The sequence below is a fragment of the Cryobacterium levicorallinum genome (genome assembly GCF_004402405.1).
Classification (GTDB): domain Bacteria; phylum Actinomycetota; class Actinomycetes; order Actinomycetales; family Microbacteriaceae; genus Cryobacterium; species Cryobacterium levicorallinum.
In genome coordinates, this window is sequence record NZ_SOFE01000023.1 from 346,030 (window position 1) to 403,700 (window position 57,671).

50 protein-coding genes (2 of these 50 only partly in view) are annotated in these 57,671 nt (G+C 64.0%); 23 read left to right on the forward strand and 27 right to left on the reverse strand.

Features of this window, described 5'->3' with window-relative positions; genetic code table 11:
- Positions 1–961: the 3' portion of a protein kinase domain-containing protein gene (locus E3O11_RS13675; RefSeq protein WP_166787588.1), read on the forward strand. It extends 941 nt beyond the left edge of the window; 961 of the gene's 1,902 nt are visible here — the last part of the coding sequence; its start codon lies off the left edge, out of view; the stop codon is at positions 959–961.
- Between the two features lie 28 nt (positions 962–989).
- Here E3O11_RS13675 and E3O11_RS13680 read toward each other — a convergent pair whose 3' ends face one another.
- The 3 genes from E3O11_RS13680 to E3O11_RS13690 all read right to left on the reverse strand — a co-directional run bounded on the left by E3O11_RS13680 (position 990) and on the right by E3O11_RS13690 (position 5,431).
- Entirely contained in the window at positions 990–2,408 is a 1,419-nt protein-coding gene (locus tag E3O11_RS13680; protein WP_092448729.1) for a 2-oxo acid dehydrogenase subunit E2, read from the reverse strand.
- A 60-nt stretch (positions 2,409–2,468) separates the two neighbouring features.
- On the reverse strand, positions 2,469–3,842 hold the full coding sequence (gene lpdA, locus E3O11_RS13685; protein WP_092448637.1) for a dihydrolipoyl dehydrogenase: 1,374 nt from the start codon (positions 3,840–3,842) through the stop codon (positions 2,469–2,471).
- Between the two features lie 101 nt (positions 3,843–3,943).
- Complete coding sequence (locus tag E3O11_RS13690) at positions 3,944–5,431, reverse strand: leucyl aminopeptidase (protein WP_092448636.1); 1,488 nt, start codon at positions 5,429–5,431, stop codon at positions 3,944–3,946.
- A 123-nt stretch (positions 5,432–5,554) separates the two neighbouring features.
- Here E3O11_RS13690 and E3O11_RS13695 point away from each other — a divergent pair, with 123 nt between their 5' ends.
- From E3O11_RS13695 to E3O11_RS13715, 5 genes are all read left to right on the forward strand, one after another.
- On the forward strand, positions 5,555–6,478 hold the full coding sequence (locus E3O11_RS13695) for a proteasome assembly chaperone family protein (protein WP_092448635.1): 924 nt from the start codon (positions 5,555–5,557) through the stop codon (positions 6,476–6,478).
- 62 nt (positions 6,479–6,540) lie between these two features.
- Positions 6,541–7,875, forward strand: a complete 1,335-nt coding sequence (locus E3O11_RS13700; RefSeq protein ID WP_092448634.1) for an MFS transporter — start codon at positions 6,541–6,543, stop codon at positions 7,873–7,875.
- Between the two features lie 209 nt (positions 7,876–8,084).
- On the forward strand, positions 8,085–9,347 hold the full coding sequence (locus tag E3O11_RS13705; RefSeq protein ID WP_198415604.1) for an RNA polymerase sigma factor: 1,263 nt from the start codon (positions 8,085–8,087) through the stop codon (positions 9,345–9,347).
- Between the two features lie 44 nt (positions 9,348–9,391).
- Complete coding sequence (locus tag E3O11_RS13710; protein ID WP_134477500.1) at positions 9,392–10,672, forward strand: MurT ligase domain-containing protein; 1,281 nt, start codon at positions 9,392–9,394, stop codon at positions 10,670–10,672.
- Complete coding sequence (locus E3O11_RS13715) at positions 10,673–11,434, forward strand: type 1 glutamine amidotransferase (protein ID WP_092448631.1); 762 nt, start codon at positions 10,673–10,675, stop codon at positions 11,432–11,434.
- A gap of 109 nt (positions 11,435–11,543) precedes the next feature.
- On the opposite strand, the gene E3O11_RS13720 is transcribed toward E3O11_RS13715, so the two are convergent.
- The gene (locus E3O11_RS13720) at positions 11,544–11,795 is read right to left on the reverse strand and encodes a DUF7455 domain-containing protein (protein ID WP_166787589.1); all 252 of its coding nucleotides are present in this window, start codon (positions 11,793–11,795) and stop codon (positions 11,544–11,546) included.
- A gap of 193 nt (positions 11,796–11,988) precedes the next feature.
- Here E3O11_RS13720 and E3O11_RS13725 point away from each other — a divergent pair, with 193 nt between their 5' ends.
- Positions 11,989–14,067 (forward strand): DNA gyrase/topoisomerase IV subunit B, encoded by a 2,079-nt coding sequence (locus tag E3O11_RS13725; RefSeq protein WP_092448630.1) that lies wholly within the window; start codon positions 11,989–11,991, stop codon positions 14,065–14,067.
- A gap of 183 nt (positions 14,068–14,250) precedes the next feature.
- Here the strand turns inward: E3O11_RS13725 and E3O11_RS13730 are convergent, their stop codons facing one another.
- Positions 14,251–16,740 carry a DNA gyrase/topoisomerase IV subunit A gene (locus tag E3O11_RS13730; RefSeq protein ID WP_092448629.1) on the reverse strand — a complete coding sequence of 830 codons (2,490 nt, stop codon included), beginning with the start codon at positions 16,738–16,740 and terminating at the stop codon, positions 14,251–14,253.
- Positions 16,741–16,862: 122 nt separating this feature from the next.
- On the opposite strand from E3O11_RS13730, the gene E3O11_RS13735 reads away from it, so the two are divergent.
- Positions 16,863–18,008, forward strand: coding sequence for an alkaline phosphatase family protein (locus E3O11_RS13735; protein ID WP_241991028.1), 1,146 nt, complete (start codon positions 16,863–16,865; stop codon positions 18,006–18,008).
- Positions 18,009–18,047: 39 nt separating this feature from the next.
- On the opposite strand, the gene E3O11_RS13740 is transcribed toward E3O11_RS13735, so the two are convergent.
- Positions 18,048–18,641, reverse strand: a complete 594-nt coding sequence (locus E3O11_RS13740; RefSeq protein WP_092448628.1) for a DUF3043 domain-containing protein — start codon at positions 18,639–18,641, stop codon at positions 18,048–18,050.
- A gap of 38 nt (positions 18,642–18,679) precedes the next feature.
- Here E3O11_RS13740 and E3O11_RS13745 point away from each other — a divergent pair, with 38 nt between their 5' ends.
- The 5 genes from E3O11_RS13745 (at position 18,680) to E3O11_RS13765 (ending at position 23,946) form a co-directional block, all read left to right on the forward strand.
- Positions 18,680–20,128, forward strand: coding sequence for a dipeptidase (locus E3O11_RS13745; RefSeq protein ID WP_092448627.1), 1,449 nt, complete (start codon positions 18,680–18,682; stop codon positions 20,126–20,128).
- Positions 20,129–20,270: 142 nt separating this feature from the next.
- Positions 20,271–20,642, forward strand: coding sequence for an iron-sulfur cluster insertion protein ErpA (gene erpA / locus E3O11_RS13750; RefSeq protein ID WP_370257105.1), 372 nt, complete (start codon positions 20,271–20,273; stop codon positions 20,640–20,642).
- A gap of 256 nt (positions 20,643–20,898) precedes the next feature.
- The gene (gene ctaC / locus E3O11_RS13755; RefSeq protein WP_092448625.1) at positions 20,899–21,789 is read left to right on the forward strand and encodes an aa3-type cytochrome oxidase subunit II; all 891 of its coding nucleotides are present in this window, start codon (positions 20,899–20,901) and stop codon (positions 21,787–21,789) included.
- Positions 21,790–21,792: 3 nt separating this feature from the next.
- Complete coding sequence (gene ctaD / locus E3O11_RS13760) at positions 21,793–23,523, forward strand: aa3-type cytochrome oxidase subunit I (RefSeq protein WP_092448624.1); 1,731 nt, start codon at positions 21,793–21,795, stop codon at positions 23,521–23,523.
- Positions 23,524–23,946, forward strand: coding sequence for a cytochrome c oxidase subunit 4 (locus tag E3O11_RS13765; protein WP_092448623.1), 423 nt, complete (start codon positions 23,524–23,526; stop codon positions 23,944–23,946).
- A 171-nt stretch (positions 23,947–24,117) separates the two neighbouring features.
- On the opposite strand, the gene E3O11_RS13770 is transcribed toward E3O11_RS13765, so the two are convergent.
- From E3O11_RS13770 to ctaE, 5 genes are all read right to left on the reverse strand, one after another.
- Positions 24,118–24,957 carry a methyltransferase domain-containing protein gene (locus tag E3O11_RS13770; RefSeq protein WP_092448622.1) on the reverse strand — a complete coding sequence of 280 codons (840 nt, stop codon included), beginning with the start codon at positions 24,955–24,957 and terminating at the stop codon, positions 24,118–24,120.
- 33 nt (positions 24,958–24,990) lie between these two features.
- A complete protein-coding gene (qcrB, locus tag E3O11_RS13775; RefSeq protein WP_092448621.1) occupies positions 24,991–26,667 on the reverse strand; it encodes a cytochrome bc1 complex cytochrome b subunit in 1,677 nt (558 codons plus the stop codon).
- Entirely contained in the window at positions 26,664–27,737 is a 1,074-nt protein-coding gene (qcrA, locus tag E3O11_RS13780; RefSeq protein ID WP_092448620.1) for a cytochrome bc1 complex Rieske iron-sulfur subunit, read from the reverse strand. The genes qcrB and qcrA overlap by 4 nt, the downstream gene beginning before the upstream one ends.
- Before the next feature lie 95 nt (positions 27,738–27,832).
- On the reverse strand, positions 27,833–28,648 hold the full coding sequence (qcrC, locus tag E3O11_RS13785; protein WP_092448619.1) for a cytochrome bc1 complex diheme cytochrome c subunit: 816 nt from the start codon (positions 28,646–28,648) through the stop codon (positions 27,833–27,835).
- Positions 28,649–28,685: 37 nt separating this feature from the next.
- On the reverse strand, positions 28,686–29,315 hold the full coding sequence (ctaE, locus tag E3O11_RS13790; protein WP_241978832.1) for an aa3-type cytochrome oxidase subunit III: 630 nt from the start codon (positions 29,313–29,315) through the stop codon (positions 28,686–28,688).
- A 143-nt stretch (positions 29,316–29,458) separates the two neighbouring features.
- Between ctaE and trpD the strand changes: the two genes are divergently transcribed.
- Complete coding sequence (gene trpD, locus E3O11_RS13795; RefSeq protein ID WP_092448618.1) at positions 29,459–30,511, forward strand: anthranilate phosphoribosyltransferase; 1,053 nt, start codon at positions 29,459–29,461, stop codon at positions 30,509–30,511.
- Between the two features lie 28 nt (positions 30,512–30,539).
- Here the strand turns inward: trpD and glpK are convergent, their stop codons facing one another.
- Positions 30,540–32,054 carry a glycerol kinase GlpK gene (glpK, locus tag E3O11_RS13800; protein ID WP_092448617.1) on the reverse strand — a complete coding sequence of 505 codons (1,515 nt, stop codon included), beginning with the start codon at positions 32,052–32,054 and terminating at the stop codon, positions 30,540–30,542.
- Between the two features lie 93 nt (positions 32,055–32,147).
- Entirely contained in the window at positions 32,148–32,894 is a 747-nt protein-coding gene (locus E3O11_RS13805) for an MIP/aquaporin family protein (protein WP_092448616.1), read from the reverse strand.
- A 238-nt stretch (positions 32,895–33,132) separates the two neighbouring features.
- Between E3O11_RS13805 and dhaK the strand changes: the two genes are divergently transcribed.
- The 4 genes from dhaK to E3O11_RS13825 all read left to right on the forward strand — a co-directional run bounded on the left by dhaK (position 33,133) and on the right by E3O11_RS13825 (position 35,809).
- Positions 33,133–34,134: a dihydroxyacetone kinase subunit DhaK gene (gene dhaK / locus E3O11_RS13810; protein ID WP_092448615.1), complete on the forward strand. Its 1,002-nt coding sequence runs from the start codon at positions 33,133–33,135 to the stop codon at positions 34,132–34,134.
- 12 nt (positions 34,135–34,146) lie between these two features.
- The gene (dhaL, locus tag E3O11_RS13815; protein ID WP_092448614.1) at positions 34,147–34,812 is read left to right on the forward strand and encodes a dihydroxyacetone kinase subunit DhaL; all 666 of its coding nucleotides are present in this window, start codon (positions 34,147–34,149) and stop codon (positions 34,810–34,812) included.
- A gap of 2 nt (positions 34,813–34,814) precedes the next feature.
- Positions 34,815–35,522 carry a dihydroxyacetone kinase phosphoryl donor subunit DhaM gene (gene dhaM, locus E3O11_RS13820; RefSeq protein WP_241994731.1) on the forward strand — a complete coding sequence of 236 codons (708 nt, stop codon included), beginning with the start codon at positions 34,815–34,817 and terminating at the stop codon, positions 35,520–35,522.
- Positions 35,523–35,587: 65 nt separating this feature from the next.
- Positions 35,588–35,809 (forward strand): hypothetical protein, encoded by a 222-nt coding sequence (locus E3O11_RS13825; RefSeq protein WP_134495584.1) that lies wholly within the window; start codon positions 35,588–35,590, stop codon positions 35,807–35,809.
- Positions 35,810–35,948: 139 nt separating this feature from the next.
- On the opposite strand, the gene E3O11_RS13830 is transcribed toward E3O11_RS13825, so the two are convergent.
- The 4 genes from E3O11_RS13830 to E3O11_RS13845 all read right to left on the reverse strand — a co-directional run bounded on the left by E3O11_RS13830 (position 35,949) and on the right by E3O11_RS13845 (position 42,775).
- Positions 35,949–36,509, reverse strand: coding sequence for a PNPOx family protein (locus E3O11_RS13830; protein WP_134495586.1), 561 nt, complete (start codon positions 36,507–36,509; stop codon positions 35,949–35,951).
- A 143-nt stretch (positions 36,510–36,652) separates the two neighbouring features.
- Positions 36,653–39,283, reverse strand: a complete 2,631-nt coding sequence (locus E3O11_RS13835) for an AMP-binding protein (protein ID WP_134495588.1) — start codon at positions 39,281–39,283, stop codon at positions 36,653–36,655.
- A 341-nt stretch (positions 39,284–39,624) separates the two neighbouring features.
- Positions 39,625–42,009 carry an ATP-binding cassette domain-containing protein gene (locus E3O11_RS13840; RefSeq protein WP_092448610.1) on the reverse strand — a complete coding sequence of 795 codons (2,385 nt, stop codon included), beginning with the start codon at positions 42,007–42,009 and terminating at the stop codon, positions 39,625–39,627.
- Position 42,010: 1 nt separating this feature from the next.
- Positions 42,011–42,775: an SDR family oxidoreductase gene (locus E3O11_RS13845; RefSeq protein ID WP_092448609.1), complete on the reverse strand. Its 765-nt coding sequence runs from the start codon at positions 42,773–42,775 to the stop codon at positions 42,011–42,013.
- Between the two features lie 192 nt (positions 42,776–42,967).
- Here E3O11_RS13845 and E3O11_RS13850 point away from each other — a divergent pair, with 192 nt between their 5' ends.
- From E3O11_RS13850 to E3O11_RS13865, 4 genes are all read left to right on the forward strand, one after another.
- On the forward strand, positions 42,968–43,453 hold the full coding sequence (locus E3O11_RS13850; RefSeq protein WP_092448608.1) for an NfeD family protein: 486 nt from the start codon (positions 42,968–42,970) through the stop codon (positions 43,451–43,453).
- Entirely contained in the window at positions 43,446–44,495 is a 1,050-nt protein-coding gene (locus tag E3O11_RS13855; RefSeq protein WP_092448607.1) for an SPFH domain-containing protein, read from the forward strand. Before E3O11_RS13850 ends, E3O11_RS13855 begins: the two co-directional genes overlap by 8 nt.
- 3 nt (positions 44,496–44,498) lie before the next feature.
- A complete protein-coding gene (locus E3O11_RS13860) occupies positions 44,499–45,263 on the forward strand; it encodes a glycerophosphodiester phosphodiesterase family protein (protein WP_241994732.1) in 765 nt (254 codons plus the stop codon).
- A 111-nt stretch (positions 45,264–45,374) separates the two neighbouring features.
- Positions 45,375–45,743, forward strand: a complete 369-nt coding sequence (locus E3O11_RS13865) for an RNA polymerase-binding protein RbpA (RefSeq protein WP_092448605.1) — start codon at positions 45,375–45,377, stop codon at positions 45,741–45,743.
- A gap of 93 nt (positions 45,744–45,836) precedes the next feature.
- Here E3O11_RS13865 and lnt read toward each other — a convergent pair whose 3' ends face one another.
- The 9 genes from lnt to E3O11_RS13915 all read right to left on the reverse strand — a co-directional run bounded on the left by lnt (position 45,837) and on the right by E3O11_RS13915 (position 56,251).
- On the reverse strand, positions 45,837–47,360 hold the full coding sequence (lnt, locus tag E3O11_RS13870; RefSeq protein WP_092448604.1) for an apolipoprotein N-acyltransferase: 1,524 nt from the start codon (positions 47,358–47,360) through the stop codon (positions 45,837–45,839).
- A 7-nt stretch (positions 47,361–47,367) separates the two neighbouring features.
- Positions 47,368–49,845, reverse strand: a complete 2,478-nt coding sequence (locus tag E3O11_RS13875; RefSeq protein ID WP_092448603.1) for a DEAD/DEAH box helicase — start codon at positions 49,843–49,845, stop codon at positions 47,368–47,370.
- 30 nt (positions 49,846–49,875) lie between these two features.
- Positions 49,876–50,637, reverse strand: coding sequence for a twin-arginine translocase subunit TatC (gene tatC / locus E3O11_RS13880; RefSeq protein WP_092448602.1), 762 nt, complete (start codon positions 50,635–50,637; stop codon positions 49,876–49,878).
- A gap of 47 nt (positions 50,638–50,684) precedes the next feature.
- On the reverse strand, positions 50,685–50,915 hold the full coding sequence (gene tatA, locus E3O11_RS18495) for a twin-arginine translocase TatA/TatE family subunit (protein WP_092448601.1): 231 nt from the start codon (positions 50,913–50,915) through the stop codon (positions 50,685–50,687).
- Positions 50,916–50,934: 19 nt separating this feature from the next.
- On the reverse strand, positions 50,935–51,261 hold the full coding sequence (locus E3O11_RS13890; protein ID WP_092448600.1) for a hypothetical protein: 327 nt from the start codon (positions 51,259–51,261) through the stop codon (positions 50,935–50,937).
- 3 nt (positions 51,262–51,264) lie between these two features.
- Positions 51,265–53,394, reverse strand: coding sequence for a helix-turn-helix transcriptional regulator (locus tag E3O11_RS18305; protein WP_241994733.1), 2,130 nt, complete (start codon positions 53,392–53,394; stop codon positions 51,265–51,267).
- A 17-nt stretch (positions 53,395–53,411) separates the two neighbouring features.
- Positions 53,412–54,359 (reverse strand): FKBP-type peptidyl-prolyl cis-trans isomerase, encoded by a 948-nt coding sequence (locus tag E3O11_RS13905; protein WP_092448599.1) that lies wholly within the window; start codon positions 54,357–54,359, stop codon positions 53,412–53,414.
- Between the two features lie 129 nt (positions 54,360–54,488).
- Positions 54,489–55,490: a tRNA (adenine-N1)-methyltransferase gene (locus tag E3O11_RS13910; RefSeq protein ID WP_092448598.1), complete on the reverse strand. Its 1,002-nt coding sequence runs from the start codon at positions 55,488–55,490 to the stop codon at positions 54,489–54,491.
- The gene (locus E3O11_RS13915) at positions 55,487–56,251 is read right to left on the reverse strand and encodes an HAD family hydrolase (protein ID WP_255411845.1); all 765 of its coding nucleotides are present in this window, start codon (positions 56,249–56,251) and stop codon (positions 55,487–55,489) included. The genes E3O11_RS13910 and E3O11_RS13915 overlap by 4 nt, the downstream gene beginning before the upstream one ends.
- A gap of 79 nt (positions 56,252–56,330) precedes the next feature.
- On the opposite strand from E3O11_RS13915, the gene E3O11_RS13920 reads away from it, so the two are divergent.
- Entirely contained in the window at positions 56,331–57,287 is a 957-nt protein-coding gene (locus E3O11_RS13920) for a proteasome assembly chaperone family protein (protein WP_092448597.1), read from the forward strand.
- 3 nt (positions 57,288–57,290) lie between these two features.
- Here the strand turns inward: E3O11_RS13920 and mshC are convergent, their stop codons facing one another.
- Positions 57,291–57,671 carry the 3' portion of a cysteine--1-D-myo-inosityl 2-amino-2-deoxy-alpha-D-glucopyranoside ligase gene (gene mshC / locus E3O11_RS13925; RefSeq protein WP_092448596.1) on the reverse strand. It continues 894 nt past the right edge of the window, so only the last 381 of its 1,275 coding nucleotides appear in the window; the start codon falls outside the window, past its right edge — the gene reads right to left on this strand; the stop codon is at positions 57,291–57,293.

A 57,671-nucleotide genomic window follows, 5' to 3' on the forward strand; every position in this document is an offset into this window, starting at 1 on the left:
GCGGGGCTTTCGACTCGTCACCGAACCGGATCCCGACAGCGCCGGGTCGGCTGACCCGTCGATCGGTGGCCAGGAGGTTGCGGAGCCCGCTCGGCGAATCGGAAACCTGCAGATCCGAGGCACGTTCAGCGAACGCGGCCACGCCACCGAACGGACTGCGCCGGGCCCGTACGCCCCGGAACACGACGACCCCGTTCTGCACGACCCCGACCCGTATCCTTCTGCTGTCAATGCGGGCCTGAGACCGCCCTCCCGGGCCCTCGGTAACCTGGTGGCGAGGGTCGCCGGGTTACGGCATCTCCTCAGCTGGCTGCTCAGCCGGCTGCTCAACAGCCTGGTTGATGCACGTCCGGTCGCGGCACTCGGGCATGGCCTGCGTAAACGACTTCACGGTCGTCGAAGGCCTATCCTGGTGGCGGGATTGGTCGGTGTCAGCGTGCTCGTGTTGGCTCTGACGTTGTTTCCGCTCTCCGGTCATTCCGGGCGCCCCGGTCCCGCGGCCGACCCGGTGGCGGCCGGACCGCCCGCAACGTCCGCGACACCGGATAATAGCGACCATTCTTCAGACCACAGCCAGGCTGGTGGTGCCGTCTCCGACCTTGAAACGCCGGACGCGGCTGCGATTGCGGGGGACGATCCGATTGCGGCCGTGGTGGCGCTGCTCGCCGGCCGGGCCGCTTGCCTCGCTGCGGCGTCCCTCGTCTGCCTGGTGGGCGTCGACCAGACCGGGTCGGCCGTGCTCGCTCTGGACAGCTACGACGCGCGTCAGCGGCAACAGGGCGGGTCAGGACCGCAACTGCCGGACTACGTAGGCCACCTGCCGACCCTCGCGGAACGAACCGGCAACCTGGCCGTTGTCGCACTCGCCCCGGGCGCCGGGAACGAAAAAGGCCAGCCAGCCTCGGTCCTTGTGGTCAAGGGCGAGGGCGGCTGGCGTCTTCGTGAGATTTTCGACTACTGATTTGCTCAGCGTCGGCAGAACCTGGAGCTTAGATGCCGAGGTTGCCCTCGAACGCTCCAGCTTCCAGACGTGCCTTCATCGTGGTGAGGAAGCGGGCAGCATCCGCTCCGTCGATGATGCGGTGATCATAAGACAGGGCGAGGTACACACTCGAACGAATCGCGATCGCGTCGAGGCCGTCGGTCGTGACGACGAGTGGCTTCTTGTACACGATGCCGGTGCCCAGGATGGCGCTCTGCGGCAGGAACACCACGGGAGTGTCGAACAGGGCCCCGCGCGAACCGGTGTTGGTCAGCGTGAACGTTCCGCCGCTGAGCTCGTCGGGCTTGAGCTTGTTGTCCCGGGTGCGGGCAGCGAGGTCCGCGATCTGGGCGGCAAAGCCGGCCAGATCGAGTTCGCCGGCGTTGCGCACGACTGGAGTCAGCAAGCCACGTTCTGTATCGACCGCGATGCTGATGTTTTCCTGGGCCGGGTAGACAATCGTGTCGCCCTCGATCGTGGCGTTCACGATCGGGATGGCACGAAGCGCCTCGGCTGCGGCCAGGGCGAAGAACGGCAGGAACGAGAGCTTGTTGCCGGTTTTCTCGGCGAACGCACCCTTGACCCGGTCGCGCAGCATGGCCACCCGGGTGACATCCACCTCGACCACGGTCGTGAGCTGAGCGGATGACTGCATCGAGATGACAGCACGCTCGGCGACGACCTTGCGCAGGCGTGACATCGGCTGGGTAGTTCCGCGCAGCGGTGAGACCTCCACGACCGGGGCGGCCGCGGCCGGCCGCGCTGACGAAGCCTGCACGATGTCTTCCTTGCGGATTCGTCCGCCCACCCCGGTGCCGCTGATGGTCGACAGGTCGACACCGGCCTCGTTGGCGAGCTTGCGCACGATCGGGGTGACGTACCCGCTGGTCCCTGCGTGCGAACCGCGAGCGACCGGGGCGTCCACAACCGCAGCGGGTGCTGCGGCAACGGGGGCGGGTGCTGCAACCGGAGCCGGAGCGACAACCGGAGCGGGAGCGGCAACCGGTGCGGGCGATGCGACCGGTGCGGGTGCGGCAACCGGTGCGGCTGCGGCAACCGGTGCGGGCGCTGCGACCGGCTCGGGGGCGGCAACAGGAGCTGCAACCGGCTCCGGTGCTGCAACCGGCTCTGCCACGGGGGCTGCGGTTGCCTCGACCGGTGCCTCGGCTGCCGGAGCGGCAGCGCCGGACCCGTCGCCGATCGTCACGAGGGGTGTTCCGACCTCGACGGTCTCGTCTTCCTGCACCAGGATGGCCTCAATAATGCCGGCGACCGGGGACGGAATTTCCGTGTCCACCTTGTCGGTCGATACCTCGAGCAACGGCTCGTCGACCTCCACGCGGTCGCCCACGTTCTTGAGCCAGCGGGTGACCGTGCCCTCTGTAACACTCTCTCCGAGTGCCGGGAGGCTGACGGATTCGCTCATGCGCATGTCTCCTTCAAAACCGTTTGATTGTCTAAAAATGGGATAAGAATGGGATTCCGACTACATCGCGTGAAGCGGTTTGCCGGCGAGAGCCAGGAAGGCCTCACCCATCGCTTCATTCTGCGTCGGGTGGGCGTGCAGGAACGGAGCAATGTCCTCCGGGTACGCTTCCCAGTTCACAACGAGCTGGCCTTCGCCGATGAGTTCGCCGACGCGGGCACCGATCATGTGGATGCCCACGATGGGGCCGTCCTTGACTCGAACGAGCTTGACCGACCCGGCGGTACCGAGAATCGAGCTCTTGCCGTTTCCGCCGAGGTTGTACTCGTAGGTCGAAATCTGGTCGGCACCGAACTTGTCGGCAGCCTTCGCTTCGCTGTAGCCGACGGATGCAACCTCGGGGTCGCAGTAGGTGACCTTGGGAATGTTGATGTCTTCGACGATGATCGGATTCAGTCCGGCGATTTCTTCGGCGACGAAGATGCCCTGCTGGAAACCGCGGTGGGCCAGCTGCAGGCCAGGAACGATGTCGCCGACGGCGTAGACGCCGGGAATATTCGTGGCGAGACGCTCATCGGTGATAACGAAGCCACGATCCATGGTGACGCCGACCTCGTCGAAGCCGAGTCCGGCCGTGACCGGGCCGCGGCCGACAGCGACGAGCAGAAGGTCGGCCTCAACCGTTGCCCCGTTTTCCAGGGTGACGACGACGCCGGAGTCGCTCTGCGTGACACTCTGAAAGCGGATGCCGAGGGAGTACTCGATGCCGCGCTTGCGGAATGCACGTTCCAGCTGCTTGGAGATGGACTCTTCCTCGTTCGGAACGAGGTGCGGGAGCGCTTCGATGATCGTGACGTCGGCGCCGAAGGACCTCCAGACGCTCGCGAACTCGGCACCGATGACGCCGCCGCCGAGCACGGCGACCTTTTTGGGCACGTAGTCCAGGGCGAGCGCGGTCTCGCTCGTGATGACGCGGCCGCCGATCTCGAGGCCGGGCAGCGAACGGGCGTAGGAGCCGGTCGCGAGGATGACGTTCTTGCCGACGATCGTGTCCTCACCGACCTGAACGGTCGTGGGGGAGACCAGGTGGCCTTCACCTTCGATCACGGTGATGCCGCGAGCCTTGACCAGGCCTTGGAGGCCCTTGTACTTGCTCGCGACGATGCCCTCGCGGAACGCGGTGACCGCTGCCATGTCAATGCCCTCAAACGTGGTCTTGACACCGTATTTGGCCGACTCGCGGCTGACATCGGCGACCTCAGCCGAGTGCAGGAGAGCCTTGGTCGGAATGCAGCCGACGTGCAAGCAGGTGCCGCCGAGTTTGCCCTTCTCGATCAGACCAACGGTGAATCCCAGCTGCACGGCGCGCAGCGCTGCTGCGTATCCACCGCTTCCGCCACCGAGAACGACAATGTCAAAATTCTGATCCGACACTCAGCTACTCCCTCGCGCTTAACGCTTTGTCACGACGGCCGATGAAATTGTGCTGATCGGCCACGTGGTTTGACAAGCTTTTTCTTGCCCCTACGACTGTACTACGGGCGTGAAAAGTCCTCGGCCAGTCGGAGCAGGGCCCGGACGGATACCCCGGTCGGTCCGGCCGCGGTGAACCCCCACCCCGCACCCGAGTTCTGCGCAGGCCCGGCGATGTCGAGATGAGCCCAGGGGATCGTCGTTCCGCTAACATCCGTTCCGATGAATTCCCGCAGAAACACGCCGGCCAGCAGCATGCCGCCGGCGGTGCTGCCGATCTTGGCGTTGGCGATGTCAGCCACATCGGAGTTGAGGGTGGCGCGCAGCTCATCGGGGAACGGCATCGGCCAGGCTGCCTCACCGACGGCAGCGCTGGCAGCGAGAACCCGCTGCACCAGGGCATCATCGCCCATGGTTCCGAAATACCGGGTGCCGAGAGCGACGACGGCTGCTCCGGTGAGGGTGGCGACGTCGATGATCGCGTCTGGCTGTTCTTCGGCAGCGGCGACCAGACCGTCGGCGAGTACGAGGCGACCCTCGGCATCGGTGTTGAGAACCTCGACGGTGCGTCCGCCGCGCATGCGCAGCACATCGTTGGGTCGGATGGCCGAACCGGAGGGCATGTTCTCGGCGATGCACATCCAAGCCGTGATGCGCACCGGCAGTTCCCGCCGCGCCGCGGCCAGCACAACGGCGAGCACGGTGGCCGCACCGGTCATGTCGTATTTCATGCCGACCATGGATGCCGGCGGCTTGAGCGAGAGTCCGCCGGTGTCAAAGGTGATGCCCTTGCCCACAAGGGCGAGATGCTTGTCGGCTCCGGCCGGTGTGTAACTGAGCTTGACCAGGCGCGGCGGGCGAGTGGACCCAGCACCGACGCCGGCGATACCGCCGAAGCCGTCGGCCGCGAGCTGCTGCTCGTCCCAGACCGTCACATCGATCGGCAGACCGGTGGCGGCCTCAACCGCTGCGTCGGCGAGCGAGGCGGGGTAGAGGTCGAGGGGGGGCATGTTCACGAGGTCCTTCACCAGGCGGATCGCCTCGGCGCTCGCGCTGGCCCGCGCAATGGCGTTGGGTGCCGCGACCCCGGTGTGCACGACCACACTCGACGCCGGCAGCTTGGCCGCGGCGAGCGAGCTATGTCGGTACGCGGTGTAGGAGTAGCCGCCGAGAGCTGCGCCCTCGAGAACGGCCTCGACCTGATCGGCATCGGTCAACGAGATGGCGAAGGCGACGGCACCGACGCCGGTCAGCTGACGAACCGCGGAACCGGCAGCGTGCCGTAGCGCATCGGTATCGACGGTACGTCCGAGTCCAACGATCGCGATCGCGCGCGGCGAACCGTCATCAGTGACCAGCCGCACGACCTCATCGCGGGCGCCGGTCACGCCGAGCAACGGAAGCTGGGCCGTGATCGCGGCCATCAGCGTGTCGCTTCCGGTTTCGATGAGGCGCACACCGTCATCCGTTTGTTGGGCAGCGACGATGAGAATCGCGGCGGGAGAGTCGACGGCGGACTTGGTGGACAGGGACAGGGTGGGAACGGTCATACTTCGATGGTAGCCACCGGGTGCAGGATCGCCGGTGGCCGGCAGCCCCAGCGCGCGAGGTGTTCGCTCTCGGCACTCCGTCAGAAGCCACCCAAAAACGGCAGTGCGGATTAGAGTTAAGGAATGTTAGACCCTGCTGAGCTGTACGAACTGACCTCTGACGCCGATGGCGTTCCAGAGGGATTACACCTGGTCGCGGGGCTGACCGGCTTCGCGGATGCCGGTGGTGCGGTCGCGCAATTCACTGACTATCTCCTCACCACCCTCGAGCACACCGTTGTCGCGTCGTTCGACACCGACGCTCTGCTGGATTACCGAGCGCGACGCCCGATCATCTACTTCGATCAAGACCACCTGACCAATTATCAGCCGCCGTCACTGCGCCTGTATCTGGCTCGTGACGAAATCGGGCAGCCGTTCCTGTTCCTGGCCGGGTTCGAGCCCGACTTTCGCTGGGAACAATTCACGGCCGCCGTGATGCAGCTGGTGGAACGGTTCACCGTTACCTCGACCACCTGGGTACACGCCATCCCGATGCCGGTTCCGCACACCCGTCCGATCGGCGTCACGGTGAGCGGCAATCGCTCCGACCTGATCGAGAATCGGTCGGTGTGGCGGCCGCACACGCAGGTCGCGGCCAACGTGCTGCACCTGCTTGAATTTCGGCTGCAGGAGCGCGGTGCCGGGGCGGTCGGCTACGTTCTGCTGGTGCCTCACTACCTGGGCGACGCCGAGTTTCCCGCCGCAGCACTGAGCGCGTTGGAGAGCACGAGCGCGTCGACCGGGTTGATCTTCCCCACCGATCGTCTGCGCGAAGCCAACCGTGAATTCGTCGCCCGCATCGACGACCAGGTTCGGGATAACCCCGAACTGGCCAAGCTCGTTGGCACCCTGGAGCAGCGCTATGACGCCTACATGGAGGGCAGCACATTACGGTCGCCGCTGACCGATGAAGACGGCGAACTGCCCTCGGCCGACGAAATCGCCGCCGAGCTGGAAAATTTCCTGGCCCTGCGTCGCAGCCGCGACGACGGCCCGTCTGCTTAACAACAAGTGCCGGCGGGGCGTTCCGAAACCGGGGCAGGCGCAAGCGCGGTAAGTTGGGACAAGTGAACTCCCGGCGATCTACCCTGATCTTTGTCATCGGATCGTTCGCGTATTTGTCCGCCGTGTTGCAGCGCACCTCGATGGGCATTGCGGGAGTGGCGGCCACCGAGCGTTTCGGCGGCTCGGCTGCCGTGCTCTCGAGCCTCGCCGTTGTGCAACTCCTGGTCTATGCCGCGGCACAGATCCCGGTGGGCGTTCTGATTGATCGTTTTGGGCCTCGGGTGCTCATGATCACCGGCACGGCACTCATGGTGATCGGGCAGATCACCCTCGCGCTCGCACCGGACATCACCCTTGCCGTCGTAGGGCGTATTCTCGTGGGCGCGGGCGATGCGACCATCTTCATCTCCATGATTCGCCTGATCAGCTCGTGGTTCAGCGGACGCATCGTTCCGCTGCTGTCCCAATGGATGGGCAATATCGGCCAGCTCGGCCAGGTTCTATCCGCGGTCCCCCTGGCCTGGCTGCTGCACACGAGCGGATGGGTGCCGGCTTTTCTCTCGGCCGCCTCCGTCGCCGTCATCGCCCTGATCGTGGTCGTCATCTTTGTGCGGGACCGCCCCAGCGACCTGACCGAGCAGGTCAGGACGAACAGCCTGGCCATCGCGCTGACCCAGCTGCGGCACAGTTTCAAACGTCCAGGCACCCAGCTCGGGTTCTGGTCGCACTATGTGACGCAGTCCGCCGGCACCGTGTTCAGCCTGCTTTGGGGCTATCCGTTCATGGTTTTCGGCCTCGGCTACGAACCGGCCTTCGCTGCCGCCATGCTGACAGTGCTGGTCGGGGCCGGGCTCGTGTTCGGGCCGATTCTCGGCCTGCTGACGGCACGTCATCCCCTGCGCCGCAGCAATATCGTGCTGGGAATAGTCGCGGGCATAGCCGCCGCCTGGGCGCTCGTTCTACTCTGGCCGGGTATTCCACCACTCTGGACTATTGTGCTTTTGCTCGTGGTACTCGGCATCGGCGGACCGGGTTCGCTCATCGGCTTTGATTTTGCCCGCACCTTCAACCCGCAACGCAGTCTCGGTTCGGCAAACGGTGTGGTCAACGTCGGCGGGTTTACCGCGAGTTTCGTCACGATGTATCTGGTGGGGCTGCTGCTCGACCTGCAAAACGGATGGAAGGTCGCCGGGGGAGCGGCCAGCGACCTGTACGCCCTCGATGCATTCCGGGTGGCGTTCTCGGTGCAATATCTCGTGGTCGGCATCGGAGTCGTATTTCTGCTGCACGCCCGCCGCCGCACCCGTCGCCAGCTCTCCCGCGATGAGGGAATAGAGGTGGCGCCCATCTGGGTTGCACTATCACGCACCTGGAAACGACGTAACGGAGAATCCTAGTGCGTGGCGTGGCTTGTCGTCCAGACAAACCGTGCAATAATTGTTCAAGGACCCGTTCTGGTCCGGGGCATCTCCACACCGTGTGGTACTTACAGTGTTGGTTTGGGCATCCCTGGGCTTGACATGGGTCCAAGTTCTGCCCAAAAACGCATCTGGCGCCGTCACCGGTCGCACAGAAGCAGGTAAGACTCCGCATGAGAGGTGCTCCAATGGCAACCACCGTAAAGACCGAGGCGACCGACGAGGCGCCCACGACGACGGTCAAGAAGACCGTCACCAAGGCTCCAGCAGCCAAGGCCGCCGCGACGAAGAAGTCCGCGGCCACCGCAGCTGGCGTCGACAAGCCTGCTCCCAAGAAGCGCGTCACCAAGGCCAAGGTCGTCAAGAAAGACGAAGAAGCCGACGTCGACAGCGCGCCGGACGGCGAGGAATACGACTCAGACGACGAAGGCACCAAGCGCCCGGCCTCGGCCGAGCCATTGCCGAGCGGCGCCCTCGTGCTGTCGCTGGTTGACGACGACGATGAGGTTCCGGTCTACTCGAGTGCCATCACCGGCGCGACGGCCGACCCGGTCAAGGACTATCTCAAGCAAATCGGTAAGGTCGCCCTGCTGAACGCTGCCGAGGAGGTCGAACTGGCCATGCGCATCGAGGCCGGCCTGTTCGCTGAGGACAAGCTGTCGGTCATGACCGATGTCGAGAAGAAAAACGCGCTCGGCCGCGAGTTGCAGTGGGTCGCCAAGGACGGCGCCCGCGCCAAGAGCCACCTGCTCGGTGCCAACCTCCGCCTCGTTGTCTCGCTGGCTAAGCGCTACACCGGTCGCGGAATGCAGTTTCTCGATCTGATCCAGGAGGGCAACCTCGGGCTCATCCGCGCCGTCGAGAAGTTCGACTACACCAAGGGCTTCAAGTTCAGCACCTACGCCACTTGGTGGATTCGTCAGGCGATCACCCGCGCCATGGCCGACCAGGCCCGCACCATCCGCATTCCGGTGCACATGGTCGAGGTCATCAACAAGCTCGCCCGGGTGCAGCGGCAGATGCTGCAAGACCTCGGCCGTGAACCCACGCCCGAAGAACTCAGCCGCGAACTCGACATGACGCCGGAAAAGGTCGTCGAGGTACAGAAATACGGTCGCGAGCCGATCTCCTTGCACACCCCGCTCGGTGAAGATGGCGACAGCGAGTTCGGCGACCTCATCGAAGACACCGAGGCCGTTGTACCAGCGGATGCGGTCGGTTTCACGATGCTGCAGAAGCAGCTCGAGAGCCTGCTCGATTCGCTCTCCGAGCGCGAAGCCGGCGTCATTCGAATGCGCTTCGGCCTCGGCGACGGCATGCCCAAGACACTGGACCAGATCGGCGACACCTTCGGTGTCACGCGTGAACGCATCCGTCAGATCGAGTCCAAGACGATGGCCAAGCTGCGCCACCCGTCCCGGTCGCAGTCCCTACGCGACTACCTCGAGTAAAGAGTGGCGTTGACACGGCGGTCCCGGATCGTGACTCTTCTCTCGTGAAGTCGGTGAAGTACGCTCCGGCGATTCTGATTGGTCGAGCGGTTCGGGTTCTAGCCCGCTGGCGCAAACCGGGTGGTGGCTCGGCCATCCCCGGCGTCGTCGTCAACCGCATCGCGCCTCGTTTTTTGGCCGACACCCTCAACGGCTTTCCGCTCGGTTTGGTCATCGTGACCGGTTCGAGCGGCAAGTCGACGACGACCAAGATGCTCGTGGCCATTCTGCGGGCGCACGGCCTGACCGTGTTCACCAACCAGTCGACGGCCAATATCAGCCAGGGTTTGACCAGCGCACTGCTTGAACGGGTCACTCTGACCGGGCGCATCGCGGGTGACGTTGCCGTTCTTGAAATGGACGAAGGGCACGGTGCCTTGATCGCCGGGTCGCTGAGCCCGCGCGTTGTCGCCCTTACCAACGTCATGGTCGACCAAATCGACCGGTTCCACGACTCAGAGATGGTCGCGGCCCTGCTCGGCAAGATCGCTGCCCGCGCCACTGAAACCGTGGTTCTCAATGCCGACGACCGCTACCTCGCCGACGTCGGCTCCAGGCTCGAACCGAGCATACGGGTGTCCAGCTACGGCGTCACCGCCCACGTTCTCACGCTGCACCCCCGTGGCCTGGGCTACGCCGACACCGCCGAATCGCGTCTGCCCGCTGGAAGGGGACTCCAACTGACCGGAATGGCGGGGCGAACTGCCGAAGTGGAATTCCCTTCCAACGGCGGCAGCCACAGCATTGCACTGCCGGCCCGCGGCATCCATTACGCCGTTGATGCTCTGACCGCGCTCGGCGCCGCCGAGGCCACGCTGGGGGAGACTTTCAACCCTGCCACCGCCTGTGCCGCACTCTCGGCTATGCCGGCCGTCTTCGGTCGCGGCGAAGTCGTCACCGTCGGCGGTAAAACGATCGAATTCGTGCTCGTGCAAAACCCGTCGAGCTTTCAGCTCAACGTGGACAGCCTCGAGGCCGGCACGGAGCAGATCATCGTGATCATCGGCTCCGATGTGCGGGATCCCTCCTATTTCTGGCCGGTCGATACCTCGGGGCTTGGCCACGTGCTGATCGCCTCCGGACTGAAGGCGCACGACATCGCCCTGCAGCTGGCCTACGACGGCGTGGCGGTCGATCGCATCGAACCCGACGTCCCGACCGCGCTCGATGCCTTCCTGGCACTGCCGGATCCCGTGTCCGGGGTGAAAACGATCATCTTCTCGGCTGACGGCATGCGGCGCACCCGCGCCCACCTCGGCCTCGTCTCCAACGTTGAGGAATCGTAAATGACCGCCACGTCGATTGAGCGCCCCTTCACGGTGGTCTCGCTGCTGCCTCGTCTCCTCGACACCAACGGCGATGCCGGCAACGCTCGCGTGTTCGCCCAGCGCGCCCGGTGGAGCGGCCGCGAAGCGCGAGTCGTCGACGTGCATACCCGGGCCGATCTGCCCGAACACGTCGACGCGGTGTCGATCGGATCGGGAACGGATGCTGCGCTGCTGCCTGCGAGGGATGCCCTGCGCACCGTGCTGGAAGACCTGCGAGTCTGGTCGAATTCCGGCGTGCCCATTCTGGCCGTCGGCACCGGCTGGGAGCTGATCAGCTGGGGGATAGACCTCGCTGGCGGAAGCGTAATCGAGGGACTCGGACTGGTCGCGGGCCACGCCGTTCCCCGCACGAAACGCGCCACCGACGACATCATCGTGTCGTCAAAGTTTGGGCGGCTGATCGGGTTCGAGAACCACGCCCGCGACTATGTCGGCGCTGAGGCGAGCCCGCTGGGCCGGGTGCTCCATGGTACAGGCAATGCGGATGCTCCGGCGAGCGGACCGCAGATCGAGGGCCTGACCATGGGTGAGGTGTTCTGCACCCACCTGCACGGTCCCGTTCTGGCCAGAAACCCCGGGCTGGCCGATCACCTGCTCAAGGCGGCATTCCGTCGCCGCGGTCTCGTCTATTCCCGCGGCGCTGTGGCCGAGTCCGTCGATGAGACGGCGCGCACCGCGCGCAACCAGGTTGCGTTGCGGCTCGGGCAGCCGACCGAATAGCAGCCGGCCGGGCGTTAATGAGGAAACCGCACCCGAGACTGGCCTGAGCCAGCCGCGCGTGCGGTATCCGTTCTTTCGTCAGCTCGAGCCGAACGAGATTATTGACCAGCTAGGAACGCTGGTCTTCGAGCAGACGACTTGACTCGTCGTGCCAGCTCTCGGCAATGCTCGCGAGCTTCTCCTGGTGCTTGCGGCCGTGGTGAGCACAGAACAGCAACTCACTGTTCTTCACGACGACGCGAATGTAGGCCTGGGCACCACAGGCATCGCAGCGGTCGGCTGCGGTGAGCTGGTGGGGGGCGCCCTGCTTGTTCTCAGCACCGTTGTCTACAGCACCATTTTCGGTGGCGATCTGGGACATATTCTCCTCCTCCAGACTTTATTACTTGAACCCTTTGACTAATGTAAACACGGCCTGGCTGGGTTTACGCGGTGATTGGGTGCTATTTCGCTCACCGCGTAGCCATGTTGCTCAGTTGTGACCCACGCGAGACACGAGGCGCGGCAGGCGATGCGCGAAGGCACCCCGGTTGGCCCCGGTATTCTTGGTTGTTGTGAGTTCTGACTATTCTGCGCGCCACCTATCCGTCCTCGAAGGACTGGAGGCAGTGCGCAAACGCCCCGGCATGTACATCGGCTCGACCGACTCTCGCGGTCTGATGCACTGCCTGTGGGAGATCATCGACAACTCGGTTGACGAGGCCCTCGGTGGCCACGGCGCGAGCATCAATATCGAGCTGCACCCCGATAAGAGCGTCGAGGTGCGCGACACGGCCCGCGGTATCCCGGTCGATATCGAACCCAAGACCGGCCTGACCGGCGTCGAGGTCGTCTTCACCAAACTGCATGCCGGCGGCAAGTTCGGCAGCGGATCCTATGCCGCGTCCGGCGGATTGCACGGGGTCGGAGCATCCGTCGTCAACGCCCTGTCCGAACGTCTCGATGTCGAGGTCGACCGGGACGGCAAGACCTGGGCCATGTCCTTCCACCGCGGAGAGCCCGGCCTGTTCGCCGACACGGGGGAGAAAAGTCCGGACGCCCCGTTCACTCCGTTTGAGAACCAGAGCGAGCTGCGGGTGATCGGCAAGGTCAAGCGCGGCGTCACGGGCACCCGCATCCGCTATTGGGCCGACCGGCAGATTTTCACCAAAGGTGCAGCCTTTCAGACCGACGAGGTGCTGAACCGGGCCCGGCAGACGGCGTTCCTGGTTCCGGGCCTGGCGATCGAGGTCGCCGACCGGCGCACCGAAGAGCAGGTGGTCAGCCTGTTCCAGTTCGATGGCGGGATCAGCGAATTCGTCGAGCATCTTGCGACGGATGCCCCGATCACCGACACCTGGCGGCTGACCGGCAGCGGCACCTTCAGCGAAACCGTACCGGTGCTCACCGACAAGGGCGCCATGGTGCCCACCGAACTCGTGCGCGACTGCGAGGTGGATATCGCCCTGCGCTGGGGGACCGGCTACGACACAATCGTGCAGAGTTTCGTGAACATCATCGCCACGCCGAAGGGAGGCACGCACCAGGCCGGCTTCGACGCCGGGCTGCTTAAATTTCTGCGCGGTCAGCTGGAGCTGAATGCCCGTCGGCTCAAGGTCGGCAGCGACAAGCTCGACAAGGACGACGTGATGGCCGGCCTCACCGCCGTGCTCACCGTGCGCCTGCCCGAACCGCAGTTCGAGGGCCAGACGAAAGAGGTGCTCGGCACGCCGGCCGTGCGGGCGATCGTTGCCAGCGTTGTCGCCAAGGCCATGGCGGAGCGCTATGCCTCGGCAAAACGTGACGACAAAACGCAGTCGGCGCTGTTGCTCGACAAGATCGTCGCCGAAATGAAGTCGCGCATCTCCGCCAGGGCGCACAAGGAAACCCAGCGGCGTAAGAACGCCCTGGAGAGTTCCTCCCTGCCGGCCAAGCTGGTCGATTGCCGCAGCAACGACGTGTCCACGAGTGAGCTGTTCATCGTCGAGGGCGACTCAGCGCTCGGCACCGCCAAGCTCGCGCGCGACAGTGAGCATCAGGCGCTGCTGCCGATCCGCGGCAAGATTCTGAACGTGCAGAAGGCATCCGTTTCGGACATGCTCTCCAACACCGAGTGTGCCTCGATCATCCAGGTGATCGGTGCCGGCTCCGGGCGTAGCTTCGACCTGGCGGCGGCGCGCTACGGCAAGGTCATCATCATGAGCGACGCCGATGTCGACGGCGCCCATATTCGTACCCTGCTGCTCACCCTGTTCTTTCGCTACATGCGCCCGATGATCACCGAGGGCCGCGTGTTCGCTGCGGTGCCGCCGCTGCACCGGGTGGTCGTGATAAACCCGGGCAGCAAGCCCAACGAGACCATCTATACCTATTCCGAAACCGAGTTGCACGCGGTGTTGACGGCGCTCGAGAAGAAGAATCGCCGCTACCAAGACCCGATCCAGCGCTACAAGGGCCTCGGCGAAATGGATGCCGACCAGCTCGCGACAACGACCATGGAACGCGCCCACCGCACCCTGCGCCGGGTGCGCGTCGACGATGCCGAGGCGGCCGGCAAGGTGTTCGAACTGCTCATGGGGAACGATGTGGCCCCGCGCAAGGAGTTCATCATCGACAGCTCCGACAAGCTCTCCCGCGATCGCATCGACGTCTAGGCGGACACCCGCTTTGGCTCGGAGCCCAGTCCATGGACGCGCACCGGGGGCTAATTCAGGAGGTCTCTTCCGGTCGCCGAAAAACTACCGCGTGTTTTTGGGCCCGGAGAGTGGCGGCGATTCGTTCTTCCTTAACTCGCAATGAATCGGGCCGGATCCGCTCCACAGCTACGCCCGTCGAGCCTATATTTCGGAGCCAATGGCTCCGATGATGGCGTCAAGCATGACCCCGGATGCGTCTCGGCGGGATCCGGACTCGGGGAGGGCACGGGGAGTACCGTCCGGACCGACGGCCCGCGCCGGCGCTGGCCCGACCCAGGCGACGGCGAGCGTATCTTCGCCCTTCAGGAAACGCTGGGCACGCACACCTCCGGTGGCTCGCCCCTTGGCCGGGTACTCAGAGAAGTCGCTCAGCTTGGCGCTGCCGGGATCGGTCCCCGGCAGGGTCTGACTGCTCGCCGCGACCGTCGCGACGATCGCCGTGGCGACGTCATCGGTCGACAGGCTCGTGAAGAAGACGACCGTCTCACCCGGCGCCAGCTTGATACCGGCCATGCCGCCAGCTGCCCGGCCCTGTGGACGCACACCGGAGGCGGTGAAGCGCAAGAGTTGGGCGTCGGAGGTGATGAAGACGAGGTCGTCGTCCTCGCCGCCCTGGACCGCGCCGACCACTTCGTCCTTCGGTTTAAGCGCGACGATCTCGAAGTCGGGCTTGTTGGCCCAGTCCCCGGGAGTGACGCGCTTCACGACTCCCTGGCGGGTGGCGAGTGCAATCGCCCGATCGGAGTCGAGGGAGATGATGCCGAGTACGTGTTCCTTCTTATCGGACAGCACGAGGTACTCGCTGATTCGCACCCCGGCGGCGAGTTGAATCGACGTCGGCGGCATCACGGGCAAATCAACTGGGGAGAAGCGGATGAGGCGACCCCGGTTGGTCACCGCGCCTACCTCGGTGCGGCTCGTCGTGTCCAGCGTGGAGAGTACGGCGTCGTGCTTGCTGCGTCGCTGGGGCGGCTGGATTCGCTGCGGAAGTGAATCGTCGACCGCGACCAGGTCGACCCGGGCGATGCGACCGGTCGCGCTCAGGAAAATGCGGGTAGCGATGTCCTGCACCTCGAGCACGGCCGCCTGGCGTTTGGCGGCGGCGACCGAGAGGCCGGCGATGCTCGGCTTGGCCTCGGTCAATACCGTGCGGCGCGGGGTGCCGAATTTTTCGGCGACGGCACCGAGCTCTTCGGAGACCAGGGAGCGGATGGCGGCCTTGGAGGACAGCAGCTTTTCCAGCTTGGCGATCTCGGCGACCAACTGGTCGCGTTCGGCTTCGAGTTCGATGCGGGAGAATTTGGTGAGGCGACGCAGCCGAAGTTCGAGAATGTACTCGGCCTGGATCTGGCTCAGGTCGAACACGTCGATGAGTTTGGCGCGCGCCTGCTCGGTGTCGTCGCTCGCGCGAATCACCTGGATGACCTCGTCAATGTCGAGAATGGCCACGAGCAGGCCGAGCACGAGGTGCAGGCGTTCCTTGCGGCGGGCCAGCCGGTAGGCGGAGCGGCGGGTGACGACCTCGATGCGGTGATTGACGTAGACGTGCAGCAATTCGAGCAGGCCGAGGGTCTGCGGGGCTCCGTTGACGAGGGCGACTGCGTTGATATTGAACGAGTCTTCGAGCGGGGTGTAGCGGTAGAGCTGCTCGAGCACGGCGTCGGGGCTGAACCCGGTCTTGATACCGATGACGAGACGAAGCCCCTTGGTGCGGTCGGTCAGGTCGGTGACGTCGGAGATGCCGCTGAGCTTCTTCGAGTTGACGCCGTCCTTGATCTTCTCGATCACCTTTTCCGGGCCGACCAGATAGGGGAGTTCGGTCACGACGAGCCCGGTCTTACGAGCGCTGATCGACTCGACCGAGACGCGCGCTCGGGTCTTGAAGCTTCCACGGCCGGTGCTGTAGGCATCCTTGATGCCAGCCAGACCGACTATCGTGCCGCCGGTGGGCAGGTCGGGCCCCGGCACGAACTCCATGACGTCGTCCAGGGTCGCGTTCGGGTGCGCGAGCAAATGCCGGGCCGCTCCGACGACCTCGATCAGATTGTGCGGTGCCATGTTGGTCGCCATGCCGACGGCGATGCCGCTCGTGCCGTTGACCAGCAGGTTGGGGTAAGCAGCCGGCAACACATCGGGCTGGGTCAGCTGGTTGTCGTAGTTGGGCACGAAGTCGACGACGTCTTCGTCGAGGTTCTCGGTCATGGCGAGGGCCGGGGCCGCCAGACGGGCTTCGGTGTAGCGGGGAGCAGCCGGCCCGTCGTCGAGAGAACCGAAGTTGCCGTGTCCGTCGATCAGCGGCACCCGAAGCGAGAATGACTGTGCCATGCGCACGAGGGCGTCATAGATGGCGGTGTCGCCGTGCGGGTGCAGCTTGCCCATCACCTCACCGACAACACGGGCACTCTTCACGTGCCCCTTGTCGGGGCGCAATCCCATTTCGTTCATCTGGTACAGGATGCGTCGCTGCACCGGCTTGAGACCGTCCCTGGCGTCGGGTAGGGCGCGCGAGTAGATCACCGAATAGGCGTATTCGAGGAAAGACCCCTGCATCTCGACCGAGACATCGACGTCCTCGATGCGTTCGGTGCTGGCTGTGCTGGTGTCGGGTGTGGTGCTATCTGAGCGGCTCATTCGCGAATTCTGCTTCAAGCGTGCGGCGGCGACCGAGCGATCCGGTCGTGCTGCACTACGTCTGGGGCGCTCTCGGGAGCGCTGGAGGGCGCGGGTTCGTCCCTGTGAAAGAATAGAACCCGATGCCCACCATGCTACCGGCCCGCCAATTCAGTGCCCTGCGCCTGGCCGATGTTCTCACCAGTTCTCTCGATGCCGTCTGTGCCAGACCGAATTCGCTCGGGTTGCCCGCGGTGCGCAAAGCGGTCGTGATTCTGGCGGACGGCCTCGGCGTCAGCTCGATCCGGGCTCGGGCCGGGCACGCCCGTTTTCTGGCTTCCCGCCTCAATAAATCCAGCATTATCGACGGGGTCTTCCCGGCAACGACCGTGGCGGGGATAGCGACTTTGACCACCGGGGTGGAACCGGGCCAGCACGGTCTGGTCGGCTACCAGGTGCTCGATGCGGCTCGCGACCGGGTCGTCAACCAGTTGACCGGCTGGGACGCGGGTATGCAGCCCGCGACCTGGCAGCGGGCCCGGACCGTTTTCGACCGGGCCGCCGACGACAACGTTCCCAGCTTCGCCGTCGGCCCGAAAAAGTTTTTGGACTCGGGCTTCACCCAGGCGGTATTGCGCGGGGCTCAGTACGTGTCCGCCGAGAAGGTGGCCGATCGTTTTACCGCTGCGCGCAGGATCCTGAATGAGAACCCCACCGCCCTGATCTACCTGTACGTCGCTGAACTTGACGTTGTCGCCCACGCGCACGGCTGGGAATCGGACCGCTGGCTGGCCGTGCTCGAGTACCTCGACTCGGAGGTGACCCGGTTCGCGGCGACTCTGCGCTCCGATGAGGGGCTGCTTCTCACCGCGGACCACGGCGTGATCGACGTGCCGAGCACCAAACACGTTCTGTTGGACACCGAGCCGGCACTCGTCGCCGGGGTTCGCCACGTGGCGGGGGACCCGCGCTGCGTGCAGCTCTACCTCGAACCGAAGCAATCCGCGGTCGACGCTGACTCACTCGCGGATGCCTGGCGGCAGTCGCAGGGGGATCGCGCCTGGGTCTACACTCGCGCTGAGGCGGTGGCGGCCGGCCTCTACGGGCGCGTCGCCGACGAGGTGCTGCCGCGCATTGGCGATGTGCTCATTGCCGCCCGCAAGGGCATCGCCTACTACGATTCCCGGCCGGCGAACCAGAAGGCGCGCAACATGATCGGGCAGCACGGTTCCCTCACCGATGAGGAAGTGCGCGTGCCGCTGATTCGTGCTGGTGCCTTCGAACGATAGCGAAGACACTCCGGCGCCCCGCGTGGGGCGCCGGAGCGGTCAGACCGGGTACTGACGGCGCTTGACCTGCGGCTTGGGCAAACGCATCGGCCGCAGCTGCAGCGCGCGCATGGCTGCATACCAGCGGATGCGCTCGGCCTTGTCCTCGCCGAATTTGGCCTCGATCTTCTTGGTGAGAATGAAGCCGAGTGCGACGCAGTCGATAACGGCGAGGATGAAGAATGCCCAGAGCGCGAAGATCGCGTAGACGTCAATGCTCGGAATCGTCGTGAGCAGAATCACCAGGAACATGATCGGGATCATCAGTTCGCCGACGTTGAACCGCGCGTCGACGTAGTCGCGGGCGTAGCGCTTCTGCGGACCGCGTTCGCGCAGCGGCAGATATTTGTCGACTCCGGCAGCCATGCCGGCCCGAGCGACATCCCGAGCTGCTGTGGATTTGGCGCGCGCCTGCTTGGCGGCGAGCTTGCGGTCGTCCGGCACCAGCGGGCGCTTGTTGGCCGCTTCCTGCTTCTTGCGGGTGGGGGTCGCCTGACCCTTGCCGGCAGTGGGCGCGAGACCGAGGCGCGCTGCGGTCTCGTCTGCGCTTTCAATCGACGGCTGGGCGTCGGGGTTTACGGGAGTCTTAGCCACATCAAATCCTTGCAATTGGGTGCTTTAAGATTACCCGTATGACTGGTAACCCACAGACAAATTCCCCAACCACGGGCTCCGCCGCACACTCGGAAGCGGATTCGGGGGCGCAAAACGCCCTCCGCACCGCCGTCGAGCAGGGGCTCCCCACCACGATCGCCGACCTGTGCGCGTTGGTGCGCATCCCGTCGGTATCCTGGGCCGCTTTCGACCGTGCCCACGTCGCCGCCAGCGCCGACGCCGTAGTCGCTCTCGTGCGCCACCTCGACGTGTTCGAGTCCGTCGACATCGTGCAGGCAGGTATACCGGGCGGGACCGAAGTCGGCCAGCCCGCCATTCTCGCCTCTCGTCCGGCGCGCAACGGCCGGCCGACCGTGCTCCTCTACGCTCACCACGACGTTCAGCCTCCCGGCAAGGACGAAGACTGGGAGTCCGACCCGTTCACCCCAACCGTCCGCGGCGACCGGCTTTACGGGCGCGGTGCCGCCGACGACAAGGCCGGGGTGATGGCGCACATCGCCTCCATTCGAGCTCTCGTCGCCGCTGTCGGCCGCGACTTCGATCTGGGGCTCGCGCTGTTCATCGAGGGCGAAGAAGAGTTCGGCAGCCGCTCGTTCGCCACGTTCCTGAACGAAAACCGCGAAGCCCTGCGCGGCGATGTTATCGTCGTGGCCGATTCCAACAACTGGGACGTGAACACGCCCGCCATCACGACTGCACTACGCGGAAACGTCACCCTGCGGTTGACCGTGCGCACGCTCGAGCATGCTTCGCACTCCGGCATGTTCGGCGGAGCAATCCCGGACGCCATGCTGGCCATGATCAAACTGCTCGCGACGCTGTACGGCGATGACGGTTCGGTTGCCGTCGCCGGACTGACCAGCATCGACGTGCCCACCCCCGACTACTCCGAGGAGCAGCTGCGCGCCGAGACCGGGCTGTTGCCCGGCGTCAGCCCGATCGGACACGGTTCCATTCTCAGTCGAATCTGGTCGCAGCCGGCTCTCACCGTCACCGGCATCGACGCCCCGAGCGTCGACAACGCGTCGAACACGCTCACACCGAGCGTCAGCGTTCGAATCAGCACGCGCATCGCCCCCGGGCAGTCCTCAGTCGAGGCCGCGGTCGCCATCGAAACGCACCTGCGTGAGCACGCCCCCTTCGGCGCGTCAGTCGAGATCGACGATATCGACACCGGCGAACCCTTCCTGGTCGACACCAGCGGCTGGGCCGTGACCGAAGCGCGAACGGCCATGACGGATGCCTGGGGCACGCCGCCGGTGGACATTGGCGTCGGCGGTTCGATACCGTTCATCGCCGACTTGGTGCGCGTTTTTCCGGCCGCCCAGATTCTCGTGACTGGCGTGGAAGACCCCGACTCCCGCGCACACAGCCCGAATGAATCCCTGCACCTGGGAGTTTTTAAACGGGCCGTACTGAGTGAAGCCTTCCTGCTCGGTCGCCTGAATGAGCGCACCGGGCATTGACCTCGAGAACCTCGCTCAGGGAAATATGAGAGCGTGGGAATGCCCAGGTCGACTTTCTGGTTGTCCCGGATAGCATTGTCAAGACCAAAACCTGCGTGCGAAGCAGTCACTGCGCGAACCAAGGAGAAGCATGACCGACACCATGACCCCGACTATCAGCTCCGCTGACATAGCGACGCATAGCGCCGCGCACGGCATCGCCCTCACCGAGGTCGCGGCACTCAAGGTGCGCAGCCTGCTGACCCAGGAAGGCCGCGAAGACCTCCGTCTGCGCGTCGCCGTGCAGCCCGGCGGATGCTCCGGCCTGATCTACCAGCTGTACTTCGACGAGCGGGTTCTCGATGGCGATGCCGTCGTCGACTTCGACGGTGTCGAGGTCGTCGTGGATAAGATGAGCGTCCCGTACCTCGATGGCGCCTCGATCAACTTTGAAGACACGATCGAGAAGCAGGGGTTCACCATTGACAACCCGAACGCCGGCGGCAGCTGCGCCTGCGGCGATTCCTTCAGCTAAGCATCCGCTTTAGAAAACCTGCAGGGCAGGAACATTATCACCCGATAATGTTCCTGCCTTTTTTGCTTTCAGCCCGTCATTCCCCCGCCGTTTTCCCGTGGTCTCGCCTAATTTAGCCAGCCATCAGCGGTGGCGCTGCAGAAAACCTCGCCGCCACGACCCGAGGGTGCACGTCGGGCACGTTCTCGCGGAGTAGGCTGGGATGGATCAAAACACTTCCTGAGAAGTGTCCTCGAATCTCCCGAAAGGTCCCCCGGTGCGCAATAATCACCGCCTTCGTTGGGCTGCTATTCCGCTCGCAGCGACGTTAGCCGTTGTACTGGCCGGATGCACGCAGGCCCAGCTCCACGGCTTCCTGCCCGGCTTTATTGAAGAGGGTGAAGCGCCGGTCAGCAATCAGACCGATCGCATCGCCGGACTGTGGACCACGGGGTGGATCGTTCTCCTCGTCGTCGGCCTCATCACCTGGGGGCTGATCATCTGGACAATCGTGGTCTACCGCCGCAGGAAGGGCCAGACCGGACTCCCGGTTCAGCTTCGCTACAACATGCCGATCGAGATTTTCTACACGGTCGTGCCGCTCATCCTGGTCGTCGGATTCTTCGCATTCACGGTTCGCGACCAGATCGCCATTGAGACCCGATTCGAGACCCCCGACGTCAAGATCGAGGTGCAGGCCAAGCAGTGGGCCTGGGACTTCAACTATGTCGACGAAGACGTCTATTCACCGGGCATTCAGGGCCAGCCGGATCCCGACGGTGAACGCGGTTCACTCATCGAGTCCGAACTTCCCGTCCTGGTTCTGCCCGTCGACCAGAAGGTTGAAATCGCTCTCGAATCTCGCGATGTCATCCACTCCTTCTGGGTCATCGATTTCCTGTACAAGAAGGACGTCGTTCCCGGCAAGACCAACTACATGTCGGTCATCCCCGAACGCATCGGTACCTTCAAGGGCAAGTGTGCCGAGCTGTGCGGCGAGTACCACTCGCTCATGCTCTTCAACGTCGAGGTCGTCTCTCAGGAGGACTACGACACCTACATCCAGACTCTGCGTTCCGCGGGCAACGTCGGCCAGCTCGACAACAATTACGACCGCAATCAGAATCAGCCGGGCACGAGTGCCCCGACGGCTCCGGAGGGCAACTAAACCATGAGCACGACCATCGCACCAGTCGAGTCACGTCCGGCACTGCCGGTCTCTCCGTCTGCGGAGCCCAAGGGAAATATCCTCGTTCGGTGGATCACCTCCACCGACCACAAAGTCATCGGGTACATGTACCTGATCACGTCGTTCATCTACTTCTGCCTCGGCGGCGTCATGGCACTCATCATTCGCGCCCAGCTGTTCGCCCCCGGACTCGACGTCGTGCAGACGAAGGAGCAGTACAACCAGCTGTTCACGATGCACGGCACAATCATGTTGCTGATGTTCGCGACACCGCTGTTCTTCGGATTCGCCAACTTCCTCGTTCCGCTGCAGATCGGCGCTCCCGACGTTGCGTTCCCGCGCCTCAACGCGCTCGCGTACTGGTTCTTCAACTTCGGCAGCCTCATCGCCGTTGCCGGGTTCCTGACCCCGCAGGGTGCTGCGTCCTTCGGATGGTTCGCCTACCAGCCGCTCGCCAGCACGACATTCTCACCGGGAATCGGCGGCAACCTGTGGATGGTCGGGCTGGGCCTGTCGGGCTTCGGTACCATTCTCGGCTCGGTCAACTTCATCACCACAATTATCACCATGCGCGCCCCTGGAATGACGATGTGGCGGATGCCCGTCTTCACTTGGAACACGCTCATCACGGCCCTGCTTGCCTTGATGGTGTTCCCGGTGCTTGCCGCAGCCATGCTCGCTGCCGCATCCGACCGGATCTTCGGCTCGCACATCTACGACTCGGCAAACGGTGGTGCCATACTCTGGCAACACTTGTTCTGGTTCTTTGGACACCCCGAGGTGTACATTATCGCCCTGCCGTTCTTCGGCATCGTGTCCGAAGTCTTTCCGGTGTTCAGCCGCAAGCCGATGTTCGGGTACAAGACGCTGATCTACGCGACCATCTCCATCGCCGCGCTGTCTATCTCGGTCTGGGCGCACCACATGTACGTCACCGGCTCGGTGCTGCTACCGTTCTTCTCGCTCATGACCATGCTCATCGCGGTCCCCACCGGGGTGAAAATCTTCAACTGGATCGGCACCATGTGGCGAGGGTCGCTGACCTTCGAGACGCCCATGATCTGGGCCATCGGCTTTCTCGTCACGTTCACCTTCGGTGGTCTCACCGGCGTGATTCTGGCCTCGCCGCCGCTCGACTTCCACGTATCCGACACCTACTTCGTCGTCGCCCACTTCCACTACGTGGTCTTCGGTACCGTCGTATTCGCCATGTTCAGCGGGTTCTACTTCTGGTGGCCCAAGTGGACCGGCAAGATGCTCAACGAGAGTCTCGGCAAGTGGCACTTCTGGTTGCTGTTCATCGGCTTCCACACCACATTCCTGATCCAGCACTGGCTCGGAGTTATGGGAATGCCGCGTCGGTACGCCACCTACTCGCCAGAGGATGGTTTCACCTGGATGAACCAGGTATCAACCATTGGCGCCATGATCCTCGCCGTGTCCATGATCCCGTTCTTCCTGAACGTGTACATCACGGCCCGCAAGGCGCCCCTGGTCACGGTCAACGACCCGTGGGGCTACGGCTCCTCGCTCGAGTGGGCTACGTCCTGCCCGCCGCCGCGACACAACTTCACCTCCATTCCCCGCATTCGGTCCGAACGCCCGGCCTTCGACCTCAACCACCCCGAAGCTGGCATCCCCGTCGGAATCGGACCCGGCAAGGATGCGCCCGATGCGCCCGTCTACGACATCGACTCGAATCAGGTGAAATAAGTGAAGACCAACGTCAACCTGCTCTGGGTGCTCACCGTCTTCTTCGGAATCGTCACGGTTGTGTACGTCGTCTGGGGCCTGCTCGATCCCTTCCACGGCCAGATTGAGTGGGCCGGAACGTTCATGCTTGGCCTGTCCACGCTGCTCACGGCCTTCGTCGCCTTCTACCTGGACAAGGTGCACGCCGCTCAGGGTGCGGAGCTTCCCGAGGACCGTCTCGATGGGAACGTCGACGACGGGGATCCCGAGATGGGCTTCTTCAGCCCGTGGAGCTGGTGGCCGATCTTCTTGGCCGCCGCCACGGCGCTCGTCTTCCTCGGTCTCGCGGTGGGTTTCTGGGTCTCCTTCATTGGACTCGGCCTGGGTCTGGTCTCCCTGACCGGATGGGTGTACGAGTACTACCGCGGCCTGTTCGCCCGCTAAGCACACAACACCAACCGATACCGATCTGCTGCTGCTGGCAGGTCGGTATCGTCGTTTAACGTTCGGCCACGCCGTGTCAGGGCAGGTGCATGTTTTGGTCAGGCTGTGACAGCGCCGGGCAGTCTCCGGGCCGGAGCGTACCAGCGCAGGAAATGTCCCGGTCGGGCTGTGTCAGCGCGGGTCCGTGGCGCGGCGCCGAAACCCGAAGATGTCGAATGCGATCGTCACGTCCTGCGCCGAAGCGGGGGCCGGCTCATGACCCGTCGGTGCAGCGTGGTGCGACGACGGTCCCATGCCGATGAGCGAGGCCACCTCGGCCACGCAGAGCGCTACGGTTTGTTCGAGGTGCTGGGCACTCTCCAGGGCGAACCAAGCCGCGAGGCTGGCTTCGAGGTGCGCGGCCTTGTCAGCCTGCATCTCCACGGCCAGGCCGGCCCGCCGGAGCTCTCGCAAATGCGTCGGTCGAGGGACCACCACGAGCAGCAGCCCGCCAGGTCGGAGAACGCGATGGAATTCCGCAGCATTGCGGGGCGCGAAAACGTTGAGGATGACATCGACCGACGCGCCCTGCACGGGCAGCGGGGACCAGACATCTGCTACCAGCCCGTCGATGCGGTCATGCGAGCGGATGGTTCGGCTCACCGCAGTGGGGGAGAGGTCCATGCCGAGCGCCCGGACGTCCTCGCCTAGGGGCAATGCCTCGCGCAGATAGTAGCCGGTACCGCAGCCTACGTCCAGAATACGTCGGGGATGCTCGGGGGAAATGACGGTGCGAATGGCGGCCTGGAGCGGCTTGTACCAGCCGGCTGCGAGGAAACTGTCGCGGGCATCGAGCATGGCTGCGCTGTCGCCGATGAACTTGGGCGGGCCGGTGAGGAGGTTGATGAAACCGCGCTTGTTGACGTCAAAGGAATGCCCCGTGCTGCATCCCAATCGGAGTGCGCCCGTCGGAGCGAGGGGCAGAAAGCAGTTCGGGCACCGAAGCCACTCCGATAACGTCTGGAGTGACATCGATGCCCGATCTGTGGTGGTGCCTGAAGAGCGCTACTTATCGGTGATCGCCGACTGGTGTTCCTGGTCGGTGATCGCTGAGGGGTGGTCGCCATGAGCGCGATTCAGCTCGGTCTGCGTGACCGGAGTGATCCGGTCTTCGAAGAACCAGCGGGACAGTCCGGCGCGAACTTTCTCGGCGGGGCCGATCTTGCCCTGGGCGTTGGGCCGAAGCATGAGTGGCTTGAAGTCGCTGTAACTCACCAGCTTCCAGCGCTCGTACTCATCGACCGGCTGGTGCACTTCGACGAACTCGCCGCCGGGCAGTCGAACGATGCGGCCTGACTCGTAGCCGTGCAGTACAATCTCGCGGTCCTTCTTCTGCAACGCGAGGCAGACGCGCTTGGCGATGAAGAAAGCCAGAATCGGTCCCAGCAACGTTGTGGCCTGGAGGGTGTGGATAACACCTTCCATGGTGAGGTGGAAATGCGTGGCCATGATGTCCGACGAGGCCGCCGCCCAGAGTGAGGCGTAGAACGTGACGCCGGCAGCACCGATAGCGGTGCGGGTCGGGGCGTTGCGCGGACGATCCAGTACGTGGTGCTCGCGCTTGTCCCCGGTGATCCAGGCTTCGATGAAGGGGTAGACCATGACGGTGACGATGAATAGTCCGACCACGGCCAGTACGACCACGATGTTGAGCGAGTAGGTGTGGTTCAGCCACACGACCTCCCACCCCGGGGGAATCAGGCGCATGGCGCCGTCAGCGAAACCGATATACCAGTCGGGTTGAGTACCGGCAGACACCGGTGACGGGTCATACGGACCATAATTCCAGATCGGGTTGATCGTGAATAGGGACGCGATCAACATGACGACGCCGAAGACGATGAAGAAGAACCCACCGGCCTTGGCAGCGTACACGGGGAGCACCGGATATCCGACCACATTCTGGTTGGTGTGTCCGGCCGCCGGGTACTGGGTGTGCTTGTGCACGACGACGAAGAGGAGGTGCATCGCGATCAACGCGACGATGATCGCCGGCAGCAACAGGATGTGCAGCGAGTACAGCCGTCCGACTATATCGGTGCCGGGGAATTCGCCGCCGAAGAGCAAGAAGGAGGTCCAGGTTCCGATAACCGGGATGCCCTTGACCAGACCGTCGATGATGCGCAGGCCGTTACCGGAGAGCAGGTCGTCAGGGAGGGAGTAGCCGGTGAATCCTTCAGCCATTGCGAGGATGAATAGGATGAACCCGATGACCCAGTTGAGCTCGCGCGGCTTGCGGAACGCACCGGTGAAGTAGATCCGCAGCATGTGCAGCCCGATGGCGGCGACAAACAGAAGAGCTGCCCAGTGGTGTACCTGGCGCATGAGCAGGCCGCCGCGAATGTCAAACGAAATGTCCATGGTCGACGACATCGCTACCGACATCGGGATGCCCTTGAGCGGCGCGTAGGAACCGTCATAGACGACCTCCGCCATGGAAGCCTGGAAGAAGAAGGTCAGGAAAGACCCGGACAGCAGGATGATAACGAAGCTGTAGAGCGCAACTTCGCCGAGGAGGAAGGACCAGTGGTCAGGGAAGATCTTGCGACCAAGTTCTTTGACCGCGCCAGAGATGCTTGTGCGCTCGTCGATGTAGTTGGCGGCCGTGGCGGTGAAGCCACCGGTCTTCTTCGCCCCGACGGTTTGATCCCCAGCAGATTCGCGGGTGTTTACGGTTGTCATGCTCGCTCCCAGAAACTCGGGCCGACTGGTTCAGTGAAATCGCTCTGCGCGATCAGGTAGCCCTCAGCGTCCACGGCAATCGGGAGCTGGGGTAGTGCCCGCTTCGCCGGTCCGAAGATGACCTTGCAGTGGTTCTCAACGTCGAACTGCGACTGGTGACACGGGCAAAGCAGGTGATGGGTGTGCTGTTCATACAGTGCCACCGGGCATCCTACGTGGGTGCAAATCTTTGAGTACGCCACGATGCCCTGGTAGGACCAGGTCTTGCGTTCCTCTGATTCTACCAGGTCCGCTGGGTCCATACGAATTAGGAGGACGGCTGCCTTGGCCTTTTCTTCCAGGCGACCATGCTCCATCTCGGACAGCCCTTCCGGTATGACGTGGAAGGACGATCCCAACGTGACATCCGAGGCCTTGATCGGTGTGCCGCTCGGGTCCATGGTCAGGCGGACACCCTTTTTCCACATGGTTTCGTTTAGAAGGTCGACGGGGTTCTGGTCCATCGGACCGAGCCCGCGGAACAAGACAACGGCAGGCAGCGGGAAGACGACGAGCGCGCCGATCAGGCTGTTACGAATGAGCGTGCGACGACCGAAGCCGGATTCTTCATTTGCCTGCTGAAATATCTCCACGGCGCGGGCCCGAACGGGTTCGGTTCCGCGAACCGGGTGGCGTTCGTCAACGCCTTCATGATCACTCATGAGGGCCTTGCCCCAGTGCACAGCACCGATACCGATGGCGAGTAACGCGAGGCTGAGCCCAAGACCGATGAACAGGTTGTTCAGGCGTACGGATCCCGGATCTTCCGGGACGATGGGAAAGGCCATGTAGGCGGCGATCGCGAAAACACTACCCACGATGGAAACGTAGAACAACGTGTAGACAGCGCGCTCCGCTTTGCGCTCTTCCTTGTGGTCAAGGTCGGTGATGCGCGGACGATGCGGTGGGAACCCCGGGTTGACCAGGGAATCCCGTGTGACGACGGCGGTGCTTGCGGCGATTGGAGCAAGCGAGTCGCCAGGCGAGTCGGCGGCGGTTACGTCCTCCGCGCCGTTATCGTCCTTGACCATTGTTCTCCTTTGTGGGCTGTGAAAATACTCTGCGCGCTCGTGCTGCGCGGCGTTCGGGTGAAACGGGGGAACTGGTCAAGACCGATTCCCGGTCATCAGTTGGATTTTGCGGTGATCCACACGGTCAGGGCCACGATTGCGCCCAGCCCGAAGATCCAGATGAAGAGGCCCTCAGCCACCGGCCCCAGGGAACCGAGTGCTAAGCCGCCCGGAGACGGGTTGTCCTCGACGTACTTGAGGTAGGTGATGATGTCGCGCTTATCTTCCGGCGTGATGTTCATGTCGTTGAAGACGGGCATGTTCTGCGGGCCGGTGATCATGGCCTCGTAGATGTGCTGCGCCGACACGTTCTCGATCGCGGGGGCGAACTTACCCTCGGTCAGGGCGCCGCCGGCGCCGGCCACGTTGTGGCACATCGCGCAGTTGATGCGGAACAGCTCTGCGCCGTTTGCCGCATCGCCAGCAGCAGCGTCGAGCAATTCAGCCGCCGGAATTGCGGGGCCGGGAGCCAGCGAAGCAACGTAGGCCGCGAGAGCTGCGATTTGCTCAGACGTGAACTGCACCGGCTTCTTCTGTGCCTGCGGGCCCTGCATCTGCATGGGCATCCGTCCGGTGCCGACCTGGAAGTCGACCGACGCTGCGCCGACTCCGATCAGGCTGGGGCCTTCTGTGGAACCCTGGGCGCTCAGTCCATGGCAGGTTGCACAGTTTGCGGCGAAGAGCTTTTCGCCCTCAGCGATGGTCTGCTGGGAGGAAGCATCTGTTGTCGCAACGGCGGTGCTGGTGCTGAAGGCCGCATAGGCACCTCCGGTGAACAGCAGTCCGATGGCGATGAGGGCAACGCTGGCGAGCGGGTGGCGACGTCCGGTTTTACTTGGTCGGTGTGCTCGAGTCTTTTTGATCGTGGTCATGCTGAAGTAGTCCGCTCCCGTTTCTCAGTAAGAACTTCTATTTAAGAACGTAGATGACCAGGAAGAGCCCGATCCAGACGACGTCGACGAAGTGCCAGTAGTACGAAACCACGATGGCGCTGGTGGCTTCCTTGTGTCCGAAGTTCTTGACCGCGAAACCGCGCCCAATAATCAGAAGGAAGGCGATCAGGCCCGCCGTCACGTGAATTCCGTGGAAGCCGGTCGTGATGTAGAAGGCTGAACCGTAGGCGTTGGAGGAGAGTGAGATTCCCTCGGACACCAGCGTGGCGTATTCGAACACCTGGCCGGTGACGAAGATCGCGCCGAGGGCGTAGGTGAGGAAGAACCACTCGACCATGCCCCACTCGCTCGGCTTCCAGCCGGTGGACCGGGCCTGCAGCCGCTCGGCGGCAAACACCCCGAACTGGCAGGTCACCGACGAAGACACCAACACGAGTGTGTTGATCAACGCAAAGGTGAAATTGTGTTTGTCCGCCTCGAAGAGCCAGAGCTCGGATGAGGTCGAACGAAGTGTGAAGTAGATGGCGAAGAGCCCCGCGAAGAACATCACTTCGCTGCCCAACCACACAATGGTGCCCACAGCCACGCTGTTAGGCCGGTTCACAACGGGCGCACTCGCCGTCTGAGTAATTGAGGTGCTGGTCACCCCTCTATTATGGCTGATATTCCCCCAAGTTTTTCTCAATCTGCCATGCAAGTGACCTTTTATGCCCGATGGAGTGGTTCTTTTCCCGGGTGGTTTCGTTGTGAATTCGGGCGAGTCGGGCCCGTTCTCCTAAGATCGAAAACATGCTCGAATCCCAGACTTGGCCAAAGATTTTAGATTCCCTCCTGTCCGGTCGGGACCTGAGCGTGGCAGACGCCGCATGGAGCATGGAACGGATCATGCTCGGCGAGGCCAGCCCCTCCCAACTCGGAGCCTTCCTGGTCGCTTTGCGGGCCAAGGGAGAGACCGTCGATGAGATCGTCGGTTTTCGGGATGCCGTGCTGGAGCATGCCATTGAACTCCCCGTCAATCCGATGGCGCTCGACATTGTCGGAACCGGCGGCGACCAGTTCGGCACGGTCAACATTTCGACCATGGCATCGATCGTCTGTGCGGCGGCCGGCGTGCCGGTTGTCAAACACGGAAACCGGGCAGCCAGCTCAGCTTCCGGGTCGTCAGACGTACTCGGTGAACTCGGCATTGACCTGTCGCGAGACGCCGCTCGGGTAGCGCAGGTCTTTGAGGAGACCGGAATTACCTTCGCTTTTGCGGCGGCCTTTCACCCGGGCTTTAGGCACGCAGCCCTCACCCGGAGCGAATTGGGCATCCCCACCGTGTTCAACTACCTCGGCCCCCTGTGCAATCCGGCCAGGCCGGAGGCATCCGCTGTCGGAGTGGCGAACCTGGATCGCGTTCCCCTCTTCGTCGGCGTGTTTCAGACCCGCGGTGCCACGGCCCTTGTCTTTCGCGGTGACGACGGGCTCGACGAGCTGACCACGACCGGGCACAGCCACATTTGGGAGGTCTCCCGCGGCCTCGTAACCGAACATGACATTGACCCGCGTGACCTCGGCATTAAGCGGGCGCAGATCGGCGACCTGGTTGGTGGCTCCCCACGGCACAACGCCGATGTCGTGCATTCCGTGCTGGCCGGCAATCAGGGACCGATTCGGGACATCGTGCTGCTCAACGCCGCAGCCGGACTCGTCGCCTTCGATCTCGCCAACGATCCCGCTCAGGTGCAGGTTGCGATTTTGGATCGTTTTCGCAGCAAGCTGGTCGTGGCCGCCGAAGCGATTGACTCCGGTGCGGCCACGGCCAAATTGTCCGCCTGGGTAGCGGCGACCCGGATCTGACCCCGGCCGCCGTATACTCGGTCGCCCGCTACAACACGTCCTCGTCGACCCAACCGAACGTCTTGGTGACGGCCTTCTTCCAGTTGCGCAGCTGACGGTTGCGTTCCTCGTCGTTCATCTGGGGCGTCCAGCGGCTGTCCTCCTGCCAGTTGGTGCGCAGCTCGTCGAGCCCACTCCAGAACCCGACGGCGAGGCCGGCCGCGTACGCAGCGCCCAGGGCGGTCGTCTCGGCGACGACGGGGCGCACCACGGGAACACCGAGAATATCGGCCTGGAACTGCATGAGGGTGTTGTTGGCGATCATGCCGCCGTCGACCTTGATCTCGGTCAGGGGGACACCGGAGTCGGCATTGACCGCGTCAATCACCTCCCGAGTCTGAAATGCTGTTGCCTCGAGCGCTGCCCGGGCGATGTGCCCTTTATTGACGAACCGGGTCAGGCCGACGAGCGCGCCGCGGGCATCGGCTCGCCAGTAAGGCGCGAACAGGCCGGAGAACGCCGGCACGAAATACGCACCGCCGTTGTCGTCGACCGTTTTGGCGAGATCCTCGATCTCGGCGGCGGAACTGATCATGCCGAGGTTGTCCCGCATCCACTGCACCAGGGAACCCGTGACCGCGATTGAGCCTTCCAGGGCATAGTGCGGTGCTGCATCGCCGAGCTTGTAGCCGAGCGTCGTGAGCAGCCCGTTCTTCGAGTGCACGATCTCGGTGCCGGTATTGAAGATCAGAAAGTTGCCGGTGCCGTAGGTGTTCTTCGCCTCGCCCTGGTCGAAGGCCGCCTGACCAAAGGTTGCGGCTTGCTGGTCGCCGAGGATGCCGGCAACGGGAACTTCCCGCAGCAGGCTCGAGGTGTGGGCTGTTCCGTAGACCTCCGATGAGGAACGAATCGACGGGAGCATCGACCGGGGCACGTCGAAGATGGCGAGGATCTCGTCGTCCCACTGCAGCGTTTCGAGGTCCATGAACAGGGTGCGACTCGCGTTGGTGACGTCGGTCGCGTGCACTCCGCCGTCGACACCGCCGGTGAGATTCCACAGTACCCAGGAGTCGGTGGTGCCGAACAGGAGGTCGCCGGCATCCGCTTTCGCGCGCGCGCCCTCGACGTTTTCGAGGATCCAGACGATCTTGGTGCCGGAAAAATAGGTGGCCAGCGGCAGGCCGACCTTCTGCTTGAAGCGCTCGACACCGCCGTCCGCGGCGAGGCGGTCGACAATGGGCTGGGTGCGGGTGTCCTGCCAGACGATGGCGTTGTACACCGGAATACCGGTGGTCTTGTCCCAGACGACGGCTGTCTCGCGCTGGTTGGTTATGCCGATGGCCTTGATATCGTGGCGGGTCAGATTGGCCTTGGACAGCGCCTGGCCAATAACCTCGCGGGTGTTGTCCCAGATTTCCTTCGGATCGTGCTCGACCCACCCGGCCTGCGGAAGAATCTGCTCGTGCTCCAGCTGCCCGGTCGAGACAATCGATCCGGCCTTGTCGAAGATGATGGCGCGCGAACTGGTGGTTCCCTGGTCGATCGCAAGAATGTAGTCAGTCATGGGTCAGTGTCCTCCTTGAAATTGGTGCGAGACGTGCGGGTGGCGGCACAAACGGGCCGATTCTCACGAAGGGAACCGGCCCGTGTGGGCCGGTTAAGAGACGAGAAGGGGAAGAAGTGCCGTTGCGGTCCAGCCGGCGAGCAGGCCGCCGATGACCGGTCCAACTACCGGAACCCAGGAGTAGGACCAATCAGAGCTGCCCTTGCCCTTGATAGGCAGGATGAAGTGGGCGATACGCGGTCCGAGGTCACGAGCCGGGTTGATGGCGTAGCCGGTGGGCCCGCCGAGTGAGGTGCCGATCACGATGACGAGAATGGCCACGGGAAGGGCTCCGAGCGCTGCGAGACCGCCGGACTCACCCTGACGACCGCCGCCGAAGGCGATGACGACGAAGACCAGCACGAAGGTGCCGATGATTTCGGTGACGAGGTTCCAACCGTACGAGCGGATGGCCGGCCCGGTGGAGAAGACACCGAGCTTGTTGGCCGGTTCGGGCTCGGCGTCGAAGTGCTGTTTGTAGGCCAGCCAGCACGCGACAGCGCCCAGGATGGCGCCGAGCATTTGGGCTCCGATGTAGGCGAGCACGGAGACGACGTTAACGGGAACACCCATGCCGAATTCCGTGGCGCCGTTGGCGACCAGTCCGAGGGTGACGGCGGGGTTCAGGTGCGCCCCCGAACGGTAGGCGACGGTGACACCGGCGAAGACCGCGAAGCCCCAACCGATGGTGACCATGAGAAACCCCCCGCCGAGGCCCTTGTTTTTGGCCAAGGCGACGTTGGCGACGACGCCCGTTCCGAGCAGAACCAGCATTGCGGTGCCCACGACCTCCGAGATCATTACAGCTCCGATATTGTCCACGAGAACCTTTCTGGTCAGGCCGGGGATGCCGAAGCTGCCCCTCTAAAGTGAGCGGATGGCATCAACATAGCGCGCGGTGTCATCGAGGGGAATAGGCTGTTCGAGTTGGCCTCGACCCTTTCCGTGCGTGATCGATGCGTGTAGGTTGATCGTGGGAAAATGCGCTTGGGGCGAAGCGTCCGATCAATCCGTGGCACCACCGAGTGAATGGCTGGTCATGAAGAAGCTCATCAACGATCCGAAGAACGTCGTCAACGAAGCCGTCGCCGGGTTCGAGACGGCGCACGCCGACATCGTGCGGGTCTCGCACGATCCTATTTTCATTGTGCGAGCGGATGCACCTGTGAAGGGCAAGGTCGGAATCGTCAGCGGTGGCGGCAGCGGACACGAACCGTTGCACGGCGGATTCGTCGGTTTCGGAATGCTCGACGCAGCCGTTCCTGGGCCGGTTTTCACGTCCCCAACACCTGACCCGATCCTGGCCGCAACGCAGGCGGTCGACGGCGGAGTGGGGGTGCTGCACATCGTGAAGAACTACACCGGGGACGTGCTGAATTTCGAGACCGCAGCCGATCTCGCATCCGCTGAAGGAATTGAGGTTCGCACGGTCATCATCAATGATGACGTCGCGGTGAAGGACTCGCTCTATACCGCGGGACGCCGCGGTGTGGCCGGAACGGTGCTGGTCGAGAAGATCACCGGGGCCGCTGCTGAACGCGGCGATGACCTGGCTGCTGTCGTTGCCGTGGCCGAAAAGGTCAATTCTCGGGTACGCACGATGGGGGTGGCGTTGACGCCGTGCGTGGTGCCGCACGCCGGCGAGCCGAGCTTCGTGCTCGCTGACGACGAGATCGAGATCGGCATCGGAATCCACGGTGAGCCCGGCCGGGAACGCATCAAGCTCGAGCCGGCCGATGCCATCGTCGACCGCCTGCTCATGCCCATTTTGGAGGACCTGCCGTTGGCCAGCGGCGACCAGGTGCTGCTGTTGGTCAACGGCATGGGCGGCACGCCGCTGGTGGAGCTATACATCGTGTTCCGGCGCGCGGTCGCAGTACTGCACGAGCGGGGCATCACTGTGTCGCGTTGCCTCGTGGGCAACTACACGACGAGCCTCGAAATGGCGGGGGCGTCGATTTCCGTGCTGCAGCTGGATGCAGAGTTGACCGCCCTCTGGGATGCACCGGTGCAGACGGCCGCGCTACGGTGGGGACGATAGAAGGAGGCGCCGATGAGCCCGGACGCAAGAACAAACTCGGACCTGGATACCGCCTGGACGGTGCGGTGGATTCGGCGCAGCGCAGAGGTGTTGGCCGCCGAGCGCGCCGCGTTGAACACGCTCGATCGTGACATCGGCGACGGCGATCACGGCGAAAACATGGATCGTGGTTTTCAGGCGGTCCTGCCCAAACTCGATGGTCTGGCTGACGATGCGACCCCGAGTACCGTACTCAAGTTACTCGCCACCACGCTCATCTCCACCGTCGGCGGAGCCGCCGGGCCACTGTACGGCACCGCGTTTCTGAAGGCCGCCGGCGCAACTGCTGCCGTGGGCACTCTCGACGGTATGGCGCTCGTCGCCCTCCTGACGGCGGCCAGGGACGGCATCGTCCTGCGCGGCAAAGCCGGGGCGGGGGACAAAACCATGATCGACGCCTGGAGCCCGGCCGTCGATGCGGCCCAGGCCGCGCAGTCGGCGGGCGGGAGCGCACCGGCCGTGCTGACAGCGGCAGCGGATGCCGCAGCGCGGGGCGCCCAGGACACCGAACCGCTCGTGGCGCGGAAGGGCCGAGCGAGCTACCTCGGTGAGCGCGCGATTGGTCACCGGGATCCGGGCGCACAGTCGACGGCGCTCCTGCTACGCGCCGCCGTCGACGCGACCCGGGTGACGGAGTGAGCGTGCCGGCATCCGCTGACCGGGTTGGCCTGGTTTTCGTCTCGCACAGCGCGAAGATCGCGGCGGGACTGGTTGAACTGGCCCGTCAGATGGCACCGACCGTGCGACTCGTCGCTGCCGGTGGCACCGACGAGGGCACAATCGGAACGAGCTTCGATATGATCACGACGGCACTGGCCGAGGCGGAGGGTGGCGCCGGTGTGGTGATTTTGTGCGATCTTGGCTCGGCCATTCTGACCGCGGAAATGGCCCGCGATTTTCTCGACCAGGCGAAGCAGGATCAGGTACAGATTGTGGATGCTCCGCTCGTCGAAGGTGGGGTTGCGGCGGCGGTCGCCGCGGAAATCGGGGGAGATCTCAAGGCCGTCGTGGCAGCCGCGCGCTATGCACTTCAGCCGGCCCACGCGGGCGAGCCTAGTGCCGATGCCGGGACCGCAGATCCAGGCGAGGCTGGGGAGATCTCCCGCACTGTGATCTTGGTGAACAGGGACGGTCTGCACGCTCGTCCGGCGGCGGAATTCGTGAGCCTCGCGAGCACCTTCGCGGTGCCCCTCACGGTGAACGGCACGGACGCGACGAGCCTGCTCAGCATTATGTCGCTCGGGCTGGCCCGGGGGAGTCGCGTGCATCTGGCCTCGACCGACCCCGCGGCCGGGCCCGCAATCAGCGCCCTCGCGGCCCTGCTGGAATCCGGATTCGGCGAGGCCTAGCTCGGCCTGCACGTTTCTCCTACCAGCTGCGCGCCTTTTTGTCCAATCGGGCGTATCGTAATGGCATGATTCAGGACAGGAAAACCCCACGCGGTCCGGAACAGTGGGGTGCAACCGATTTCCGGTCGTGCCCGATCTGCGGTCATGCGATGCGTGAACACACCATCGACCACTCGTCGCGAAACACGGTGGTCAATTGTCCGGTGCCCCACCCCGGGGCCTGGGATCGTGACGCGTTCGAACCGGTTAATGAATTCGGCATGGTCATGCACCATGCGCACGCCTGATCCGCAATTCTGATTGCGCGGCCAGCTCGCTGTCACTGGCTCAGTGCCGGCGAACGGATGCGGGAACTTCCGTTCCATCCGCCGTCAACGGTGAGCCAGCTGGTGCGCCCCATCCGGTCACCACCGGGACCACTCCGGCTTAGACCGCGTGGTTTTCGCCATCGTCGACGGTCTCGCTCGGTGCACCACTGCGCATCTTCATGCTCATCTCGGTGAGGGGTATGCGCAGCACGACGGTCGCTGCCAGTTCGCGGCGCGTCATCGGGCGCACTTCTTCATTTCGGCCGGGCATGAACCGTTCGGAGAGAACGAGCAGCTCAACGGCGAGGAATATTTGGTCAGCACCTAGGGAGCGTCGACGCGCGTGGCCGTTCTGCTGCACGGGGGAACCCTCGCGGCGCCAGCGCGACCGATGGTGGAAGCGGGTCAGCAGCATCCGCTTGATGTGCTGGATCTGATACCGGGATACCCGTCGACCGGAAGCTTGTCGGGGCGGCCTTGGACGGCCGCGTGGCGCCTGGCCGCCGCGAGACCCATTCCATAGACCGAACCACCCCTGCAGGGCACCCTGGCCCTGCGCGCGGAAATCGCCGACCACCTGGGGCATGCCAGGGGAGTGCGGTGTGAGGCCGAGGACATCGCCGTCACGGCTGGCACGAGTGAAGCACTCGCTCTTGTGGTCCTGGCGCTGCGGGAACATCTGGAGTCCGGTGCAGGAAAGGATTCCGCTCGAGCACCGCCTCTGGCTCGCGGCAATTCATGTCTTGGGAGCGAAATTTCCCGCTCCCCTCCGCTGCCCGTCGATTCATGCTCGGTTGGCTCGATCCGTTGATATCAAGCGGTTCAACTTCGGATTGCAAAGTGGTTTCGGCTCCTCAAGCCTGTGGTGGCAGCGTAATTGAATGCTCGGCCGACCAGGCGATACAGGTACCACGCGGCGACGCCGATGGCTAGTGACGAGATCGTTCCGAACCAGGGGGCACTGGCCTCCCAAGTCGGGTAGACGACCCAGTGGGTGAGGTAGATGAACAGGGATGCGCTGGCCAGTAGTCGAACGGCCGGAACGAGGGTGCGCGGCATTCGCAGCCGTTCCACCCAGATCAGCAACAGTATTCCGGCCACCACAACTGCTTCGCGTGCTGGATCCCCGAAAAATCCGATCGTGGCGACGATCGCCGCTGACGATGCCGCCACACGCTTCCAGTTATTGTCGGCCCGGGCGATGACCCAGCCGAGCACGAGAGACCACAGCACGGTGAACGGGGTGTATCTTTCAATTCCTTCTGCCTCGATGCCGACGAGTGCGAATCGGGTCGTGACGGCTGCCGCGAACAGGGTGATCGGGAACGTCCACGGGTGCCGTCGTTCGAGGCGGTCGATCGGGCGAATTAGGAACATTGCCGCAAAGCCGAGCATGGTCCAGACGGCGGCCTCGAGAAACCAGAATTGCCATTGCTCGTTCCACTTGCCGTCGCCGGGGACGAGGTGGTTGACCAGCAGCGCTGTGGTCCAGGTGTACTTGCCGGTGAGCACGGCGACGGCCCCTATCCACAGCGTGGCCGGAATCGCGATCTGGGCTGCGCTTCTGAGCAGGCGGCGAACGCGCGTGGCCCCCGCAACGTCGGCGAGCTGAAACCTGGCCAGGTTGTATCCGGCGACGGCGAGCAGCAGGTGTGCGCCGCCCTGCACGGTGATCAGGTCGGCATGGGTGCCGACGATCAGCACGATTGCGAGTGCGCGGAGAACGGCGGGAGTCTCGACCCGGGGAAAGCGGACCTTCCACGCTCCGACTGTCGCCGCTCCACGCTTCGCCGTTTCGCCCACGGCCGTGCTGTCAGCCTGTGGGGGAGGGCCGTCGGCCGAGGACGCGAGGTTCCGGGCCGATTGTGCTGGCCAATCCCGCGGCAACGCGCCGAGGAGGTCCTCCAGCCGCAGGGCCACCTCGACGTAGCTCAACGAATCCCCGCCGAGCCCGGCGAAAGTGTCGTCGATGGTCGCGTCTGGGCGCCCAAGGAGAACGATGAAAAGGTTACGGATCATGTCGGAGGTTGCGACCTGCCCGGGGTTCGCTGCTGTCGACGCCTTCTGGGCGTCGATCATCTGGGCATAACGGACGAGCGAGGCAAGGTCGGGCTTGCCGCTGGCTGTGCGAGGAAACTCGCTCACCGTGTAGACGTGTATAGCGTGCGTGGGGATTCCGAGTAGCACAGCGGTGCGGGTTCGTGCCCTGACGACGTACCGGGCCGCACGGATGAATACGAGCAAGCGTTCTCCGGTGCTTGCCGTACGGGCTTCGATTCCTTCCTCGGCGAGGAGGCGTTGGACGGAATCGAGGTCGACCCGGAGCCCATACACCTTCACGAATCGGTTTAGCCGTCCGACGACCTCGAACATGCCGTCCTCGCGGTGCCGGGCGAGATCGCCGGTGCGAAGCTCGTGGACCGTGCGCCCCAATGCGAAGTCGGCCGGTGTCTCGGCGTAGCCGAGCATGACGTTGGGGCCTTCGTAGACGAGTTCGCCGACGTCCGCTCCCGCCTCGGCATCGATGCGCAGGTGACCTCCAGGGATGGGGCGGCCGATGCTGCCGGCGGCGTGGTCGGCGAGTTCCGCGGGGACGTACGCCATCCGCGCAGTGGCCTCTGTCTGCCCGTACATCACGAAGAATTCGAACCCGCGACGCTCACCGAGGCGTGCGAAGCGGCGCACCGCTTCTGGGGCGAGGCGGCCGCCGGCTTGGGTGAGGTAGCGGATGCTCGCTGGCAACCGATCCGTGAAATTGCCCGCCTCGAGAAGCTCGAAGGTGTAGGGCACGCCCGCGAAAGAAGTGATCCGATGCATCCCGGCCTCGTCCCAGAACGCCGCGTCGGCCACCGATCGCTCGGTGAGGACGACGCTCGCTCCCGACACGAGGTGGCTGTTCAGGACCGAGAGGCCGTAGCAGTAATGCATCGGCAGCGTGGTTGCTGCCCGGTCTGCAGGCGTGAGACGCAGGTACGCCGCAATGGCTTGTGCGTTGCTCAGCAGGTTTTGCCGGGACAACCGAACGAGCTTCGGCGACCCGGTGGACCCGGAGGTGCTCACCAGCATGGCTAGGTCGTCGGAGAAGCTGTGCGTGGATCCAGGCCGCATCTCCCGCAGGGCCGGGCCGTCCCCGTCGCGGACGGCAATGACGTCAGGGTCGAACCGTTCAGCCAGTGACGCGCGATGAGTCCGTGATGCTTCATCGTTACCCGGTGCGACCAGAAGCACCGGGTGGCCACCTTCCAGAGCTGCAAGGTAGGTAACGATCGGCTCGACGGCATTTGCTGCCTCCAGCATCACGAGTCGGCGGACACGACCAAGCTCGAGACGGCGTATGGCGACCATCCTGGCTAGCTGGGCGTAGCTGAGGTCTCCACTACCGGTGACGAATGCGACGTCGTCGTCTGAGCCATTAAGGAGGGTCAGTCGTGGTGCGGGCATAGTGTGGAGCACGAGAATACTTTCGAACGGTGCGCAGGGGCTGGTTAGGTAAGGATACCCTACATAGTAGGAAACCGCACAGACCGCGGAAGTTCAGCCCACCACTGAACCCGTGTCTACAAACGGGGGCCAGGCTAAAATCGTTGACCTCCAGCTGATGCGAACTTGCATCATACTGCGCATTCCTCTCCGTAATCGCGGACGGTATGCGTCGATGGTGGTTGCTTGGAATAATGACTCCTATCGAGTCTGACTTGACATAATGTGCATTATCAGTCACATGCCCGAGAGTGGTCGAGAGTGGTGTCCGGCCCGCCGAACTGCGGGCCGGACATCACTCCGGTAACGCCGGATCAGGCGCCGACGTAGGCTGCCAGGTGCTCGCCGGTCAGCGTTGAATGCCCGGCCACGAGATCGGCGGGCGTTCCCTCAAAGACGATTCGGCCGCCGTCGCGCCCGGCGCCGGGGCCCAGGTCGATGATCCAGTCGGCGTGCGCCATGACCGCCTGGTGGTGCTCAATCACGATGACGGACTTACCGGAGTCAACCAGCCGATCCAGCAGTCCGAGCAGATTCTCAACGTCGGCAAAGTGCAGGCCGGCGGTCGGCTCGTCCAGAACGTAGACATCGCCCTTGTCGGCCATTTGCGTGGCGAGCTTGAGCCGCTGCCGCTCACCGCCGGAGAGTGTCGGCAGCGGCTGGCCGAGGCTGAGGTAGCCGAGGCCGACGTCGGCGAGCCGGCAGAGAATTGCGTGCGCCGCCGGAATGCGTGACTCCCCCGCACCGAAAAACTGCTCGGCCTCGGTCACCGACATCGCCAGCACCTCACTGATGTCGCGCCCATTGAGGTGGTAGTCCAGGACGGATGCCTGAAACCGCTCGCCCTCGCATACCTCACAGGGGATGGCGACACCCGCCATGATTCCCAGGTCGGTGTAGATGACGCCGGCGCCGTTGCAGTTGGGGCAGGCGCCCTCGGAATTGGAGCTGAACAACGACGGCTTCACGCCGTTGGCCTTCGCGAATGCCTTGCGGATCGGCTCGAGCATGCCGGTGTACGTCGCCGGGTTGCTGCGCCGCGACCCCTTGATCGTGCCCTGGTCGACGGTCACCACACCGTCCCGGCCCGAGACCGATCCGGAGATCAGCGAACTCTTACCGGACCCGGCCACACCGGTGAGCACGGTGAGCACACCGAGCGGAATGTCGACATCGACGCTCTGCAGGTTATGGGCGCTGGCGCCACGAACCGGCAGGACACCCGACGGTGCACGCACGGTCGATTTGACGGCGGCGCGGTCATCCAGATGCCGACCGGTCAACGTGCCGCTGGTTCGAAGTCCGGCGAGAGAGCCCTCGAAGACCACCTCGCCGCCGTCCGAACCAGCACCCGGCCCGAGGTCGATGACGTGGTCGGCGATCGCGATCATCTCCGGCTTGTGCTCCACCACCAACACCGTGTTGCCCTTGTCGCGCAGCTGGACGAGCAGGGTGTTCATGCGCTGGATGTCGTGCGGGTGCAGTCCGATGGTCGGTTCGTCGAAGACATAGGTCACGTCGGTGAGTGAAGATCCGAGATGACGGATCATCTTGGTACGCTGCGACTCACCGCCGGAGAGCGTGCCAGAGGCCCGGTCAAGTGACAGGTAACCCAGCCCGATCTGCACGAAGGAGTTCAGCAGGAGCTCCAACGCGGTAAGCAGCGGCGCGACGGACGAGTCGTTCAGGCCACGAACCCACTCGGCGAGGTCGCTGATCTGCATCCCACAGGCATCCGCGATGCTGATTTCGTTGATCGTCGACGATCGCGCGCCCTCGTTCAATCGGGTGCCGTTGCAGTCGGGGCAAACGGTGAAGGTCACGGCACGCTCTACGAACGCTCGAATGTGGGGCTGCAGCGAGTCAACATCCTTGGTGAGCATCGACTTTTGGATCTTGGGAATCAGGCCTTCGTAGGTGAGGTTGATGCCCTCGATCTTGATCTTGGTCGGCTCTTTGTGGAGGAGGTCTGCGAGTTCCTTCCTGGTGAAGTCCTTGATCGCTTTGTTGGGGTCGAAGAAGCCGCAGCCATTGAAGATGCGGCCAAACCAGCCGTCCATGCTGTAGCCGGGGATGGTCAGTGCGCCCTTGTTCAGGGATTTGGTGTCGTCGTAGAGCGCGCGGAGGTCGATATCGGTGACCGATCCCCGACCCTCGCAGCGGGAACACATGCCCCCGGTGATACTGAAGCTGCGGCGTTCCTTGACGGTCTGTCCCCCGCGTTCGATCGAAACGGCGCCCGCTCCACTGATCGAGGCGACGTTGAACGAATACGCCTGGGGTGAGCCGAGGTACGGGTTGCCGAGTCGGCTGAACAGGATGCGCAGCAGGGCGTTGGCGTCGGTGGCGGTACCGACGGTGGAGCGCGCGTTGGCCCCCATCCGCTCCTGGTCGACGATAATGGCCGTCGTCAGCCCATCGAGCACATCGACGTCTGGCCTGGCCAGGGTCGGCATGAAGCCCTGCACGAAGGTGCTGTACGTTTCGTTGATCATGCGTTGCGACTCGGCAGCAATGGTGCCGAACACTAGTGAGCTCTTGCCCGAGCCGGACACGCCCGTGAACACGGTCAACCGGCGCTTGGGAATCTCCACGCTGACGTTCTTGAGATTGTTTTCCCGAGCGCCCTGCACACGGATCAGGTCGTGGCTGTCTGCAACCTGCATCTCTGATTCCGGATTCGCCGTGTTCGTGGTCATGCTATTCGCCCGTAAACCCGATCGTTTCGCCCACGTAGCGGGTGTTGCCGACCGGAACCGGCTCAACCGCAGCGGCTACGACCTCCGCCGCGAACTCGCTGACGTTGTACAAGCGACCGGCCGCTTCCTTGCGGGCGCTGAGGGCACCGGGGTTGGACCGCTCGAGCAGTGTCGCCGTGATGGTGCCCTCGATCATGTCGCCGGAGACCACGACAAAGCCGATGCCGGATTCCTCAAGCTGGGGGATCACCGCGCGCAGGGCATCCTCACCGGCACGCTTGCTGCGAGCCACCTGCTCATACTCCGGCATGGTCGGCGTGGTTTTGATGAAGTGCGCCTGGTGGCTGGTGACGTACACGACGCGGGAGTCATCGCCGAGCAGCGGGACCGCTTCGTTGAGCAGGTTCACCTGGGCATCGTGGTTCAACGTCATGGCGTAGTCGGCGGGCATGCCACTCTCCATGCCGCCCGAGGCGTTCATCACCAGAATATCGAGGCCGCCGAATTCGGTGCGAATGGTCTCGAACATCGCGGCGACCGAGGCCGGGTCGGTCAGGTCGGCACCGACCGTGATGGCCGTACCGCCGGCAGCGCGAATGGCGTCGGCGAGTTTATTCGCGCGTGCCTCCTTATTGCGGTAGTTAATGACGACCCTGGCGCCGGCTTCGGCGAAGTACCCGACAGTATCGGCACCGATACCGCGGGAGGAGCCGGTGACGAGTACACGCTTGCCCTCGAGTGATCCTGCTGCAAGTGGATTGGTCACGGGGGCTCCTTTTAGTTTCATGCACGCCGGTAGTCATGCACGTTAGTCATTCACGTCGAATTTAGATGAGGCGGGCATCGACTGCCACACACTCGCCTGTCGACCATATCAAGAAGCACCGGTCGCTCCCCCGGCGTGTTGTCGGTGGCACCTGCTAGTTTCAGAGGAAATGGATTGGGGAAAGTGGCACCCATGGTCGACCTGACTGATTATCTCTGGATTCTGTGGCTCGTCTTCATTCTCGTCGCCGTAACGATCGAGCTCCTGAGCCTGGAATTCACCTTCCTGATGATTTCCATCGGCAGCCTGGGCGGCCTGGCCGCCAATCTGCTCGGTCTGGAGTGGTGGCTGCAAATCGTCGTCGCCGCCGGCCTTTCGGTGCTGCTCCTGCTCACCATCCGGCCGTTCCTGCTGCGTGCCCTGCGCAGGGGCGGCGATCCGGCCTTGAGTAATATCGACGCCCTGATCGGCATGACCGGTCGCGTCGTCGCGACGGTAACCCAGACCAGCGGGCTCGTCAAACTGGCCAATGGTGAAACCTGGACCGCGCGCCTGGTCGGACCGGCCGGTACCACCGACAACGGATCCGTTGATCCCGGACAGGCGATCACCGTGCACCTCATCGAAGGCTCCACCGCCGTCGTCATCTCCGCCGAAAGGACCCAGAATCATGCTTGACCCCGCAGCCTTCATCGGACAGATCTTCGTGTTCGCCCTGCTCGCCGTTTTGGCGGTGTTCGTCATCGTCATTTTGTTGCGCGCCATTCGCATCATTCCGCAGGGCAACGCCGGCGTGGTCGAGCGCCTCGGGAAGTACCACAAGACCCTGCTGCCCGGTCTGAACCTGCTCGTGCCGTTCGTCGACCGGGTGCGTCCCCTCCTCGACATTCGCGAGCAAGTCGTGTCCTTTCCTCCGCAACCGGTCATCACCGAGGACAACCTCGTCGTCTCGATCGATACCGTCGTCTATTTTCAGGTGACGGATGCCCGGGCGGCCACCTATGAGATCAACAACTACCTCGGCGCGGTCGAGCAGCTCACCACGACCACCCTGCGTAACGTCGTCGGTGGCCTGAACCTCGAAGAGGCCCTCACCAGCCGGGACAATATCAACAGCCAGCTCCGCATCGTGCTCGACGAAGCCACCGGTAAGTGGGGCATTCGTGTCGGCCGAGTTGAACTCAAGGCCATTGAACCGCCGCACTCCATTCAGGACTCGATGGAAAAGCAGATGCGCGCCGAACGTGACCGCCGTGCGCTCATCCTCACCGCTGAGGGAACCAAACAGTCCGCGATCCTCACCGCCGAGGGCGCCCGCCAGGCGGCCATTCTCGAGGCCGAGGGCGACGCCAAGGCTGCCGTCCTGCGCGCCCAGGGTGAGGCCGAAGCGATCACGACCGTATTCAAGGCCATCCACGATGGCGACCCCGACCCCAAGCTGCTGGCGTACCAATACCTGTTGACCCTGCCTAAGCTCGCCGAGGGAAGCGCCAACAAGCTCTGGATCGTTCCGAGTGAACTCACCGAGGCGATGAAGGGAATCGGCAGCGCGTTCGGTGCTCAACAAGGCGGTGCTCAACAAGGCGGTGCTCAACACAGCGGTCCCCCACAAAACGGCGCACAACAAAACGGTGCCCAGACTGCTGGTGCGAACCCGGCGGATGCTTCCGGCGCGGCGGCACCGGCAGCATCCGCTCCCCCGGTTTCGCCGCAGGGCTAGCCGGTGGCCGGAAATGCCCAGTCGGTGTTTCTCAGCGGGACGCCGCCCCGGGTGTTCGCCCATCGGGGCCTGACCCAGGCCGCCCCGGAAAACACGCTGCTAGCCTTCGTGAAGGCGCTCGCGACCGGGGCCACGCACCTCGAGACCGACGTGCAGGTGTCACTCGACGGTGTCGCGGTGCTCAGCCACGACCCCGACCTCACGCGGCTGGGTCGGGATGTGCGCATTGATCAGCTGACCATGGTCGAGCTCAAACGCATCAGTCTGGGCGAGGGCCAGGGGTTCACGTCGCTCAGCGATGCTCTGGAAGCTTTTCCGGACGCCCTGTTCAACATTGATATGAAAAGTGATGCTGCGGCGGAGCCGACCGCGCGGGCGATTCTCGATCAGCGGGCCTCTGAGCGAGTGCTCGTGACCTCGTTCACCGAACCACGGCGGCGGCACGCTCTCAGCCTTCTCCCCGGCGTGGTGTCGTCGGCGTCATCGTCACTCGTGGCCCAGGCCGTCGCCGCGACGAATCTGGGGCTGACCGCCCTGGTTCGACGCACCCTGCAGGGGTGCGTCGCTGTGCAGGTGCCCGAACGGCTCGGACCGGTGCGCATTGTCACTCCCCGATTTATCGAGATGATGCATCGGGTCGATGTCGAGGTGCATGTGTGGACCGTGAACGATCCGATCGACATGATTCGACTCCTCGACAGCGGAGTTGACGGCCTCGTCACGGACCGTGCAGATCTGGCCGTTGCCGCCATTACTCGCCGAACCTGAGAGTTACCTTCCAGAACGGGGGGAGCGGGAAGGTTAACGTCCAGCTTGATGGTTTAGAACTGTGAAGGCATCGTGATCGATCTGTGATTACGAGCGAGAGGAGACCACACTATGGCTGACCGCAGTTTGCGTGGCATGAGATTGGGCGCACAAAGCCTGCAGAGCGAAGAAGGCGTCACCTTCTCCCCCCGAGTGGGCCACACCTACCGGTGTGAAACATGCGGGCGCGAGACGGTAATGATTTTCTCGGCCGAAGCCGAGGCTCCGGACGAATGGGAATGCAAGTACTGCGCACGGACGGCGACTCGGCTCGTCGACTCCATGCCCGTAATCGTTGACCACTCCGACGAGAAAATTCCTCGGACCCACTGGGATATGTTGCTGGAGCGTCGCACTAGGGACGAACTCGAGGAGCTGCTCGAAGAGCGCCTCTCGGTGTTGCGTCTGCGCCGTGGTGGCCAGCAGAAGATCGGTGCCTAACCGCTCAAAATCCCCGCTCGACCCCGCACCAGTGTGTTTGTACCCCCGTACTCGCACCCGTGGTGGCGGGGTCGTCGTTGGTTAACGCGGATTTTACCGGCGGTGTCGCCGGGCCGCGCCCAGGCAGAGCGCCAGACCGGCCAGGCCCAGACCCGACAGCAACCACTCAGTTGCCCGACCGGCCACCATCGCCGGCGTGATGGTGTCGCTGAGCGGCACCGTCTGCACCATGGCGCCCGCAGTGAACGTGGGCAGGCTGTCGAGGGTGTCACCGTTGGGTGTGATGATGGCGCTCGACCCGACCGTGGAGATGTTCACAACGGTGCGACCGGTTTGGATCGCACGCAGCCGGGCGATGGCGAGCTGCTGCACGCTTTCATCGGTGTGTCCGAAGTCGGCATTGTTGGTCTGGGCCAGAATCAGCTGCGCCCCGCTGTCGATCATCTCCTGCACGAGCTGGTCATCGGCGATGTCGAAGCAGATTGCGATGCCGGCCAGCACACCGTCGATGTTGAAGACATTGTCGCGGGTACCGATACCGTAGTCGCGTGCGATCAGATCAATCAGCTCCGGCGCGAACGGGCGCCAGAATGCTCGATCCGGCATATATTCGGCAAACGGCACCGGATGCACCTTGTCATATACGTCGACGGCCCCGCGTCCGGCCTCCCAGAGCAGAGAACTGTTGAAATAGGTGTCTTCGGGCTGGGTGATCGTGCCCGTGATGAGCGGAGCATCCATTTCGGTGCTGATGTAGTCGAGTACCTGCGCCGCCGCCGCCGAGCGGGTCGGGTCGATGTCGCTGGCGTTCTCCGGCCAAACCACAAAATCCACGCTCTCGCCGATCAACGGCAGGGTGGCCGAAGTGTGGTCCTGCAGAATCTGACCGGGTGAATACTCCGCAAACAGCCCGGCGTCGGCGTTGCCCTGCACCGCGGCCAGCCGGGTCGTGCCGCTGGGCAGCGTCGGCCACGCGGGGATGGCGAGCACGAGGGCGACCGCACCGACCGCCACGGCTGCCCGCAGGGTGTGGGCCAGGTCAGGCTCCCGCAATAGTTGCACGGCGAGGGCACTTAGCCAGACCAGGATGAAACTCAGGCCGGACAGTCCCACCCAGGCGACGAGCGAGCCGAACGGACTCTCCGATTGGGAGAGCGCGACTCGGCCCCAGGCGAATCCGCCGTAGGGCCAGACCGCGCTGATCGCTTCCCTGGCCGTCCAGAGCCCGGCCACGATGACCGGAACCAGTCCGACGCGACCCCAGACGCTCGGCCAGAGGCGCGGCCCGTGCCGCAGAACGAGCGCGGTGAGGCCGAGGCCGAGGCCGAAGAACAGGCTTTGCAAGCCACCGAGCGCGAACCACGGCACGAGTCCGAGATACAGAGTGATCCAGTAGATGTGGATCAGCCAGAAGGACAGCCCGGCGACCAGCCCGACCAGCAACCCGGTACCGAGGCTTCGACCGAGCAGCGCCACGAGCATGAGCGCCACGCCGAGCGGGGCGAGAAACCACCAGTCCCGGTCCGGAAATCCGGCGTCGAGGATGGCGCCGGCACCGGCCGCCACCAGAACGGATGCCCACAGTGGCAGGCTGAACGCACTCTCGTTCCCCCCCATGGCTGGTTCAGGCCACCGAGGAGTACGCGACGATGCCGCGACGGATCGAGTCCATGGCCTCGCGCGCGGTCGGCCCAACGCGACCGTTACCGGCGATACTGCGCTGGTCAACCTGCACGAGCTGGTCGAGGAGGTCGATGGTCTGTTTGGTCCAGCGCACGAAATCTCCCGCGGCCATTTCGGCTTCGTAGAGCACATCGGCGAGCGACGCGCCGCGGGCCCATTTCCACATGGCCAGGCTAAGGCCAACCGCCAGCGGATTGCTGCCGGGCAGTTTGTTGTTGCGTTCGAGGTCGTCGATGCTGCTCCACAGGTCTTGCGTCTCGTCCAGTGCCGGTCGGAACGGCCCCTTGGGCAGGTAGCGGGCATCGATCAGCCCCTCCTCGCGGCGAGGCTCGAACACCAGAGCGCAGGCCATGGCGGCCAAACTGGCGGCATCCAGGTCCTTCCACAGGCCGCGGCGCAGGGATTCGGCGACGAGCAGGTCCCGATCGGCGTAAATGCGGCGCAGGATGCGTCCGCTTTCGCTCAACGCGATCGTTCCGCGCGCGTCGGATTCGAGGTAGCCGTAACCGAGCAGAACGTCAGTCACCCGGTCGAAAACCCGCGCGATGGCGCCGGTGCGCTGGGAGATCTGCTGGTTGAGGGCATCCGTTTGCCGCTTGAGCTTGAACCAGCGCTCAGCCCAGCGGGAGTGCGCCTCGCGGTCGGGGCAGTGGTGACAGCCGTGGGCGCGCATCTGCTTGCGCAGGCTGGCCACCTCACGCTGCCGCTTGTCGCGCTCCCCACGGAGTGAGTTGTCGGCCTTGGTACCTTCACGCTCGACCTCGGTCAGCCGTCGTCGAATGGATGAGTACTCCTCGAAATTGCCGAGGTGGCAGGTCATGCTGGTCTTGAACCCGGCCAGGGACTCGTCCTGCTGACGCACGGAGCGCGCGAGGTCGACGACAGCCCGATCGGCCTGGAACTGGGCGAAGGAGGATTCGAGGATACCTCGGGTACGGGCGACGCCGAACTGATCGATCAGGTTGACGGCCATGTTGTAGGTCGGCTTGAAACTCGAATTCAGCGGATAGGTACGACGGGAGGCCAGCGACGCGACAGCCTGCGGGTCCAGGCCCTGGGCCCACTGGATGACGGAGTGACCGAGCGTGTCGATGCCGCGACGGCCGGCCCGCCCGGTCAGCTGGGTGTACTCCCCCGGCGTGATCGGCACCCGCGCTTCACCGTTAAACTTCTCGAGCTTGTCGAGGACCACGGTGCGCGCCGGCATATTGATGCCGAGGGCAAGGGTTTCGGTCGCGAAGACGGCCTTGACCAACTTCTTCTGAAACAGCTCCTCAACCACCTCCTTGAACGCGGGCAGCAGGCCCGCATGGTGAGCGGCTACTCCGCGTTCGAGCCCGTCGAGCCACTCAAAGTAGCCGAGCACACCGAGGTCTTCGTCGAGCAGGGTGCGGCATCGGTCGTCGACAATCTGGCGGATTTCGTCGCGTTCGTGTTCCTGCGTCAGGCGCACACCGGAGCGGAGCACCTGACGCACCGCCTGGTCGCAACCGACCCGACTGAAGATGAAGAAGATGGCCGGCAGCAGATGTTTACTGTCGAGCATGCGCACGATGTCGCCGCGATCCATCCGGCCGGCATCGAACTGCGGGCGGTGGTTGTCATGACCGCGATACCCTCCGGAGGAACCGCCCTGCCGGCCGGAGCCACGGCCGCGCCCGCCGGCCGAACGCCCGCCGGCGTGGGACAGCCGAACGAGTTCGGGATTCACCCGATGAGTGCCGATCAAACCGGTGGAATCGAAGAGATCGAGCATGTTGTTCTTGACCAGAACGTGTTGTTCCAGGGGTACTGGGCGCTCCTCGGAGACAATAACGTCGGTTTCGCCGCGGACCGCCTGCAACCAGTCTCCGAATTCTTCCGCGTTTGACACGGTGGCGCTCAGCGAGACCATCCGCACCGGTTGCGGAAGGTGGATGATTACTTCTTCCCAGACAGCGCCGCGAAAGCGGTCGGCGAGGTAGTGCACTTCGTCCATAACGACGAACGCGAGGTCGGCCAGCAGGTCGGAGTCGGCGTAGAGCATATTGCGCAGCACCTCGGTCGTCATGACCACGATGCGCGCACCGGGGTTGACGTTGCTGTCGCCGGTGAGTAATCCGACCTGATCCGCACCGTACTCGGCGACAAACTCCTGAAATTTCTGATTGCTGAGCGCCTTCATCGGCGCGGTATAGAACACCTTTGCGCGAGACTGCTGCATCGCGAGGTAGATCGCGAATTCGGCCACGATCGTCTTGCCGGCACCGGTCGGTGCCGCGACGAGCACGCTATTGCCCGCGTCCAGACAAGCGCAGGCCTCGCGTTGAAACGGGTCGAGGTCGAACTTGAGACCGCTTTCGAAGGCCTGCAGTTTTGGCTGGCTGGCCCGGGTGCGAGCGGCCGAGTAGCGTTCGGCCGGCGATTGCGTGTGCGTCACGTGATCCTTATCAGTTACGACAGCGGGCTCCTAGGGTGCCCGGAGTCCAAGTTCCTTTTCGAACGCGAGCACTTTTCTGGCCGCGCGTCGATCGTGCAGCCACGCGATCCCGTAGGCGGCAAAGTACAACATGACCATGGGGATCGCCAGCAGGAACATCGACACGACATCGGCCGCGGGGGTGGCGATCGCGGTGAACAGCACGATGACCAGAATGGCGATCCGCCAGGATTTGATGATGGATGCAGCACTGATGACACCGGCAAAGTTCAAAAGCACAATGAACACCGGCAGGACGAAGGCGATCCCGATGGCAACGACGAGCTTGAGCACGAAGTCGAAGTACCCTTGGGCGTTGATGAATGCAGAGTCCTCGGTCGGGGCGAAACTCGTCATGAGTTCGACCACGTGCGGCAGCACGACCCAGCCGGCCGCGCATCCCGCCAGGAACAACGGGATGGCGGTGAACAGAAAACCGAAGGTGTACTTCTTCTCCGTGCGCGTCAGGCCTGGTACGAGGAACGCGAACACCTGGTACAGCCAGACGGGGCTGGACACGATCAGGCCGACGTACAGAGAAATCTTCAGCTTGAGGTCGAAGGCGCTCGTGATGTCGGGGTAGTTGATCTGAGCGTTGCGATGTTGGGCGTTGATGATGGCGTAGATCGGTTCGCGCAGCTGGTCCCAGACGAAATCCGAGAGGAACCATCCGGCAATCGCACCGATCAGTAGGCCAGCGGCGGCTAGGTAGAGTCGCTTACGCAACTCGACCAGATGCTGGCCGAGCGACATTTTGCCTTCAACGGGCGTACGCCGACGCGTGCGTACCGCCACGGTAGCTAGGGCTTCGCGGCCGGGTCGGTCGGACCCGCGGACTTCGCGGTGTCATCGCCCGACTGGGTCGGTGCGTTGGGATCGGGGTCGACGCTGTCGCTCTTGATTTCGCTTTTGAAAATCTTCATCGACTGGCCGAGGCTGCGGGCGAGTCCGGGAAGTTTGGGCGCACCGAAGAGAAGCAGTACGACAACGAGGATGATCAGGAAATGCCATCCGGTCAGGTTTTGCAGCATGAGGGTGTGTCCTCTTGTCTTAGCGGGTAACGTAGCGGGCGTTTCGCATCAGTTTACCCCGCACGATCCGGCCGTCGCGACGCACCTGCCGCCGATGGACGCGTTCCGCTTCGCGCTGCTCGACCTCGTGGCGCAGCGCCGCGAGATCCGTGAAGACGGCCGGTCTGAACTGCTCCGGCCTCGGGCTGACGTCCACGTTCAGTGCGGCGATCTGATCGCCCAGGGCTTCGAAGCCACGCAGCGCACCGAGGGATTTTCGGTAGAGCCGCACACCGGACCACACCAGAAGGGCGAGGAGACCCAGCGTCAGCGCGCTCCAGATGAGCAGCCAGGACCACCAGGGCATCCGCTACTCCTCGCTGGCTGGGGCATCGGTGTACTGCGCGACGCCGGCCGCCGCCCACTCGGCGACGACGCGGCGTGATTCGGCCGGTTCGAGAACAGTGACGATCCCGGCCAATCCCGCGACCAGTCGTTTGAGGGCGTGGGAGTGGGCGACCCGCAGGGTGGTGCGCGTATGACCCCCCGTACCGACCGGAACCGACCGTTCGGGGCGATAGTCGGCGAGCAACGGCAACGCCGCGGTTTCGAGTTCGAGTCGCACGTCCAGGTCGCCGCTGGAGGCTTGGAACAGGGTATCGGGCAACAGAATATCCGCGGCGTGCATGCTGCGTGCTCTGCTGGTCGTGCGCGGGTCGCTGATGCGATCGAGACGGAAGGTGCGTACCGCTTCGCGGAGATGGCACCAGCCGCGCAGGTACCAGTCGTTGTCAACAGATTCGATGCGCAGCGGATCGACGAGACGGTGTTCCTGAGCACCGCGGGCGTTTAGGTAGTCAAACTCTACCTGCATCCCCGACGTGAGAGCTGCCTGGAGGAGCGCACGTGTCGCCCCGCCATCGCGCCGCGCGACGGCGAGTTGGGTCGGCGGAGCAGACGCCCCGCGGGTCAATTTGGCCATCAGCGATGCAATCGCATCCGTATCAGCGTTGTCGGGTAGGGCCGAGAGATATTGCAGGCCGGCGATGAGCGCTGCAGCCTCCCGGGCCGAGAACCTGGGCGAATCGTCGATGGCGACCTGATGGGTGAGGACGATGCGGTCGTTCAGCTCGAATTCATCCCAGAGGATGTCGAAGAGATCGCCGTGCAAATACTGACGGGTTTCTCCGGGAATTCCGGATAAGGCGATGAGACTGACCAGGGAGCGCACACGCTCAGGGGGCAGGTCGAAATGCTCGGCGACCTCCGTGACGGTCACCCGACCCTGCTCGATCAGGTAGGGAACCAGCGAGAGCAGGAGAGTGAGCTGGTCGCTGGCGATTCGCGACTGCGCGGCCGTCGTGGCCGGTTGCGTTTTGGATTGCGTCAGGCGGCGGCGCGGCGCCGCTCCGGCTGCCCCGACCGGCAGGTCGGGCGAATGAGCATCGCGAACAGCGAGCAATCGGCTGGTCACGGCCGTGCGGAGTGCGGGAGGACCAACGACGAATACTTCCGGCCCGAAGGCGGCCAATTCGTCGGCTAGAACGTGCAGGTCGGTGAAATGCACGACGCGCTCCGGGCTGGACGCCGGGTCAGTTGCCGGGATTCCCGACTGACGCGCGCCGAGGCGCACTGCCGCGTCGGTGCCCGGCTGCACCAGGACGTGCGCGACGTTGCTCGCCCACAGTTCTTCCAATTCGGCCAGGGCGCGAGCACTGTCGGCGGCAGTGCCCGCGGACACGTCGTTGGCAGCATCGGTGACCGGGGACGGGAACGCCGCCGGTACGACCTTGACCGCTCCCACGATGCGCGAAAGGAGGAAGGTGCGCGGAGCATGAGCGACTTCATCGGTCGCGTAGAGGTGCCAGCGCCCCTCATGCTGCACGAGCGCCCGGGGGACGACCACGCGACGAAGCGGTTTCCTCTTGCCCGGTTTGAGGTAGAGAAAGGCCACTACCTCGGTGCGATCCAGCGCTTTGCTGAGCGGGTCAAAGCTATGGTCCCGCGTGCGCAGCAACGGTGCGTAGCCGAGCACAGGTTCGCTCGAGTCGACGCCGAGCGAATTCAACTTAATCAGGGCGCGACGGGATTCACCGGACAGCGATCCTTCACGCCAGACCGTGCCGGCGAGTTTGAGCAGCGACACTTCGTCGGGAGTGAAGGTCACATCGGCCGGGAGGTCGTACAGCCCTTTCGGTATGCGATAGCGCAAGTGATGGTTGCTGCCCGGATCGTCCGGCGTCTCGACCGTCTCGAGAGGAATGCCCAGTTCCCGAATGTCGTCCTTGTCGCGCTCAAATTGGCGCTCCAAACTGCCATTGGGTCCAGCGATCAGGAATCGCTGCCGATAGCCCTGAACGTTGGCGAGGATATCCGCCTTGGTCAGCCCGGTGTCCGTCGCTACGAGCGCCAGGACCAAGCTGAACAGACGTTCCGGAGCGGTGACCGGGCGCGGTTTGGGCGCGTCGCCGCGTTCGTCTGGGTCGACCAGGGAAGGCACGAGGTCACTCCCGCCGTTTAGTTGATGCCGAGGATGTCGAAGACGAAGATGAGCGTGGAATCGGCCGGAACTGCGCCCGACGCGGTCTTACCGTAGGCCTGTGTGGGCGGAATGACGGCGACGATCTGCGACCCGACGGTTTGCCCGGTGAGAGCCGCTGCCATGCCGGGGATGAGCTCAGTGGGAACGAACTCGACCGGGCTGCCGTTCGCCCAGCTGGAATCAAAGACCGTCTTCTCTTTCCAGAGCACTCCGGTGTAGTTCAAGGTGACCGTCGAATCTTCCAGGACCTTGGCCCCGGTGCCCTTCTTGAGGACCCCGATTTCAAGTTCAGTGGGCGCATCGCCGGACGGCACCACGATGCCGGGCGTACCGTCGGCGTCCAGAACGACCGCGGGAAGACCGTTGGCGACCAGCTGGTCTGCACCGTCGGCGCGAGGCAGGAAGGCCTTCACGATGTCGACCACGAGCACGAGGGAGTCCGTCGCCGCGACCTGGAACTGTTCGTTGCCGCCGGCTGGTCCGAAGGCGTCCTCGGGTGCGATGACGATCGCGACACGTGCCCCGACCTGGGCGCAGAGCAGACCGTCGACGAATCCAGGAAGGGTGCTCTCGTTGAGGATGATCGGGACGGCCGTTGAGCCGTCGAAAGCACTCTGCTGGATCGCAGCACCGGTCGTACCGTTGTAGAGGTTGAACTCTGCGGTGATCTTCTGTCCGGGAACGATGTTGTCCCCCGAACCCGCAATCACCTCGGTGCGCTGGGTGGACGCTGACTTGAGGGGCGTCGGAAAAGTGACCTCCGGTGCCGAACCAAAGTCGCCGGAAACTTTCACCAGCTCGGAGGCGGCACCCGCGGAGACCGGTGCGTCACAGGAGGCCTGGGCCGTGCCGGGGCTGGCACAGGCGGTCAATGCCGCCATCACGAGTCCGGCGGTGGCGATCAGCGCGGATGCTTTGCGCACAAGTCCTTCTTTCGATACGGGGTTGCTGCAGCACTGGGCGCTGCGCTGGATGCTGCGGGGTCGATCTGTGACCGGGTGGCGCGGCCGAGGCCTCGCGCGTACTACAACCGAAACGGGCCGAGCCCTATCCTAACCGGCGTCGAGGTCTCGAGCTTTGGAGAGGTCTGCGCTGGTCCCGGCGATCCGCACGCGTTTGCGCATGACCTTGGCACTGACATTGCGCTCACCGAGCGCCCCGGGCGTCCACGCCTCGACGTCGGCGTCACTGAAGTCGGTCTTCGACGGTCGCCGTTTCAGTTCGGGCAGAATCGTGTCGGGAGCGAGCCGTCTGGCGGTGATGAGAAAGCCGGTGTGCCCGATCATGCGATGGTCTGGGCGAACGGCGAGTCCCTCGACGTGCCAGCCACGAATCATGGTCTCGCTGGAGTCCGGGTTGGTGTACAACCCGGTACCACGAATGGCCTCGGCCACGCGAGATAGCTGCGTCACCGTGGCAACATAGCAGAGCAGGACCCCGCCGGGCTTGAGGGCGTCGGAAACCGAGCCAAGGCACTCCCACGGTGCCAGCATGTCCAGGACGACCCGGTCAACGCTCTGCGCCGGCAGGGTCTCCGGCAGGGTTTCGGCGAGGTCACCGAGCGTGATGGTCCAGTTCTCCGGATCGTTGCCGAGGAACGTGGCGATATTGTCCCGGGCGACGTCGGCGAATTCTTCCCGCCGTTCGAAGGAAGCGAGCCGACCGGCCGGACCGATCGCCCGCAGCAGCCAGAGCGAGAGCGCTCCCGAACCGACCCCGGCTTCAACGACAGTGGCACCGGGAAAGATATCGGCCTGGGCCAAAATCTGTGCAGCATCCTTGGGATAGATGATGGCCGCGCCGCGCGGCATGCTCATCACGAAGTCCACCAGCAGGGGGCGCAGCGCAAGATGCTCGACCCCGACGTTGTTGGTGACGACCGATCCGTCGGGCTGCCCGATGATGTCGTCGTGCGCGAGAATTCCGCGATGCGTGTGAAAGGTCAGGCCAGCCTGGAGCGAAATGGTGTTCATTCGCCCCTTCGGTCCGGTGAGTTGCACGCGGTCGCCGACGCGAAAGAGTCCACTGTTTTGGATTACCTGGTTGTTGCTCATGCGAGTGGTGCGCTTTCGTGTTGGGCAGCCCGGGTGGGGGCGAGAAGATGAACGGGTTCGGAAAGTTCAGCGGTGGAGAAACGATAGAGCGCTGCCAGATCATCAATCGTGCGACCGACCAGCGTCGACCAGCGGGTGTAGTCGTCGCTTTCCGGCAGGTCGATCTGGTGGGGCACAGCGATGGTGATGGTACCGGCGGCCACCGCCGAGGCGACGCCGGGAACGGAATCCTCAATGGCGATGCACCGGCGCGGATCGACGCCGAGCCGTTCGGCGGCCACGAGGTAGGGGTCAGGGTGCGGCTTGCTGTTGGCGACCATATCGCCGGCGATAACCAGGTCGAACGCGGGAAAATCGATCAGGTCGATGATCTGCCGAGCCAGGCGCTCGACCGACATAGTGACGAGCGCAGTCGGCACTGCCGCCGCCTTCAACTCCTGCAGGAGTTCACGAGAACCGGGGCGCCAAGGAATACCATGCTCGGCCAGCTGCTGCTGCACCCGGTCAGTGAGGCGAGCGACAATGGCGTCTGGCGTGAGATCCACCCCGCGGGACTGCAGAATCGCCGCAGAGTTCCACAGTCCGGAGCCGACCAGCAGCATGCCATCATCATGCGTCCAGACGCCGCCGAATTCAGCGACCAGCTCCGTTTCCGCACGCATCCAGTACGGTTCGGTGTCGACGATGGTCCCGTCCATGTCCCAGAGGACGGCGGCGGGAAGGGAAACGGGCGCGGAGGGCGGCACAGGAGAAACATTCACGGGATTCAAGTCTAGGGCCACCGCCTATCCTTGACTGAGGCGCTCCACCGGGAGGCCGAAAGAATTGAGGACATACACGGTGACTGACGGTATTGGGTTTCTGGGCGGGCGGCTTCTCGTCGTTGCTTTCGAGGGCTGGAATGATGCCGGCGAAGCTGCGACCGGGGCAGTACGTGCACTCAAGGACCTCCTCGACGTCGAGGTCATTACCGAGGTCGATCCGGAACTGTACTTTGACTACCAGTTCAACCGACCGACCGTGTCGACCAATGAAGACGGCGTGCGTGCCATCGGATGGCCGAGCGCGATCATGTACGGACCGACGGCCGCCGGCCCGGTAAGCGTTCCGCTGGCCGAGGACGCCGAGTTGCGGGTCAGTGGTACGAATGCCGGCAACATCTACCTGCTCATCGGTACCGAACCGTCACGAAGTTGGAAGAGTTTTGCGGCGGAGATTCTCGACGCTGCCCTCGCCGCCGATGTCAGCGGTGTGGTGTTTCTGGGAGCGATGCTCGCCGACGTTCCGCACACCCGACCCATTTCCATCTTCGTGTCGAGCGACAACTCGAAGGTACGCGGCGAATTGCAGATCGAACGAAGCAACTACGAGGGACCCGTCGGCATTCTCAGCGTGCTGTCGGACGCCGCCGAGACGGCGGGCATTCCGACGCTGTCGATTTGGGCATCCGTTCCCCACTACGTGCACAATGCGCCGTCCCCCAAGGCGATGCTGGCCCTGATCGACAAGCTGGAAGAAGTGATCGACGTCGTGATCCCCCGTGGTGCGCTCGTCACCGAGGCGGCCGAATGGGAAACCGGGATCGATGTGCTGGCCGGTGAGGATGAAGAGATGGCCGCCTACATCGCCCAGCTCGAGCAGGCCCGCGATACCGTCGACTCCCCCGAAGCGAGCGGCGAAGCCATCGCGCAGGAGTTCGAGAAATACCTGCGAAAACGCGGCACTGACGGACGTGATGGACGCGCTGACGGTCGACCCGACGGGCCGGGCAGCCGGCCAGAGGGCCCGCGGCAGTAGGTTCTAGAGCTCCACGCCGAGCAGGGCATGGACGGCGCGATGGACGAGTTCAGGGGCGTCAACGGTGTCGGCTGCAGCGTGGTCGAGTATGCGCAGCGCCTCCGGCGTGTCCAGATCGTGTCGGAGAGCCAAACGAAGCGACTGCACGATTGCTGTCGCTGAACCGGACGCACCGGCGCCGAACGTGGCGCCGGCACCGAAGGCCGCCGACCAGCGGGCCAAACGCTCCACCCCTTCGTCGAGCAGAGAGGACGTCCACTCCCAGTCGGTGCGATAGTGACGGTCGAGCAGGGCAAGACGAATGGCCCGAGGATCGATGCCCCTGGCCCGCAGGCGCGACACCAGCACGAGGTTTCCGACCGACTTGCTCATCTTCTCCCCCCG

Excerpts from the sequence above, each read along its gene's own strand:
- E3O11_RS13680 (WP_092448729.1), bottom strand. The coding sequence starts at position 2,408 with ATGAGCGAATCCGTCAGCCTCCCGGCACTCGGAGAGAGTGTTACAGAG.
- E3O11_RS13690 (WP_092448636.1), bottom strand. The coding sequence starts at position 5,431 with ATGACCGTTCCCACCCTGTCCCTGTCCACCAAGTCCGCCGTCGACTCT.
- E3O11_RS13695 (WP_092448635.1), top strand. The coding sequence starts at position 5,555 with ATGTTAGACCCTGCTGAGCTGTACGAACTGACCTCTGACGCCGATGGC.
- E3O11_RS13705 (WP_198415604.1), top strand. The coding sequence starts at position 8,085 with ATGGCAACCACCGTAAAGACCGAGGCGACCGACGAGGCGCCCACGACG.
- E3O11_RS13715 (WP_092448631.1), top strand. The coding sequence starts at position 10,673 with ATGACCGCCACGTCGATTGAGCGCCCCTTCACGGTGGTCTCGCTGCTG.
- E3O11_RS13720 (WP_166787589.1), bottom strand. The coding sequence starts at position 11,795 with ATGTCCCAGATCGCCACCGAAAATGGTGCTGTAGACAACGGTGCTGAG.
- E3O11_RS13730 (WP_092448629.1), bottom strand. The coding sequence starts at position 16,740 with ATGAGCCGCTCAGATAGCACCACACCCGACACCAGCACAGCCAGCACC.
- E3O11_RS13735 (WP_241991028.1), top strand. The coding sequence starts at position 16,863 with ATGCCCACCATGCTACCGGCCCGCCAATTCAGTGCCCTGCGCCTGGCC.
- E3O11_RS13745 (WP_092448627.1), top strand. The coding sequence starts at position 18,680 with ATGACTGGTAACCCACAGACAAATTCCCCAACCACGGGCTCCGCCGCA.
- erpA (WP_370257105.1), top strand. The coding sequence starts at position 20,271 with ATGACCCCGACTATCAGCTCCGCTGACATAGCGACGCATAGCGCCGCG.
- ctaD (WP_092448624.1), top strand. The coding sequence starts at position 21,793 with ATGAGCACGACCATCGCACCAGTCGAGTCACGTCCGGCACTGCCGGTC.
- E3O11_RS13770 (WP_092448622.1), bottom strand. The coding sequence starts at position 24,957 with ATGTCACTCCAGACGTTATCGGAGTGGCTTCGGTGCCCGAACTGCTTT.
- qcrB (WP_092448621.1), bottom strand. The coding sequence starts at position 26,667 with ATGACAACCGTAAACACCCGCGAATCTGCTGGGGATCAAACCGTCGGG.
- qcrA (WP_092448620.1), bottom strand. The coding sequence starts at position 27,737 with ATGGTCAAGGACGATAACGGCGCGGAGGACGTAACCGCCGCCGACTCG.
- qcrC (WP_092448619.1), bottom strand. The coding sequence starts at position 28,648 with ATGACCACGATCAAAAAGACTCGAGCACACCGACCAAGTAAAACCGGA.
- trpD (WP_092448618.1), top strand. The coding sequence starts at position 29,459 with ATGCTCGAATCCCAGACTTGGCCAAAGATTTTAGATTCCCTCCTGTCC.
- glpK (WP_092448617.1), bottom strand. The coding sequence starts at position 32,054 with ATGACTGACTACATTCTTGCGATCGACCAGGGAACCACCAGTTCGCGC.
- E3O11_RS13805 (WP_092448616.1), bottom strand. The coding sequence starts at position 32,894 with ATGATCTCGGAGGTCGTGGGCACCGCAATGCTGGTTCTGCTCGGAACG.
- dhaK (WP_092448615.1), top strand. The coding sequence starts at position 33,133 with ATGAAGAAGCTCATCAACGATCCGAAGAACGTCGTCAACGAAGCCGTC.
- dhaL (WP_092448614.1), top strand. The coding sequence starts at position 34,147 with ATGAGCCCGGACGCAAGAACAAACTCGGACCTGGATACCGCCTGGACG.
- E3O11_RS13825 (WP_134495584.1), top strand. The coding sequence starts at position 35,588 with ATGATTCAGGACAGGAAAACCCCACGCGGTCCGGAACAGTGGGGTGCA.
- E3O11_RS13830 (WP_134495586.1), bottom strand. The coding sequence starts at position 36,509 with ATGTTCCCGCAGCGCCAGGACCACAAGAGCGAGTGCTTCACTCGTGCC.
- E3O11_RS13840 (WP_092448610.1), bottom strand. The coding sequence starts at position 42,009 with ATGACCACGAACACGGCGAATCCGGAATCAGAGATGCAGGTTGCAGAC.
- E3O11_RS13850 (WP_092448608.1), top strand. The coding sequence starts at position 42,968 with ATGGTCGACCTGACTGATTATCTCTGGATTCTGTGGCTCGTCTTCATT.
- E3O11_RS13855 (WP_092448607.1), top strand. The coding sequence starts at position 43,446 with ATGCTTGACCCCGCAGCCTTCATCGGACAGATCTTCGTGTTCGCCCTG.
- E3O11_RS13865 (WP_092448605.1), top strand. The coding sequence starts at position 45,375 with ATGGCTGACCGCAGTTTGCGTGGCATGAGATTGGGCGCACAAAGCCTG.
- lnt (WP_092448604.1), bottom strand. The coding sequence starts at position 47,360 with ATGGGGGGGAACGAGAGTGCGTTCAGCCTGCCACTGTGGGCATCCGTT.
- tatC (WP_092448602.1), bottom strand. The coding sequence starts at position 50,637 with ATGTCGCTCGGCCAGCATCTGGTCGAGTTGCGTAAGCGACTCTACCTA.
- tatA (WP_092448601.1), bottom strand. The coding sequence starts at position 50,915 with ATGCTGCAAAACCTGACCGGATGGCATTTCCTGATCATCCTCGTTGTC.
- E3O11_RS13890 (WP_092448600.1), bottom strand. The coding sequence starts at position 51,261 with ATGCCCTGGTGGTCCTGGCTGCTCATCTGGAGCGCGCTGACGCTGGGT.
- E3O11_RS13910 (WP_092448598.1), bottom strand. The coding sequence starts at position 55,490 with ATGAGCAACAACCAGGTAATCCAAAACAGTGGACTCTTTCGCGTCGGC.